The 57,671-nt window shown below is 44.0% G+C and carries 51 protein-coding genes, 2 tRNA genes and 1 pseudogene (1 of these 54 running past the window's edge); 22 read left to right on the top strand and 32 right to left on the bottom strand.

The annotated features are described in order from the left end of the window. Together ACH0AB_RS07330 and ACH0AB_RS07325 are read left to right on the top strand one after the other, a co-directional pair. Positions 1 to 1,090, top strand: partial view of an acyl-CoA dehydrogenase C-terminal domain-containing protein gene (locus ACH0AB_RS07330; protein ID WP_406877740.1) — the 3' portion only. It extends 731 nt beyond the left edge of the window; 1,090 of the gene's 1,821 nt are visible here — the last part of the coding sequence; its start codon lies off the left edge, out of view; it ends in the stop codon at positions 1,088 to 1,090. A gap of 101 nt (positions 1,091 to 1,191) precedes the next feature. Then, the gene (locus ACH0AB_RS07325) at positions 1,192 to 2,097 is read left to right on the top strand and encodes a polyprenyl synthetase family protein (RefSeq protein ID WP_406877739.1); all 906 of its coding nucleotides are present in this window, start codon (positions 1,192 to 1,194) and stop codon (positions 2,095 to 2,097) included. On the opposite strand, the gene ACH0AB_RS07320 is transcribed toward ACH0AB_RS07325, so the two are convergent. The 3 genes from ACH0AB_RS07320 to ACH0AB_RS07310 form a co-directional block, all read right to left on the bottom strand. Continuing rightward, positions 2,098 to 2,724 (bottom strand): RDD family protein, encoded by a 627-nt coding sequence (locus ACH0AB_RS07320; protein WP_227715564.1) that lies wholly within the window; start codon positions 2,722 to 2,724, stop codon positions 2,098 to 2,100. 318 nt (positions 2,725 to 3,042) lie between these two features. Next, positions 3,043 to 3,119, bottom strand: a tRNA-Arg gene (locus ACH0AB_RS07315). Between the two features lie 103 nt (positions 3,120 to 3,222). Continuing rightward, positions 3,223 to 3,312, bottom strand: a tRNA-Ser gene (locus ACH0AB_RS07310). A gap of 336 nt (positions 3,313 to 3,648) precedes the next feature. Between ACH0AB_RS07310 and ACH0AB_RS07305 the strand changes: the two genes are divergently transcribed. Beyond that, on the top strand, positions 3,649 to 4,458 hold the full coding sequence (locus ACH0AB_RS07305) for a hydroxymethylpyrimidine/phosphomethylpyrimidine kinase (protein WP_406877754.1): 810 nt from the start codon (positions 3,649 to 3,651) through the stop codon (positions 4,456 to 4,458). 10 nt (positions 4,459 to 4,468) lie between these two features. Beyond that, a complete protein-coding gene (locus ACH0AB_RS07300) occupies positions 4,469 to 6,121 on the top strand; it encodes a phospholipase D-like domain-containing protein (RefSeq protein ID WP_406877737.1) in 1,653 nt (550 codons plus the stop codon). 32 nt (positions 6,122 to 6,153) lie between these two features. On the opposite strand, the gene ACH0AB_RS07295 is transcribed toward ACH0AB_RS07300, so the two are convergent. The 5 genes from ACH0AB_RS07295 to ACH0AB_RS07275 form a co-directional block, all read right to left on the bottom strand. After that, positions 6,154 to 6,786, bottom strand: a complete 633-nt coding sequence (locus tag ACH0AB_RS07295) for a YggT family protein (protein WP_050324582.1) — start codon at positions 6,784 to 6,786, stop codon at positions 6,154 to 6,156. A 105-nt stretch (positions 6,787 to 6,891) separates the two neighbouring features. Continuing rightward, positions 6,892 to 7,731, bottom strand: coding sequence for a pyrroline-5-carboxylate reductase (proC, locus tag ACH0AB_RS07290; protein WP_406877736.1), 840 nt, complete (start codon positions 7,729 to 7,731; stop codon positions 6,892 to 6,894). A gap of 209 nt (positions 7,732 to 7,940) precedes the next feature. Beyond that, entirely contained in the window at positions 7,941 to 9,383 is a 1,443-nt protein-coding gene (gene tilS / locus ACH0AB_RS07285) for a tRNA lysidine(34) synthetase TilS (protein WP_406877735.1), read from the bottom strand. A gap of 136 nt (positions 9,384 to 9,519) precedes the next feature. Further along, positions 9,520 to 10,329 (bottom strand): acetyl-CoA carboxylase carboxyltransferase subunit alpha, encoded by an 810-nt coding sequence (locus tag ACH0AB_RS07280; RefSeq protein ID WP_406877734.1) that lies wholly within the window; start codon positions 10,327 to 10,329, stop codon positions 9,520 to 9,522. Between the two features lie 125 nt (positions 10,330 to 10,454). Beyond that, entirely contained in the window at positions 10,455 to 11,978 is a 1,524-nt protein-coding gene (locus ACH0AB_RS07275; RefSeq protein WP_188875506.1) for a Ppx/GppA phosphatase family protein, read from the bottom strand. Positions 11,979 to 12,472: 494 nt separating this feature from the next. Between ACH0AB_RS07275 and trxA the strand changes: the two genes are divergently transcribed. After that, the gene (gene trxA / locus ACH0AB_RS07270; RefSeq protein ID WP_036589854.1) at positions 12,473 to 12,796 is read left to right on the top strand and encodes a thioredoxin; all 324 of its coding nucleotides are present in this window, start codon (positions 12,473 to 12,475) and stop codon (positions 12,794 to 12,796) included. 406 nt (positions 12,797 to 13,202) lie between these two features. Continuing rightward, positions 13,203 to 14,471: a transcription termination factor Rho gene (gene rho / locus ACH0AB_RS07265; RefSeq protein WP_060994528.1), complete on the top strand. Its 1,269-nt coding sequence runs from the start codon at positions 13,203 to 13,205 to the stop codon at positions 14,469 to 14,471. A 123-nt stretch (positions 14,472 to 14,594) separates the two neighbouring features. On the opposite strand, the gene ypfJ is transcribed toward rho, so the two are convergent. Continuing rightward, positions 14,595 to 15,479 (bottom strand): KPN_02809 family neutral zinc metallopeptidase, encoded by an 885-nt coding sequence (gene ypfJ / locus ACH0AB_RS07260; RefSeq protein WP_312536122.1) that lies wholly within the window; start codon positions 15,477 to 15,479, stop codon positions 14,595 to 14,597. Between the two features lie 569 nt (positions 15,480 to 16,048). Between ypfJ and ACH0AB_RS07255 the strand changes: the two genes are divergently transcribed. Next, on the top strand, positions 16,049 to 16,378 hold the full coding sequence (locus tag ACH0AB_RS07255) for a hypothetical protein (protein WP_050324576.1): 330 nt from the start codon (positions 16,049 to 16,051) through the stop codon (positions 16,376 to 16,378). Between the two features lie 234 nt (positions 16,379 to 16,612). Here ACH0AB_RS07255 and ccmE read toward each other — a convergent pair whose 3' ends face one another. The 5 genes from ccmE to ccmA form a co-directional block, all read right to left on the bottom strand. Beyond that, complete coding sequence (ccmE, locus tag ACH0AB_RS07250) at positions 16,613 to 17,098, bottom strand: cytochrome c maturation protein CcmE (protein ID WP_050324575.1); 486 nt, start codon at positions 17,096 to 17,098, stop codon at positions 16,613 to 16,615. 87 nt (positions 17,099 to 17,185) lie between these two features. Then, a complete protein-coding gene (gene ccmD, locus ACH0AB_RS07245; RefSeq protein ID WP_050324574.1) occupies positions 17,186 to 17,392 on the bottom strand; it encodes a heme exporter protein CcmD in 207 nt (68 codons plus the stop codon). A 113-nt stretch (positions 17,393 to 17,505) separates the two neighbouring features. Beyond that, positions 17,506 to 18,297 (bottom strand): heme ABC transporter permease, encoded by a 792-nt coding sequence (locus ACH0AB_RS07240; protein ID WP_060994524.1) that lies wholly within the window; start codon positions 18,295 to 18,297, stop codon positions 17,506 to 17,508. 105 nt (positions 18,298 to 18,402) lie between these two features. Continuing rightward, positions 18,403 to 19,071 carry a heme exporter protein CcmB gene (locus tag ACH0AB_RS07235; protein ID WP_007117161.1) on the bottom strand — a complete coding sequence of 223 codons (669 nt, stop codon included), beginning with the start codon at positions 19,069 to 19,071 and terminating at the stop codon, positions 18,403 to 18,405. 11 nt (positions 19,072 to 19,082) lie between these two features. Then, on the bottom strand, positions 19,083 to 19,745 hold the full coding sequence (gene ccmA / locus ACH0AB_RS07230) for a heme ABC exporter ATP-binding protein CcmA (RefSeq protein WP_353551222.1): 663 nt from the start codon (positions 19,743 to 19,745) through the stop codon (positions 19,083 to 19,085). A 284-nt stretch (positions 19,746 to 20,029) separates the two neighbouring features. On the opposite strand from ccmA, the gene ACH0AB_RS07225 reads away from it, so the two are divergent. Further along, on the top strand, positions 20,030 to 20,812 hold the full coding sequence (locus ACH0AB_RS07225; protein WP_406877732.1) for a YbjN domain-containing protein: 783 nt from the start codon (positions 20,030 to 20,032) through the stop codon (positions 20,810 to 20,812). A 67-nt stretch (positions 20,813 to 20,879) separates the two neighbouring features. Here the strand turns inward: ACH0AB_RS07225 and ACH0AB_RS07220 are convergent, their stop codons facing one another. Beyond that, positions 20,880 to 22,985, bottom strand: coding sequence for a 2,4-dienoyl-CoA reductase FMN-binding domain-containing protein (locus tag ACH0AB_RS07220; RefSeq protein WP_406877731.1), 2,106 nt, complete (start codon positions 22,983 to 22,985; stop codon positions 20,880 to 20,882). Between the two features lie 321 nt (positions 22,986 to 23,306). On the opposite strand from ACH0AB_RS07220, the gene ACH0AB_RS07215 reads away from it, so the two are divergent. The 4 genes and pseudogenes from ACH0AB_RS07215 to ACH0AB_RS07200 all read left to right on the top strand — a co-directional run bounded on the left by ACH0AB_RS07215 (position 23,307) and on the right by ACH0AB_RS07200 (position 28,179). Then, positions 23,307 to 24,143: a DegV family protein gene (locus tag ACH0AB_RS07215; RefSeq protein WP_406877753.1), complete on the top strand. Its 837-nt coding sequence runs from the start codon at positions 23,307 to 23,309 to the stop codon at positions 24,141 to 24,143. A 157-nt stretch (positions 24,144 to 24,300) separates the two neighbouring features. Next, positions 24,301 to 25,941 (top strand): annotated as a pseudogene (locus ACH0AB_RS07210) (acyl-CoA synthetase); the annotation flags it as partial. Positions 25,942 to 26,385: 444 nt separating this feature from the next. Next, positions 26,386 to 27,441, top strand: a complete 1,056-nt coding sequence (gene recA, locus ACH0AB_RS07205) for a recombinase RecA (protein ID WP_007115617.1) — start codon at positions 26,386 to 26,388, stop codon at positions 27,439 to 27,441. A gap of 105 nt (positions 27,442 to 27,546) precedes the next feature. Continuing rightward, the gene (locus ACH0AB_RS07200; protein ID WP_076776466.1) at positions 27,547 to 28,179 is read left to right on the top strand and encodes a regulatory protein RecX; all 633 of its coding nucleotides are present in this window, start codon (positions 27,547 to 27,549) and stop codon (positions 28,177 to 28,179) included. Positions 28,180 to 28,187: 8 nt separating this feature from the next. Here the strand turns inward: ACH0AB_RS07200 and ACH0AB_RS07195 are convergent, their stop codons facing one another. Then, on the bottom strand, positions 28,188 to 29,276 hold the full coding sequence (locus ACH0AB_RS07195; protein ID WP_406877730.1) for a sulfate ABC transporter substrate-binding protein: 1,089 nt from the start codon (positions 29,274 to 29,276) through the stop codon (positions 28,188 to 28,190). A gap of 180 nt (positions 29,277 to 29,456) precedes the next feature. Further along, positions 29,457 to 30,923 carry a signal recognition particle protein gene (ffh, locus tag ACH0AB_RS07190; protein WP_065253465.1) on the bottom strand — a complete coding sequence of 489 codons (1,467 nt, stop codon included), beginning with the start codon at positions 30,921 to 30,923 and terminating at the stop codon, positions 29,457 to 29,459. A 165-nt stretch (positions 30,924 to 31,088) separates the two neighbouring features. Here ffh and ACH0AB_RS07185 point away from each other — a divergent pair, with 165 nt between their 5' ends. After that, positions 31,089 to 31,886, top strand: coding sequence for a cytochrome C assembly family protein (locus ACH0AB_RS07185; protein WP_312524125.1), 798 nt, complete (start codon positions 31,089 to 31,091; stop codon positions 31,884 to 31,886). Positions 31,887 to 31,965: 79 nt separating this feature from the next. Here ACH0AB_RS07185 and acpP read toward each other — a convergent pair whose 3' ends face one another. From acpP to ACH0AB_RS07160, 5 genes are all read right to left on the bottom strand, one after another. After that, on the bottom strand, positions 31,966 to 32,208 hold the full coding sequence (gene acpP, locus ACH0AB_RS07180) for an acyl carrier protein (protein WP_007115622.1): 243 nt from the start codon (positions 32,206 to 32,208) through the stop codon (positions 31,966 to 31,968). A gap of 183 nt (positions 32,209 to 32,391) precedes the next feature. Next, complete coding sequence (fabG, locus tag ACH0AB_RS07175) at positions 32,392 to 33,120, bottom strand: 3-oxoacyl-ACP reductase FabG (protein WP_007115623.1); 729 nt, start codon at positions 33,118 to 33,120, stop codon at positions 32,392 to 32,394. 17 nt (positions 33,121 to 33,137) lie between these two features. Continuing rightward, a complete protein-coding gene (gene fabD, locus ACH0AB_RS07170) occupies positions 33,138 to 34,142 on the bottom strand; it encodes an ACP S-malonyltransferase (protein ID WP_406877752.1) in 1,005 nt (334 codons plus the stop codon). 423 nt (positions 34,143 to 34,565) lie between these two features. Beyond that, the gene (rpmF, locus tag ACH0AB_RS07165) at positions 34,566 to 34,751 is read right to left on the bottom strand and encodes a 50S ribosomal protein L32 (protein ID WP_007115626.1); all 186 of its coding nucleotides are present in this window, start codon (positions 34,749 to 34,751) and stop codon (positions 34,566 to 34,568) included. A 246-nt stretch (positions 34,752 to 34,997) separates the two neighbouring features. Then, the gene (locus ACH0AB_RS07160; RefSeq protein WP_406877729.1) at positions 34,998 to 35,630 is read right to left on the bottom strand and encodes a YceD family protein; all 633 of its coding nucleotides are present in this window, start codon (positions 35,628 to 35,630) and stop codon (positions 34,998 to 35,000) included. Positions 35,631 to 35,774: 144 nt separating this feature from the next. Between ACH0AB_RS07160 and ACH0AB_RS07155 the strand changes: the two genes are divergently transcribed. Next, positions 35,775 to 36,575, top strand: a complete 801-nt coding sequence (locus ACH0AB_RS07155; RefSeq protein WP_406877728.1) for an elongation factor P hydroxylase — start codon at positions 35,775 to 35,777, stop codon at positions 36,573 to 36,575. A 55-nt stretch (positions 36,576 to 36,630) separates the two neighbouring features. Here the strand turns inward: ACH0AB_RS07155 and ACH0AB_RS07150 are convergent, their stop codons facing one another. The 5 genes from ACH0AB_RS07150 to ACH0AB_RS07130 form a co-directional block, all read right to left on the bottom strand. Then, complete coding sequence (locus ACH0AB_RS07150; protein ID WP_095356606.1) at positions 36,631 to 37,194, bottom strand: c-type cytochrome; 564 nt, start codon at positions 37,192 to 37,194, stop codon at positions 36,631 to 36,633. A 165-nt stretch (positions 37,195 to 37,359) separates the two neighbouring features. Continuing rightward, positions 37,360 to 37,842: a hypothetical protein gene (locus ACH0AB_RS07145; protein ID WP_309596496.1), complete on the bottom strand. Its 483-nt coding sequence runs from the start codon at positions 37,840 to 37,842 to the stop codon at positions 37,360 to 37,362. 73 nt (positions 37,843 to 37,915) lie between these two features. Continuing rightward, positions 37,916 to 38,632: a ribonuclease PH gene (gene rph / locus ACH0AB_RS07140; RefSeq protein ID WP_076776475.1), complete on the bottom strand. Its 717-nt coding sequence runs from the start codon at positions 38,630 to 38,632 to the stop codon at positions 37,916 to 37,918. Positions 38,633 to 38,764: 132 nt separating this feature from the next. Then, complete coding sequence (locus ACH0AB_RS07135; RefSeq protein ID WP_406877727.1) at positions 38,765 to 40,501, bottom strand: AMP-binding protein; 1,737 nt, start codon at positions 40,499 to 40,501, stop codon at positions 38,765 to 38,767. 125 nt (positions 40,502 to 40,626) lie between these two features. Then, positions 40,627 to 42,441: an AMP-binding protein gene (locus ACH0AB_RS07130; RefSeq protein ID WP_406877725.1), complete on the bottom strand. Its 1,815-nt coding sequence runs from the start codon at positions 42,439 to 42,441 to the stop codon at positions 40,627 to 40,629. 434 nt (positions 42,442 to 42,875) lie between these two features. Between ACH0AB_RS07130 and parC the strand changes: the two genes are divergently transcribed. From parC to dapC, 6 genes are all read left to right on the top strand, one after another. Further along, complete coding sequence (gene parC / locus ACH0AB_RS07125; RefSeq protein WP_406877724.1) at positions 42,876 to 45,125, top strand: DNA topoisomerase IV subunit A; 2,250 nt, start codon at positions 42,876 to 42,878, stop codon at positions 45,123 to 45,125. 235 nt (positions 45,126 to 45,360) lie between these two features. Further along, the gene (locus tag ACH0AB_RS07120; protein WP_312115735.1) at positions 45,361 to 45,639 is read left to right on the top strand and encodes a hypothetical protein; all 279 of its coding nucleotides are present in this window, start codon (positions 45,361 to 45,363) and stop codon (positions 45,637 to 45,639) included. Next, entirely contained in the window at positions 45,636 to 47,087 is a 1,452-nt protein-coding gene (locus ACH0AB_RS07115; protein WP_406877723.1) for a leucine-rich repeat domain-containing protein, read from the top strand. The genes ACH0AB_RS07120 and ACH0AB_RS07115 overlap by 4 nt, the downstream gene beginning before the upstream one ends. Before the next feature lie 2 nt (positions 47,088 to 47,089). Continuing rightward, on the top strand, positions 47,090 to 48,478 hold the full coding sequence (locus ACH0AB_RS07110) for a phospholipase D-like domain-containing protein (protein ID WP_406877722.1): 1,389 nt from the start codon (positions 47,090 to 47,092) through the stop codon (positions 48,476 to 48,478). Positions 48,479 to 48,618: 140 nt separating this feature from the next. Beyond that, positions 48,619 to 48,972 carry a hypothetical protein gene (locus ACH0AB_RS07105; RefSeq protein ID WP_406877721.1) on the top strand — a complete coding sequence of 118 codons (354 nt, stop codon included), beginning with the start codon at positions 48,619 to 48,621 and terminating at the stop codon, positions 48,970 to 48,972. Between the two features lie 195 nt (positions 48,973 to 49,167). Continuing rightward, complete coding sequence (gene dapC / locus ACH0AB_RS07100) at positions 49,168 to 50,376, top strand: succinyldiaminopimelate transaminase (RefSeq protein ID WP_406877720.1); 1,209 nt, start codon at positions 49,168 to 49,170, stop codon at positions 50,374 to 50,376. A 90-nt stretch (positions 50,377 to 50,466) separates the two neighbouring features. Here the strand turns inward: dapC and ACH0AB_RS07095 are convergent, their stop codons facing one another. Then, a complete protein-coding gene (locus tag ACH0AB_RS07095; RefSeq protein WP_406877719.1) occupies positions 50,467 to 51,858 on the bottom strand; it encodes a patatin-like phospholipase family protein in 1,392 nt (463 codons plus the stop codon). 382 nt (positions 51,859 to 52,240) lie between these two features. Further along, positions 52,241 to 52,801 carry an NUDIX hydrolase gene (locus ACH0AB_RS07090; protein WP_007115639.1) on the bottom strand — a complete coding sequence of 187 codons (561 nt, stop codon included), beginning with the start codon at positions 52,799 to 52,801 and terminating at the stop codon, positions 52,241 to 52,243. Between the two features lie 340 nt (positions 52,802 to 53,141). On the opposite strand from ACH0AB_RS07090, the gene ACH0AB_RS07085 reads away from it, so the two are divergent. Beyond that, the gene (locus ACH0AB_RS07085) at positions 53,142 to 53,741 is read left to right on the top strand and encodes an NUDIX hydrolase (RefSeq protein ID WP_076776489.1); all 600 of its coding nucleotides are present in this window, start codon (positions 53,142 to 53,144) and stop codon (positions 53,739 to 53,741) included. A gap of 19 nt (positions 53,742 to 53,760) precedes the next feature. Here the strand turns inward: ACH0AB_RS07085 and ACH0AB_RS07080 are convergent, their stop codons facing one another. After that, the gene (locus ACH0AB_RS07080; RefSeq protein ID WP_406877718.1) at positions 53,761 to 55,569 is read right to left on the bottom strand and encodes a D-alanyl-D-alanine carboxypeptidase/D-alanyl-D-alanine-endopeptidase; all 1,809 of its coding nucleotides are present in this window, start codon (positions 55,567 to 55,569) and stop codon (positions 53,761 to 53,763) included. A 323-nt stretch (positions 55,570 to 55,892) separates the two neighbouring features. Here ACH0AB_RS07080 and ACH0AB_RS07075 point away from each other — a divergent pair, with 323 nt between their 5' ends. Further along, the gene (locus ACH0AB_RS07075; protein WP_406877717.1) at positions 55,893 to 56,654 is read left to right on the top strand and encodes a hypothetical protein; all 762 of its coding nucleotides are present in this window, start codon (positions 55,893 to 55,895) and stop codon (positions 56,652 to 56,654) included. 75 nt (positions 56,655 to 56,729) lie between these two features. Here the strand turns inward: ACH0AB_RS07075 and ACH0AB_RS07070 are convergent, their stop codons facing one another. Both ACH0AB_RS07070 and ACH0AB_RS07065 read right to left on the bottom strand, forming a co-directional pair. Continuing rightward, positions 56,730 to 57,377, bottom strand: a complete 648-nt coding sequence (locus tag ACH0AB_RS07070) for a 3'-5' exonuclease (protein ID WP_406877716.1) — start codon at positions 57,375 to 57,377, stop codon at positions 56,730 to 56,732. Positions 57,378 to 57,426: 49 nt separating this feature from the next. After that, positions 57,427 to 57,671: transposase (locus ACH0AB_RS07065; protein WP_406877715.1), on the bottom strand; the 245-nt coding region annotated here is incomplete at its 5' end.

Here is a 57,671-nt window from a genome sequence, read left to right as displayed (position 1 = left end):
TGGTGAGCGCAATCCCGTTAACTGTGGCTCAATTGAGCACAAAATGGGTATCAAAGCATCAGCAACTGCAGTACTCAACTTTGATAATGCCACAGGCTATCTAATCGGTGAGCCGAATAAAGGCTTAAAAGCCATGTTTACCTTTATGAACACTGCCCGCCTAGGTACAGGTATGCAAGGCTTAGCGCATATGGAATTGGCTTTCCAAAACTCATTGCCCTATGCCAAAGAACGCCGCTCAATGCGTACCCTATCAGGTACCAAAGAGCCAAATCAAGTGGCTGATGCGATTATCCATCATGCCGATGTTGCGCGTATGTTACTCACCCAAAAAGCCTTCTCAGAAGGGGCTCGCTCAATGATTTATCACGCATCACGCTATGCTGATAAAATGTTTGAAGGAGCGATGCTCGGTGACGATGCTGAATTCCACAAATGGGATGATAAATTGGGCTTTTATACCCCAATACTCAAAGGCTTCTTAACTGAACTAAGCATTGAATGCGCCAAACATGGTATGCAAATCTACGGCGGTCATGGCTATATCAAAGAATGGGGCATGGAACAAATCGCTCGTGACGCACGTATCTCAACCTTGTATGAAGGCACCACAGGCGTACAAGCGCTTGACCTATTAGGTCGTAAAGTGTTAATCCAATCAAAAGGCAAAGTGCTACTGGATTACACCGCCAATATCATGAAATGGTGTAGTGAATACGCACTAGACAAAGGAATGCGTAAATTCGTTTGGGAATTGACCAAATACTGTGCAGAGTGGAATACCCTTACCACACGTATTATGCTCACGGCTCGTAAAGACCGTGAAATCGTCTCAGCGGCATCCGATGATTACTTAATGTACTCAGGCTACGTCATCATGGGCTATCACTGGGCACGTATGGCAGCGGTAGCTTATGACAAGCTCAAAAATGGCGGCAGCGAAACCAAAGAATTCTATGAAGCCAAAATCAAAACCGCTGAGTTCTATTTTGAAAAACTATTGCCACGCGCCTCAGGTCACTCAGAGAGCATGTTGGCACCAAGCGAGTTAATGGCGATGGATTTAGATAGCTTTAATTTCCTAGACTAATGCGTTAAACTTGTTGCGCCATTTTACAAAAAGGCTGCTCAACCTTAATGGGGGCAGCTTTTTTATTGCTCAAAATTTTAACACATACAAAAGAATTGATTATGGAATTTACTGCTTTTTCGCGCCAAGTCATTGACCAACTAGAATCTGATATTCCCGCCTACCTCCAAGCCTGCAAGTTACCCTCGCCGCTGCATGAAGCAAGCCTATACGCGATGACCAATGGCGGCAAACGGGTACGTCCTTTACTGGTTGCAGCAACTTTTGCTACGATAAAAACCGACAACAGTCTTGCCCACCCATCCCATCAATTATCTAATGACGTGCGCCGTGCCATGGTGGCGGTGGAGTGTCTACACGGCTATTCGCTGGTGCATGATGACTTGCCTTGTATGGATGATGATGCGCTGCGCCGAGGTCGCCCTACCACCCATATCGCCTATGGTGAAGCTGCTGCCATGCTTGCCGGTGACGTGCTACAAACCTTGGCATTTGAAGCCCTGACCCATACGTATTTTGGTGAAAACAGTGAGTTTGCTACCCCGCTATCTGCTACGTTTGCGCCACGGGCACGGCGGATGGTCATGGGGCAAATGCTGGATTTAAATGGCGAGCACCAACAGCTTAGCCAAACTGCGCTTGAAGCCATCCACCGTGACAAAACAGGCGCGCTCATTGAAGCTGCAGTATTGATGGGTGCCATCTGTGCCAACGCGACTGACAGCGAGCGGCAAGCCCTCAATAGCTTTGCCGAGCAGATTGGTTTGGCTTTCCAAGTACAAGATGATATTTTGGATGTGACTGCCGATACCGAGCAGCTTGGCAAACCCGCGGGTAGTGATGAGAAATTGGATAAATCCACTTATGTCAAACTACTGGGCGTGGAAGCTGCCAAAACCTACGCGCAAAGCTTATTTGATGCCGCTAAAAATGCGGTGATTGCTGAATTTGGCGATGATAACTATTTGCTCGATTTGGCAGACTGGTTGTGGGCGAGAGACAAGTAATTATTTCTTTCTAAACCCAGCAAACAAGCCTTCGTGGTTAATTTTTGGCATTTTCATGGTCACGGTGTTTGATAGCAAATCATGCAGCGCCAAGCCTTGCTTATTGACCCATGCAAACCAATAATTAAACAATAGCCCGATAAACATACTAAAATACAGCGCACCCACCGACTGGTGGATGAGATAGCCTATCATCCCGCAGACCACGGGTAATAAACACGCGGCTAATATCCGCATCATCGATTGCCGCCAACTCAGCAATGAGCCATCACGGTTCATGGTTTTGAGCCGCCAAGTCTGCATGCCAAGCGTCTGCCCTGCCTTACGCCAAAATACCCCATAAAACCCAACCAAGATAATCACGAAGGCGGGGATTTGCACAATATTACGATACCATAGCGGTAATGTCGCCGCTTGCTTCATATCCGTCCCTGCCAAACCTAGCAGTTTAGTCCCCAATACAATCAGCAACATCTGCACAAAAAATAGCATCGCCAAAATCAACATACCATCATACAGCATAGCAATCAGCCGAGTAGCCGCTTTTGCCATCACCGGTTGTTGTTCTGGCAATGGCGCTGATGGCAGAGATTGCGGCTGGCTGTTGGTTTTAGCTGTTTTTAACATTGGGGTTTCGGTCTTAGGCATAGGTATGGCGGGCGAATGATGGTAGCAATTAATAAGCGAAATTGTAGCCTAAATACAACCAAAACGCTATGACTCAAACGCCAACTAGCAGCGCATGGCTTAGATAAACATAACTGGGATAAACATAACTCAGATCAACATAAATGGGATGAAAATGGCTTAGGCAATAGTGAGGTAGTGATGAAAAAAACGGAACGGCAAAATAACCCGCCGAGTAATATGAGGCATAAAAAAATAAGGCATAAAAAAAATCGCCTGAACTCAAAGAGTGGCGATTAATTTTAACAAAGTAATTAGTGGTGCGCTTGGAGGGAGTCGAACCCCCGACCCTCAAGTTCGTAGCCTGATGCTCTATCCAACTGAGCTACAAGCGCTTAACTAATGTCTTCATTTGAAGTGGGCGCTATTATAAGTTAGAATATTTATTTTGTCAAACTTTATTTTAAATAATTTTAAAATTAATTTTGATTTGATAAATGGCGGTGACGGAGGGATTCGAACCCTCGATACAGTTTCCCGTATGCAGCCTTAGCAGGGCTGTGGTTTCAGCCACTCACCCACGTCACCGAATTGGTCTTACTTATCTATAACACCGTACAATAATTTTAGTCAATGTCGCCATTAACCACAAGCATTGTGGGTGGGCATTATAACAAACCAATCCAAATTTGCAAGACTTTTTAAAAAAATTATGTGAGAATAATTGCAGCACCCAGGCAGTGGCACCGTGCCTACCTATAACCCAGTCGCTGTTTATGGCTCAGTCGTTATGTGATAATCTGTTTGAAAGTAATGATTAAAAAAACCATTTAACCAATCCTTTATGAGGATTGATAACCAGCCTGTGAGAATCTTATGTCAACCCCTGCTACCCTTGCCCCTATTTTAGCACCCAGCATGACACTGCGCCCCACTGTATTGTGTTTTTCGGGGTTGGATCCATCAGGTGGCGCAGGCTTACAAGCGGATATTGAGTCGATTGGGCAATCAGGGAGTCATGCAGCGATTGCCTGTACCGCAGTGACTGTTGAAAGTTCACAGCAAGTTTTTGGGTTTGAGGCATGCGCAAGTGAGCTGGTAAGGGCGCAAGCACTGGCGGTGCTCAATGATTTGCCTGTCAAAGCCATCAAGTCAGGGATGCTTGGCACTACTGACAATATTGCGATGCTCGCGCAGCTTTTCACCGATGGCAGTATTGCAACAGGTACGCCGTATGTGCTTGACCCGGTACTGGTGGCCAATAGTGGCGGTGCTTTAGGTGACAAAGACACTTTGGTGGCTGCCTTTGCCCAGTTGACCCCTTTTGCGACCCTAATGACCCCTAACAGCATTGAACTGCGTGATTTGACAGGCATCGACAATCTACACGCCGCCGCCAAAGATTTGTGTCAACAAGGTGCCAAAGCAGTGCTAGTCAAGACATCTCACGATAGCCAAGCCTCTGGTATCGAGCAGTATTTATACATTAATGACAACCAAACCTGCCGACTGGCATACCAAGCGATTTTGCCAAGACTGGCGGGTGAATATCACGGCTCAGGCTGTAGTCTGGCAAGTTATATCGCAGGTCGCTTAGCACTAGGTGATAAGCTTGTGACAGCGGTACAATGCGCAGATATTTGGACACAACACGTGCTCAAAGTCGCTGACATTGTCCACCCTCATGGTCAACGAATTCCCAAGCGCTTTCATTACAGCTCAATGCTAGGTTAGGCAAGCTACTATGGGGTTATTATTGGAGTGGTCGATTGTTAAGACGTTGCTATTGCAGCTAGGTGTTATCGCCCATTTTCTCATCACGCTTTGGCTAGTTGTGCGGGTTATTCAACAGCAGCGCCACCAAAGCGTGGCAATTGCTTGGATTGCGGTGTTATTTGCCCTGCCTATTGTTGGCATCATCGGTTATATGTTATTTGGTGAAATCAATATTGGGCATCATTATCGTAAGCGCAGTTTGATGGCGCAAAAATTACTGCGTGACTTTGCCAATGCTCAGCAGATTGATTTTAATGAGATTTCCAAAAACTTAGATACCGAAGCACGGCAACTGAGCAATATCGCCCTACTAAAAACTGGGCTTGGCGTGTATGACAATCATACGCTAACGCTGATGACAGACGCTGACCATATTTTTGCCAGTTTATTAGCCGATATCCGTGCGGCAAACACGATGATTTTGCTAGAGTTTTATATTGTGTCGCCACAAGGCCGGGTGATTGAGTTATTAGAAGCCTTGATGGAGGCTACCCAGCGCGGCGTATCCGTGCATTTGCTCGCTGATAGCGTTGGCAGTCATGCGTTTTTTCGCAGCCAGTGGGTAAACAAACTCAAAGATGCGGATGTCTTTGTGCATGAGTCGCTGCCCGTGGGTTTGTTCAAAACTATTGTCAAACGTATTGATATCCGCAACCATCGTAAGCTGGCTATTTTTGACAATTGCTATGGCTATACGGGAAGTTTCAATTTAATCGACCCCGATTTTTTCAAACAGAACGAGCATGTGGGCAAATGGATTGATGTCATGATACGGGTGGAAGGTCATGATACCGTCAATTCGGTGAAAGCCATGGCACTTGTCACGACCACGGATATCAGCGCAGAAACCAACGCCAATTTTTCCGGCCTTAAAAAAATCGTTAATCGCTTTACCAAGTCGTTCTATACCCAGTCGCTGTATATTGGCACCTCAAAGCTGCATCACCGCAAATTACAACGCGTGGCTAACTCTCGCGGGTTAGGTCAAAACGCTAACACTGGTGCCCCTAAGCCGCCCCTGTTGAACATTTTGCCGCTGCAAAGCGACCTGCAAGCTTACCCGTCGGTGAGTCAAGTCAGCTTGCAGCTGATTCCATCGGCGCCAGAATTAACCGGGCACGTCATCTACGAAACCTTGGTGTGTGCGATTTTTGCCGCCAAAAAACAAGTGGTTATTACCACGCCTTATTTTGTGCCAGATGATGCGCTGCTGCTTGCCATCACTACCGCTGCCAAGCGTGGGGTCAAGGTTATTTTAAATGTACCCAAAAAAGTAGATTCGCTGTTGGTACGGTTTGCTTCACAGGCTTATTTTGAGCCACTGTTGTCAGCAGGGGTGCAAATTTATCTGTTCAATGCAGGCTTGCTACATGCCAAGATTTTGTGCGTGGATGACGATTATTGCTTGTTTGGTACCGTCAATATGGATATGCGCAGTTTTTATCTGAATATGGAGGTGAGTATGGCGATTTATAATCGTACCATGACCCAGCAAATGCTCACTTGCCAGCATGAATACCTGCAACAAAGTGAGCCATTACAGCGCGATGGGTGGCAGCAGCGTAGCTTTGGGGCAAAATTCTTGGACAACGCTATTCGCCTGTTTAGCCCACTGCTTTAAAGCTTACTCATTTAATCGTCGTTTGGGAAAGACTAGAGGGTTAATAGATAAACACCTACGGTTTGCACCAAGGTTTCTAGCAAAATAATCAAGAAAAAACCCAACATAGGTGCCAAATCAAGCATGCCTGTGGCAGGTAATACTTTGCGAAATGGCTGAATAATTGGCTCACTAAGCAGGGTGAGCAGGCCAAAAATCGCTGGCATTTTTTGGGTAAAAAGCATCACCCAACCCCCGATAAACGAGCCAATAATGATGTACTGACACATTCTTAAAAAATCAATCAGCAAGGTCACCGCCGCCACAAAAAACATCATGACAGGTGAAAAATGCCGCGATAGATAATCAACCATGGCTAAGTTCACTTCTGGCATATAGAACAGCCCAATATTTTGACTATCAATGCGCATCATGCCAAGCACGCCCCAAATAAAAATCATCCGCAGCAAAAATAGCAGCACCAAACTTGCGGTATTGATTCTGCCATCGCCTAGGGTTGGGAAAATACGTCCAAACACATCGACAATACGTGTCATACGATAAATGGGTTTGGCAAACGCATCCTTTGCAGTAATGCCAGCAAACTGCAGCATAAATCGAAAGAAAACCAGTATCATCGCCGCCGCGACGACGATATCAAACAACCCTGCCAAAAGATTAGTCATGCCCTGTGTTTATCCTTATTTGCTGCTTACACACTTGTTAACGATAAGCCGTTAAGATAGTCAATTAAAATTTACTGTTGTAGCCAATGTTGGAACCAAATCGAGTTATTTGCCAAACGCTTGGCTTAGCTCACGGGAGCGCTGCTCACATGCTAGCATGGCATCGGCAATAATTTGATGCATTTTTTTGTCATCCATCACTTCAATTGCCGCTTGGGTAGTCCCATTGGGCGAGGTCACTTTACGACGCAGCTCAGCTGGCGTATCATGACTGGTCAATGCCATTTGCGCTGAGCCCAATGCCGTTTGCATCGCTAAAGCCGTTGCTTGGGTTTGGGTCAGCCCCAATTTTTCACCCGTGGCAATCATGTTCTCTAACATATAAAAGAAATACGCAGGCGCTGACCCTGAGATAGCGGTCACGGCGTGTAGTAGCTCTTCGTCATCTACCCATAACACCAGTCCTGCTGCGGACATCACTTGCTGCGCAAGCTGCTGCTCCGCCTCGCTAACCCCGGCTGTCGCGTACAAGCCTGTGGCACCCATTTGAATCATCGCAGGGGTATTTGGCATCGCCCGCACTAGCTTGACTTGCGGCCCCAACCATTCGGCTAAACTATCGGTACCAATCCCTGCGGCAATTGAAATAACCACTTGCTCGCCCCAGCTGTCTTTGATTGGTAGTAGCACATCTTTAATGACCTGTGGTTTGACGGCTAGCACGACTACATCAGCTTTTTCGATGGCGTGCTTGGTATCATCGGTATTGCTCGCATTGTAAGTATTTAACCCTTGAGCTTGAAAATCCGCTAACTTCTCGGCATCGGTTTCTACCACATGCAGCAGGCTAGTTGGTTGACCTTTTGCTAATAGCCCTGCAATGAGGGCAGAGGCCATATTACCGCCACCAATAAATGCGATATTAAGAAAAGTTGTGGTTGCCATAGATGTCCTTTGTAGTCATTTTTTGTAGGGTGACGAAAGCAGTTAGAAGAAAGCAGTTAAAGAGTTCGCCCTCGCTATTATTCGCAAATAAGTCTACCATACCTACTGAAAATTTTGATGACAAATTTACACAGTGTAAATTGGTGTGCATGGCGCAAATTCAAGGGATTATTGGTGGTTTGATAGTCTTAGTCCATGACAGTCTTAAATCAATGAGACTCACCATCAAGACTGTCTGCCCAAGCCAAGTGCCACGGACAAGCTGCTTGGGTAGCCAAATTCAGCTCACGGGCATCTGCCAGCCAAACACTGATATTCGGCAATAATAAAGCGAACCGTTTTGGTGTTTGAGATGCAATGAGTGCCTTTTCTTTGTTGTCCTCTAGGATGACCACTTTGGCAAATTGTCGCTCCCAGCTAGGAATATCAAATCGTTGGCACAGTTTTTTAAACGATTGGTGAAACGATTGTGACAATAATTGAAAAGACTCATTGGGCAACACGGCTCTGCTAGCAAGCGCCAATTCTAGAGATAGCCCCACAGATAATCCCACATCGGCAGTCAAATTGGCTAATACCTTGTTGTCTGACTTGCCATGAATCGCCTTTACATAATCGGCATCAAGGCGGTATACCGTATCGCGGTATTTTCTAATTTCAATCCCCTGCCACTGCAAAATGGCTTGCTGGTCTGTTTGCACTGATTGTAGTAACTGCTCAATTTGTACAATCAATTGCCGAGTGGGGGCAAATTTTTGTGAGCCTTTGACCCAATGATGTAATAGGTTAAAGCGTCTTGCTTGGCTCAATGATTTTAGATTGGGGATATGCAAACATTGCTGATGACTTGTCCAGCCATTTGACCACTGACATAGCGCCAAATCTTGTTGATATTGCTCCTCGACTATACGCTGGGCTTCGATTAAGTTTTGCTGGGTGCGGGTGATATTTTGCACTACCTTATGAAAGCGCTCACCCAATAGTGGCAAAATCTGATTACGTAAAAAAGCGCGCTGATTAGTTACGCCAAAATTGGTAGGATCATCGACATAAGGGATGTTTTGCGCTGCTACAAAGTCGCTAATCTCATCACGCGTTACCCCGAGCAACGGACGCCATAACCAAATGGGTGTGCCAAATTCGTGTTGCACCCCAAACGCCGTCATCCCTGTCAGCCCTGCCAACCCTGTTCCTTGGCATAGGTTCATCAACAAGGTTTCCACCTGATCGTTAGCGTGATGCGCCAAGGCAACAATGGCATTTTCGCCTGCAATCTGTATGATGGCACGATAGCGAGCGGTTCTGGCTTGTTGTTCATTGATTTGTTGTTCTTGGCTGATTGTGCTATCGGCTCCATAAACTTGCTGCGATTGCCAATCGATACAAACGCTGTCATAGTCGATGTGGTGCTTGTGGCAATAGCCTTCTACCAGTTGTTGCCAGTCATCACTGACTTTTTGCAATTTATGGTTGATATGAATCACATGAATCGGTAGTTGTAGCTGCTGACAGGCGAACAGTAATGCCATCGAGTCTCGCCCGCCACTGCACGCAATATAAATTCTAGTGGCAGCCTTGGGGTGCGGGTTGATATGGGTTTGATAACTTTGTTTAATCGCTTCAATGACAGGTGACATAGGGACAGATGACATAGGGATAGAAGACACAGTGCTCAAGCTCATGCGGCAAGAGAAAAACAAGGGAATAAAACAAATGCGATAAAATAATGGGCGCCTCAATAAACGCCCATGAATCATTAAAAATTAAAATAGGTTAAATCACTGACAATCAAGCAGAGGCTTTTGGTAAGGACACCGTAGAATTAAAGCTCATCAGTTTTTCATAGCGTTGTTGCAGACGCGTTTGCTCATCAAGCTTTACCAGCGCCGCTAGCTGATGCTCGAGCGTGGCTTTAAGGTTGGTCATAGCGACATCGCTGTTAATATGCGCGCCCTCGCCTTCCCCAATGACTTCATCAATCAAGCCAAGGGATTTTAAATTTGTCGCACTGAGTTTCAACGCCTCACTGGCTTGAGGCGCTTTTTCAGCCGTTTTCCACAAAATCGATGCACAACCTTCTGGCGAAATCACAGAATAAATGCTGTTTTCTAGCATATTGATACGATCAGCGACGCCAATCGCCAGGGCACCGCCTGAACCCCCTTCACCGATTACCGTGGCAATCACAGGCACATTCAAGGATGAAAATACCGCAATACTTTGGGCAATCGCTTGGGCTTGACCACGCTCTTCTGCACCTACGCCAGGATATGCGCCTTGGGTATCAATAAAGGTCAACACCGGCAATTTAAACCGTTCTGCCATTTGCACCAGTCTAACTACTTTGCGGTAGCCTTCTGGGTTTGCCATACCAAAATTGTACTCAATACGCTCACGGGTACTGCGACCGCGATGTTGACCAATCAGCATGACAGGCTGGTCGTTGAACATCGCCATACCCCCCAAAATCGCTTTATCATCAGCATACGCGCGATCCCCTTGCAGCACATCAAATTCCGTGAACAGCTGGTTGGCATAATCCAAAAATAATGGTCGTTTTGCATGACGTGCAAGCTGTACTTTTTCCCAAACACTCATTGTCGTTATTCCCTTGTTTTACTGCAACTGTTGTCATCTCAATATCGTATGACAGACCTAAGCTCTTAATTTAAAATTTAAAAATTTGCTTAGCCATTTGTTTAACTATTTACTTAGCCATTTGCTTACCCAATAGCTGGCTCGTAGGTGGTAATGGATAAGCTCATGCCCCACTTTTGCCAAATATCAATTTCATCTTGCAAATCTGATAGCACAAGACTTGCGTTATCATCGGCTAAATTTACCAAAACTTCCCAAGTATGGTTATCTTTAGCCGCTAGCTGAATCGGTAGCGTATCATGTTTGCTACGGCTGTGATGCACCAGTACCGCTAGGCGTAAAATCAGGGTTAAATACACCAGATTGTCACCGCCGACCATTTTGACTTCATCATAACTATCAGGTTTTAATTTACGGCGATGATGCATCACTAGCTGCGACAAGCGTGTTTTATCGACTTGTGAGAACCCATCAATATCCGAATTTTCCAGCAAATAGGCACTGTGCCTGTGATAGCTACTATGGCTGATGGCAAGACCAATTTCATATAAATAGGCACCACGGCGAAGTAAATCCGCGTCTTCTTCATCAAGCCCCAAGCGATTTCTCACTTGGTCAAACAGCTGCTGCGCGGTACGTACCACACGTTTTGCTTGTTTTCTATCGACCGAATAACGCGTCATCAAGGCTTGTACACTGCGATCGCGCACATCTTCACTGGCAAAACGCCCGAGCATGTCGTACATGACGCCTTCACGCAGCGCACCATCTGAATAAGAGATGGTATCAATGCCCAAAACATTCATTGCTGCCAACAGCACCGCGACACCAGCCGGCAGCACTGCTTTACGGGTGTCTTTAATATCGGCAAAATCAATATTGTCGATATGTTTTGCTTTAATCAGTAATTTTTGGATTTCTTTGACACCGCTGTAGGTCACACGAGCATTTTCATCGGCAAGTCCAAGTTGCACCAAAATTTGATTGACCGCTTTAATCGTACCACTTGAGCCCGTGACACTGTCCCAGCCCGTTTTTTGGTACAAGCGGCTAATACCAAGCACTTCTTTTCTCGCCGCAGCAATCGCTTTTTCAAACGCTTTCTCGGTGATAGCGCCATCAGTAAAATAGGATTTGGTAAAGGCAACACAGCCCATCTGTAGGCTTTCAGTCAAAATCGGGTCAAAGCCTTTTCCAATAATAAACTCCGTCGAACCACCCCCAATATCAATCACCAAACGTTTATCGGTACTGGCATTGGTATGAGAAACTCCCAAATAAATTAGACGCGCTTCTTCTCGCCCAGCAATGACTTCCAAGGGTTTGGGTAAAATTAAATTGGCTTGTCGAATAAATTCATCCGCATTCTTGGCTTGGCGCAGGGCATTGGTAGCCACAATCCGTAACCGCTGTGGGGAGACAGCGTCTAGTCGTCCGACAAAACGGGTCAAACAATCCAGCCCGCGTTTTTGTGCCTCAAGCGACAAATAGTTGTTTTCATCAAGTCCAGCTGCAAGCTGCACTTTTTCTGACATTGATGCTAATTTGCGTACTTCCCCATGGTCCAACCGCGCGATGGCAAGATGAAAGCTATTTGAGCCAATATCAATGGCGGCCATAAGTTCGTTGTTAGCAAGTAAGTCAGGCATATTTCACTTATTGTTGGTTAAAGTCAATAATTCGATTAAACACCATTTTACGCATTTTCAACCCTGAGTAAAAGCCATTTTATTGCAACTGCCATTTTTTCCTCCCCCCATGCCTGTCCATCAGTGAAAAAAATTGACTTTAATATTTTCTAAAAACTTCTATCGTTACAATCATTTAGATACGATTAGTTAGATACCATTAATGTTTCTTATCATAACTATCAAAACAATTAACCATACCCATACCCTGTTTTGGGGTTGTGTTATGCTAAGATGACCCTATCATAATAAGCACTATAAAGTAATTTGCCGTTGGGTGTCTGTTTAATAGATTTCACTATCCTATCATTGTTTCTATCACTGTTTGATTGTATCCAATATTAAGATTTTTTTATTAGGCAAAAACAGGCACTGGGCAAAAACAAGCGTTTGGGTCATTACTTAACCGTAATCCAAAACCTAACAGTTAACAACATCAACACGTAGGAGTTACTATGTCTTCAGTTATTCATGCCGATGAAGGTACTTTTGAAAAAGCAGTACTACAATCAGATACCCCAGTATTGGTTGATTTTTGGGCAACTTGGTGTGGTCCATGTAAAGCCATTGCCCCTGTATTAGACGAGCTTTCTTCAGAATATGAGGGTAAAGCGCGAATTGTTAAAATCGACGTTGACCAAAATCCAAACCTAGCTGCACAATATGGTATCCGTAGTATCCCTACCTTATTTATGTTCAAAAACGGTGAAAAAGTGGATGCTACTATGGGTATGCAACCAAAAGCCCAATTGACTGCTCTTATCAACAAACACTTATAATCGCTAGGGTAAGAATCACTAGCGTAGGTTAAATTGAATTTTTATATTGGTAACGGTATATTTTTTTGATAATTACCAGTGAGATTCGCCGCGATTTTGATACTTGTGAGTAAAAAAATCGCGGTTTTTTATGCCCATACATTGACAAATGAATATGTCAAGTCGTATAGTGTGTCTCACAAAATAACTATCTTATCGATATGCTTAACGTTACGTTAGCAGGCATTTACTATTATTTGGTTTAGTACTTGGTATTGTCTGTTTGCAACGCTCAGTTAATCATTTCAAACGTTTCTATTTTTTTCTCTTTATATTCTCTTCACACCCTACTGTCTTAAAACGATGCAGCGCCTTTGCTCGACTCACGTTTTGAGGTGGTTCAAAATTAGTTATTGATGATTTACCTATGAATTTGACTGAACTCAAGAAAAAATCGATTGCTGAATTGTTGTTGATTAGCGAGCAAATGGGTCTAGAAAACATGGCCCGTAGTCGCAAACAAGATATCATTTTTGCTATTTTAAAAACCCACGCCCGAAACGGTGAAGCTATCTATGGGGATGGCGTGCTTGAGATTTTGCCCGATGGCTTTGGTTTTTTACGATCGTCGGAAGGCTCTTACCTAGCGGGTCCCGATGATATCTATGTGAGTCCGAGCCAAATTCGCCGTTTCAATCTCAAGACGGGTGACTCAATCGCAGGGACGATTCGCCCACCCAAGGATTCTGAGCGTTATTTTGCCCTATTAAAAGTTAACGAAATCAACTTCGACACCCCAGACCGCTCTCGCCACAAACTGATTTTTGAAAATTTAACCCCACTTTTCCCCACCCAGCAGCTTCGCTTAGAACTGGGTAACGGTACCACAGAAGACTTAACCGGCCGTATCATTGACTTGATTGCCCCGATTGGTAAAGGTCAACGCTCAATTATTGTCGCCCCACCAAAAGCGGGTAAAACTGTACTGCTACAATCTATCGCGCAATCCATCACCAAAAACAACCCAGAATGTTATCTCATCGTGCTGCTCATTGACGAGCGTCCTGAAGAAGTGACCGAGATGCAGCGTACGGTGCGTGGTGAAGTGGTCGCATCGACCTTTGATGAGCCGCCAACCCGTCATGTACAAGTCGCCGAAATGGTGATTGAAAAAGCCAAACGCTTGGTTGAGCACAAACAAGACGTGGTGATTTTACTTGACTCCATCACACGCCTTGCCCGCGCTTACAATACTGTATTGCCTTCATCGGGTAAAGTATTGACTGGTGGGGTGGATGCCAATGCCTTAGAACGCCCAAAACGCTTTTTTGGTGCCGCGCGTAATGTCGAAGAAGGCGGTAGCTTGACCATTATTTCAACCGCTTTGATTGACACAGGCAGTACCATGGATAAGGTGATTTATGAGGAGTTTAAGGGGACAGGTAACCAAGAAATTACCCTTGAGCGAGACATTGCCGAAAAACGGGTATTCCCTGCCATCAATATCAAAAAATCGGGCACTCGCCGTGAAGAGCGTTTGATGGATGAAGCGATGTTACGCAAAGTATGGATTCTGCGCAAACTGCTACACCCCATGGATGAACTACAAGCTACTGAGTTTTTGCTAGAAAAACTTAAAGACTCAAAAACCAATGATGAATTCTTTGAGCAAATGACGCGTAAAGATAAATCTTAATTGTGTTAACTCCTAATCGTTTTAATTAGCTGACTTATAAAAATAAAAAAGCTCAACCTGGTGTTGAGCTTTTTGTTGGTGTCTTTTTTATTGGCGTGCTTTGGGCTTAAATCGCACCGCTACTTAAATTGCACCACTAAAAGTGTCGCATTGGTTGATATCACCCGATTTTAGACCGCGTGAAAACCACGTCATACGTTGTTGACTGGTACCATGGGTGAAACTATCAGGCACCGCTGCTCGACCACTGGCTTGAGCTAAACGGTCATCACCGATTTGCTCCGCCGCATTCATCGCTTCTTCAATATCGCCTTGCTCTAAGAATTGAACACGTTGTTGGTTACGGTTTGCCCAAACACCCGCAAAACAGTCCGCTTGTAGTTCTTGTCGCACTGATAAGTTGTTGGCTTGTGCTTCAGTGGCACGGCGACTGGCTTCATCTACTTTTTGGCTAATACCTAACTGATTTTGTACATGGTGACCCACCTCGTGAGCAATCACATAAGCCTGTGCAAAGTCACCTGCTTTACCTTGGTTTTGTGCATCACCTGAGCCATTTTGGTCACCTGTAATACCCAATTTTTGGCGCATTTCTTGGAAAAAACTGGTATCAAGATAGACGCGTTGGTCAGCAGGACAATAAAAAGGCCCTGTCGCTGAAGACGCATTACCACAACCCGAGCGTACCATGCCATTAAATAACACCAACTTAGGCTGTTGGTATTGCATATTGTTTTCACTAAAAATTTGACCCCAAACTTCTTCTGTGTCTTTTAGCACCACTGAGGCGAATTTTTGGTCGCGGTCAGCCGTTTGCTGGTCAAGGGTTTGTTGACCACTACTATTTCCACCTGTGATTGCAGAACCTGTCTGCATAGCAGTCATAGGATTCATACCAAATACTAGCCACAAAATCAACCCAATGATAATACTACCGATACCGCCGCCCACGGCTTTACCGCCGCTGACCAATACATTTGAACTACCACCACGATCTTCCCACTTCATATCAATACCTCCTTAAATATTGTCTTGCTTTTATAATATGCTCATTTTGGCATTGTAGCATTTTGCCTAAAAATTACTGTGTGAAATCGTAGTTTTATACAGATTTTTGAAAATAAACCCTAATAATATGCAACTAATGTAACTTATCTACCCATCAAAGCCTTAGAAATCTTATTAAGATTAAGCAATTATCACCATAAAAAATTATTTTTTAACTATATCCAATAGACCGCTAAAACAAAAAAAATTTGTAAATTTACAAAAATAAAGATATCTTTGCCATATTTTTATGCGTATAATACGACATTTTCCGCGAAAAGCTAAAAAAGATATCTTTTTCGTGCGATATCAATAAATCTAAAAAGTTGTATTTGTGATTGCGGTGTTATTTTGTTACAACCTTTTATCAGATTTATTATATTTTTTTATGCGAAAGTTATTCTATCTTGACTAAGTTTCCGCTACAATATTGCCAGTTTCATGTCCCGTGTGTCTTTAATTCTAAATAAACCGTTTATTTAGAGTATCGTCGAGTGAATACGGGGTTATTTTCTTTAGGAGAACACGTAATGAACGTTAAATTAATCGCTGTATCGAGTTTAGTTGCTGCATCTTTAGCTATGACTGCATGTAGCAAAAAAGAAGAAGCTGCACCAGCTGCTGCCTCTACAACTGCTTCAACTACAGTTGCTTCATCAACTACTACTACCACTGTTGAAGCTTCTGCACCAGCAGTAACTGCATCTGCTGCAACTGTTAACGCTTCTACTGTTGTTGTAGACACTGCATCTGCTGCTGCACCAGCTTCAGCTGTTGCTGACGCTGCTAACCAAGTTGCTGATGCTGCCGCTTCTGCTGCTGCAACTGTTGCTGACGCTTCTGCATCTGCTGCAAAATAATCAGTTTTTTAAACTGAACAAAAAGGAAACCCGAGCGGTTTCCTTTTTTTATGTTTAAAAATTTTATGGTTAAAGATTTTGTATGGCACAAAATTTTTCACATTATTTTTTAACATCATCTAGACACTAAAAAAGTGGGTCAATTGCCCACTTTTTCAGCTACCTGGCTTTGTTAGCCAGCTGATTTTTTAACTAATTAATTTTTTAGCTAAGTGACTTTTTAGTTAATTCACTTTATTGTTTGACCGGGGTAGCTGGCATAAACTGCGCTTGGTTGATATCCGTGCCGTTGGCTTGATGCTGGGTTTTTAATGATTTTGCTACTTCTGGCGGCATGTAATTCTCATCATGCTTTGCTAATACTTCGCTTGCTACAAAGGTATTGCCTTCAAGCGCACCTGTGGCTACCACGCCCGAACCTTCGGCGAATAAGTCTGGCAAGATGCCTTTATAGGATACCGGCACGGTGGATTTAAAATCGGTGATTTTAAATTTGACATTGAGCGGGTCTGTGCTATCTCGCTCGACACTACCACGCACGACCATGCCCCCTGCTCGGATACGGGTATCTTCAGGTGCCTTGCCTTGACTGATTGCTGTGGGGTCAAAATAATAGTCGGTTTGTTGTCCTACCGCATAAATCACAAGGACGACAGCAATGATTGCGCCAAATAAGGTTGCCATCACCCACATTAATTTTTTTTGTCGAACTTTATTCATCGCTTTTTTTCATCTCACTTTTGATGAACCACACCCTATGGGGCTACTTGTCTATTATAACACCGATTAGGCCGATAGATACTATTATCACCTGCCCTTAGCGGTACGCTGATGACGCTGTTGTTGGCGCGCCTGCTGGGTAGTGATATCTCGGTAGGTCGCTTTACGCTGACTACGACTAAAAAAGACAAGCGCGACAATGCCTAGTAAGGTTAGTAGCCAAGTTGACCATACATAGCTACCATGCCCACCCATGGCGATAAACTCGGCAACATTATGAAAATACGGGCTCATTGGTGACCTCAGATTTGGATTTAGGTTTAGAGAATGGATTGATGCCATAGAATTAAAGCTATCGCTAGTTAAATGGCGACAACTTTAGCTAGGATAAGCTTAGCAATAATACTTTAACGATATAGCCGTTTGCATTCATCAATCACCCACTGCTTGCTACTTTCGCGTTGCAAAATCAAAGTGTTGGTACGATAGATGGTAAGCGCAGCCACCAAAAAATAGCTGCCTAACATCATCAGTAATAACGGAATATACATATCAGGCGGCATTTTTGGACGCTCAGTTACGGTAAATGTCGAGCCTTGGTGCAGGGTATTCCACCAGTTGACAGAATATTTGATAATCGGCAAATTAACCGCACCGACAATCGATAAAATCGCCGCCGCTTTACCACGACTGGCGGTATGCTCAAATGCGGCAAATAGTGCCATCACGCCTGCGTACAAAAACGCCAAAATCAGCATAGAAGTCAGACGCGCATCCCATACCCAGTATGTGCCCCAGGTAGGCTTTGCCCAAATCGAGCCTGTAAGTAGACTTAACACACAAAGCATAAAGCCAATGGGAGCAATCGCTTGGGCAACCAAATTGGCGGTTTTAATTTTCCAGACCAAAAAAATCACCCCCAAAATTGCCATGCCTAAGTAAATTGACATGGCCAGACTGGCAGTGGGGACATGGATAAAGATAATGCGATAGCTATTGCCTTGCAAATAGTCAGGAGGCGCAAACGCTAATCCCCAAACGGCACCCACCGCTAATAGCAGCGCAGCAATGACAGCTAAGTATCTCACCCAAGGTGCAAAAATACGATAAAACTCTTTGGTGCCAACAGTTTTAAGAAATCCTTGCCAAAGGCGAGAAAAAAAGCCAGTTTTGCCAACGTTTGGGGTAATTTCTGCCATGGAATGCGCCTTGCTTTTTTTTCTAAAATGAATGTAAGCCATCAACAATAAGATATTTGTTCGCTTATTTTACTGGTATTTGGGGATTTTTTCATCTAAAAATCATCAGCTTAACCAAGCCAGTTTTAATGAAAATGCAATCACAAAAGGCGTGACGATGACTGCCAAAATACTGCCCGCCAGTAATAGTGCTAAAATCGGATAACCGTTAAGCCCCATGGCAAATTGCCCCACTGCCCCTGTGGCAAAAATCAGCACAGGCAGCTGCATCGGTAACGAAATCAATGGCACTAACACCGCGCCGTTTTTTAGCGATAATGTCAAGCTGCTGGCAATCGCTGATAAGCATAGCAAAATCGGACTACCCACCAAAATCGACGCACTCAGGGCAATGGCTGCTTGGCTGGTCAAGCCAAAAAGCGGCATCGCTAAAAATGCGAGCAGACACACCATCCCCGCACTGGTCAGCCAATGCACGATGAGCCGTACTAGCACCCAAGTGGGAATCGAGGCACGAGCGACAACCAATTGTGCCAGTGTACCGTTATCAAGTGCTGGGCGAAATAAGTTTTCCATACCCATAATCAGCGACAATAACGCTGCAATCCATACCGCAGGCACGCCTAGTTGCTGCAATAATTTTGGCTCCGTCCCCATCGCCAGTGGAAATAAGGTGATGATAATTAAAAACAACACCAGTGGATATAACCACTGCACTTTATTTTGCTGCTTGATTTGCCATTCACGTTGCCACAGGGCAGAAAAATCAATCATTGCAGTTGCCCCTAAACCATATACAAGGTTAAATCTAATTGCTTGTTGGCGACGGCGACAGTTTGGTGACTGGTCATGAGCACTGCCCCACCGCGCTGAACGAATGTTTGCATCAAGTGTTCAATTTTGGCAATCATATTGACATCAAGCGCGGTCAGCGGCTCATCAAGTAGCCAGCAAGGAAATTGCGCTACATACTCCAGCGCAAACAGCAAACGTGCCAGACCCACGCGGCGCGTCTGCCCTGCCGAGAGTTGATAGCAGTTGATTTTCTCATAACCTGCTAACCCAACCCAATCGAGTGCTTGCTCAAGCGCCTCTGCGCTTGGTTTGATGCCATACAAGGCTAACAAAAATCGCAAATTTTGCTCAACGGTGAGTTGCAAATGAATACCCAATTGGTGCGCCACATAAAATGGCTGCACAGGTAACCCTGCCTTGCCCTGCCAGCTGATATCACCGGTCAACACAGGAATCAACCCTGCAAGCTGCATCAAAAATGTGGTTTTGCCGGTGCCATTTTCACCCACCAAATGACAAATATCGCCACGGTTTAGGACCAAATTCACCGCTTCACACAGCGGAAATTCGCCACGTTGTATGGTGACATTGTGACAGTTTAGCAGCGAACTGGTCGCCGAGATAGGCATAGCAGTGGGTGTTGGATTTGGCATAGCATTGGTTAAAATTTGCAAGTCATTAAATAGATAACAGATTAAATTGATAAATCACAGCCTCATACCCATTGTATAGATAATTGGCTAAAGTTGTGTAGAAAGCTTATTATATACTAACTTGCGACAGGTCTTTGCTATTATCAATATAAAGTATCCATATAAAGCTTGGTGATAGTGTCAAAGTTTTGCCAACCTGTTTGTTAACTTTTTCGTTTTTTAACTGTTCTGCTTTTCGTTTTTCTTTCTATTTTTAGCTATTTTTTCTTGGGTAAGTGAAATCAATGTCCAAAAATCCGAAGCGTTTATGGCAACGCCTAAAACTGTTGTTTACTGCTGAAAAACCAGCGTCACTCCCTGTAGCCGATAAAAAAACTGACTCTGGCTATTATGCTGAGACAAGCGAGCATAGCGATGCTACTGACTATCAGCCTTTTGCCAAAAATCTAATCAATGCGGCGTTTGATGAACATAGCCATTTACAAGATGAACCGATTTTAGCCAGTAAGTCGCTTGATGCAGATGACGAATTAGCGCTACAACCGATTACTCCCGATGATATAGAGCATATCTTAGCCAGTATGGGTTATCAATTTATGTATCACCCGGCCAGCGAACAAGATGAGCAAAGTATTCATCATTATACGATGCAAGTGTCAGATAAAGAGCGGCATTGGGGTTGTATGATTCGTTTTTTTAGTGAGCAGCAATTGATTGCGGTATACAGTGTTTATCCTACTGCGATTGCTGAAGCCAATCGCCCAGAGATGCTCGCCATGCTCGCTTATCTGAATTATGATTTGATGATTGGCAATTTGGAAATGGATGTGATGGATGGCGAGCTGCGCTTTAAGACGTCGCTTGATTTAGAGGTGACGGGGGTGAGCGAGCTAATTATGAGTTATTTGCTACAGAGTAATTTCTCGTTGTTTTCACGGCTGTATGACACCATTCGCGAGATGATTGAGCAGCCGCATACTACGCACGATTTGCAAGGTGCTGTAGACAAACTGATTGACTCTCAGCAAGCGCGCAATTTTTTCTTAGCATCTGATGCCATTCAATAACACGCGGTCGATATAAAAAAGGCGATGACATTCATTCATCGCCTTTTTTATGACATAGTAAAAGCTGCTACAACATGGCAGCGACTTCCGCGCCTTCGCGAATGGCACGTTTGGCGTCCAATTCGCCTGCCAATTTTGCCCCACCAATCAAGTGATATTGTGCTGTCAAGTCATCACCCACGGCAGGCATTAGGTGATTGACCGATTCTTGCCCCGCGCAGATAACGATACTATCAACGCGCAATAATTGACTATGACCGTCTGGGTTGGTAATCCAAATGCCTTCATTGGTAATTTTCTCATAGCCAATGCCGCTCACCTGTTTGACGCCATGCTTGTTGATATGAGCACGGTGCACCCAGCCTGAGGTTTTATTGAGACCTGCCCCCAAGCGACCTTTTTTACGCTGCATCAAATACACTTCACGGGTTGGGATAATGGGCTCTGGTTTTACCAATCCACCTTCGCTGTCATAGTGTGGGTTGGTGTCCACGCCCCACTCACGTTTCCATGAGGCTACGCTTTGCGGATGGGGTTGATAAATCACGTTGCCTTGCGCATCTTTTTCAAACGGTTTAACATGGGTAGAGGTCAAATATTCGCTAACATCGAAACCAATTCCGCCTGCACCGATCACCGCGACTCGCTTACCTGCGACTTTTTGACCCGATAGCAATTCGGCATAGCTCATCACTTGCGGTAACTCTACCCCTTCAAAGTCAAGCGCCCGTGGCACAACGCCTGTGGCAATAATCACATCATCAAACTGACCTGACTCTAGTTCCTCTTTGCTGACTTTGTGATTGAGTTTGAGCTCAATATCTAAACTGTCCACCAAATTGGTAAAGTAACGGATGGTCTCAAAGAACTCTTCTTTACCTGGAATCACTTTGGCATAGTTAAACTGTCCGCCGATTTTATCCTGTGCTTCAAACAAGGTGACTTGATGACCGCGTTTGGCGGCGACCGTCGCCGCTGATAAGCCTGCCATGCCCGCGCCCACTACGGCAATTTTTTTGGCTTTTTTGGCAGGTTTATAGACCAGTTCGGTTTCATAACAGGCTTGGGGGTTGACTAGACAGGTTGAGCGTTTATTGTCAAATGTATGATCTAGACACGCTTGGTTACAGCCGATACAAGTATTAATCAGATGGGTCTGCCCAAGGCTGGCTTTTGTTACCCAATCTGGGTCTGCCAAGAACGGACGCGCCATTTGTACCAAGTCAGCTTGGTTATCTGCTAGCAGCTGCTCGGCAGTCTCTGGCATATTGACACGGTTGGCAGCAATCACAGGGATAGTCACGTGGCGTTTGACTTCAGCAATCACATCGGCAAATGCTGCGCGTGGCACCGACGTGACGATAGTGGGAACACGCGCTTCATGCCAGCCAATGCCCGTATTTATTATGGTCACGCCGGCTTTTTCAATGGCTTTGGCGATAGTAATGACTTCATCCATGGTGTTGCCATCGGGCACCAAGTCAATCATCGACAAACGGAAGGTGATAATAAACGCTTCTCCCACCGCCTCGCGTACCGCTTTGATGACTTCAAGCGCAAAACGCATACGGTTCTCTAAACTACCGCCCCATTGGTCGGTGCGCTGATTGACGTGATTGCTTAAAAACTGATTGAGTAAATAGCCTTCTGAACCCATGATTTCAACACCATCATAGCCCGCCATTTGTGCAAGTTTGGCAGTTTTGGCATAGTCTTTGATAGTCGCCAAAATATTTTTTTCACTCATTTGACGGGGTTTGAAGGGTGAAATAGGCGACTTGATGGCACTGGCTGATACCGCCAATGGATGATAACCATAGCGACCGCTGTGCAGAATTTGCAAGATGATTTTGCAGTCATATTGGTGCACAGCTTTGGTGACTTTACGATGATTGACTACATCGCCCTTGTGATTGAGCGTTCCGCCTGCCGGCACTAACCAACCTTCATGATTGGGCGAGATACCGCCCGTGATCATCATGGCAACGCCACCTTTGGCGCGCTCGGCAAAATAAGCGGCTAGCTTTGGATAGTTAAAGAACCGATCTTCAAGCCCTGTGTGCATCGAGCCCATCACAATACGATTTTTAAGCTTGGTAAACCCTAAATCCAGGGGTTCAAAAATATGCGGATAATGGGTGTTATGAGTAGATATCTGGCTGTTATTTGACATAAATAATCCTTGGCAGTAATTTCCTTTCACTATTTGGTCACATTAAGGAATTAATCTTGTCACTTTGTCAATGAGCTCGTTTTCATAATCAATTCGTTAATGTGGGAACTCGTCAATGTGGTCACGCAATGTAGCTATATCAATATACCTTAAGCATACATCAAACCAAAAATAGGTCAACCTATTATAAATAGTCATCTTTGAAAGCATAAGGCAAATTTTGTCCGCATGAGTCTACAAAAAAGTCATGCTTATTTTTGTGATAATGCTAATATCAAGCTAGGATAAAAGTACAACCGAAGGGAAATTACTGTGAAAAAAATGATTGTGAGCACGTCTACGTCTTGTCTTGACGACCTTGGCATTCCAGAAAATGTCAAAATGTTGCCAATGAATATCCATATGGGCGGTGCCAATTATCTAGATGGACAAAACCTAAGCTTAGACAGTCTATCGCGTATTCTACTCGATACCCCCAATATCGACATCAGTACCTCTGCCCCCACTGAAAATCAGCTCATTGAATTCTTTTATCAGCTCATCAAAGAAGACGTGCAAGAAGTTTTATTCATCTGTTTGTCCTCTTCTTTAAGCCAAACCTACAACAACTTGCTCAATATCAGCTCCATGTTTAGTCATCGCATGAAAATTTATATCTATGATTCACGCACGATTTCACATGGCGAAGCGATTCTTGTACAAGAAGCCTCACGCTTACTCAAACAAGGCACAGAAATCCCTCAAATCATCACCGAAATCAACCGCCTGCGCGATAAAATCCATATCTATTTGGCCGTTGATAACCTTAAAGGCATGATTCGTACCAAGCGTATTTCAGCCCCAGTCGGCTTTTTTGCCAATTTATTCGGTATTAAACCGATTGTAAAAGTCGAATACTCAGGTCAAATAGTCGCCTTTGAAAAGGTGCGTAGTTTTGAAAAATGTATTGAGCGACTCGCCGATGCTATCATCAACGCCGCCAATGGTAAAAAGGGTAAAATGTATGTGCTTAGCGGCAATCTAAACCCTCATACCAAGTCCCTACTCAACTATTTATCGTTACGCGGTTATGCTAAAACCGAAGTTCTTCCTGCCGCCAGTGTCTCTATAGCAAATATCGGGGTGTTCACCCTTGGCTGCGTATTTGTCGAAGACTAAACCCTGACTGTGTTATGCTAGCTTGTAAAACACAGTGAAGGCTTATCTATTTTGGTCATTTTTTTATATTTTATCAAAAAGCACACTGATATATAGGATTTGGTCAAAATCCTTGTTATGATAAAGGCGTTTATTTGTTAACTACAGGGATGTCGTTATGCCAAACTTCCATACAGGGCTGGAAAAAAATCCTGCCAACTATACCCCGCTTACTCCCATTGATTTTATTGAGCGTACTGCTAGCATCTATCCCGATCAAACGGCGATTGTCTATAAAGATTATCAGCACAATGACCTACGGCAAAGTTGGGGCGAGACCTATAATCGCTGCCGCAAAATGTCGGATGCCCTAAAAAAACTAGGCATCGATAAAGACGATACTGTTGCAGTGCTACTGCCCAATACCCCAGCTATGGTTGAAGTCGCGTTTGGCGTACCGATGTCTGGTGGTGTGCTATGTACCTTAAATACCCGTTTGGACATCAATGCCTTGGTATTTTGCCTACAGCACAGTGAAGCTAAAGTATTGATTGTCGATACTGAGTTTGAACAGCATATTGCGCTGGTTCAAGAGTCATTTCCTAACTTAATTATCATTCATGCTACCGACCCTGCCGTCACGCCAACCGAACCTTTTGGCAACATGACCTATGAAGAATTGATCGCCTCAGGAACCGACTTAGACAACTGGGAAAAACCAACTGATGAATGGGATGCCATCGCGCTCAACTACACATCAGGTACCACAGGTATCCCAAAAGGCGTGGTGTATCACCATCGTGGTGCGACCTTAAATGCCGTCTCTAATATTTTAGATTGGGATATGCCAAAGCACCCTGTGTATTTATGGACGCTCCCCCTGTTTCACTGTAATGGCTGGAGCTTTCCTTGGAGCATTGGTGAGCGGGCGGGTACCAATGTGTGCTTACGCAAAGTTGATACTGATTTGATTTTACGGTTGATTGCCGATGAAAAAGTCACCCACTATAGTGCAGCGCCTATCGTGCACAACATGATTGCCAATGGTAATGAAGCGCTGAAAAAAGCCATCAAACATGAAGTACGTTGTAATGTCGCAGGCGCACCACCGCCTGAGTCTTTGCTTGCCAAAATGGAAGAAATGGGTTTTAAAATCACGCATGTCTACGGTTTGACAGAAGTATATGGTCCCGTCACCCTGTGTGTTGAGCGCCCAGAATGGGATGATTTGACTGTCAGTGAACGCGCGCAAAAAAAATCCCGCCAAGGCATGAACTCACATTTGCTAGCGGGGTTTGATGTATTCAAACAAGGCACTACTACCCCGGTTGCAGCTGATGGTAGCGAAATTGGTGAGCTGGCTATCCGTGGCAATATGGTGATGAAAGGCTATCTAAAAAACCGCAAAGCCACTGCAGAAGCCTTTAACGGTGGCTGGTTTAAGACCGGTGACTTGGGCGTCAAATACCCGGATGGTTACATTAAAATTATGGATCGGCTCAAAGACATCATCATCTCGGGCGGTGAGAATATCTCAAGTATCGAAGTGGAAAACGTGCTGTATCGTATGCCAGAAGTGGAAAGCTGTGGGGTGGTTGCTGCTCCCCATGACAAATGGGGTGAAGTACCGGTAGCCTTTATCGAAATCCGCGAAGGCTCAACGCTAGATCGGGAAGACATCATTGCCCATTGCCGTAAATATTTGGCAGGTTTCCAAGTGCCCAAACATATTATTTTTGCGCAAATCCCAAAAACCTCGACAGGTAAAGTGCAAAAATTTGAGCTACGTCAAGCGGCGCGCTCACTGGCGCATGAAGAAGCAAAAATCACTCACCATCATCCGCAAAGCTATTTGGCAGCGACAGCCGACTCAAATCCGAGCACTGCTACTGCTATGCCTAGCTCTGCCATACCTAGCAACACCCAAACCCCACCCAATGACTCACCAGAAGATGAGGCACACTAAGGCTCAATATTGGCGACTCACATTGCATATCCTCACTCTACTAGTCGGGATTTTTGTTGCAACTTATAGCTTGAAAACACCCAAAAAACACCCATTTATATAGAGATTTTCTCATGTCATTTTTAATTAATTATTAACAATAATAAGCGACAATATATGTCGTATATCAGTGATTTAGCCCTATAATTTTTCGTATATTTTGTTATTATAGCTTTATCAATTCACTTCTTTTTTAACTTATCACTACCTTTAAATTTTTCCCGTTTTTATTAACCTTTTTTATGACAAGGAGTCCTTATGGACGACAATAAAGCCAAAGCTTTAACTGCCGCTTTATCACAAATTGAAAAACAATTCGGTAAAAATACCATCATGCGCCTGGGTGATGAGTCAGCAAAAATCAACGTGGATGTAGTATCTACAGGCTCATTGGGTTTGGATATCGCACTGGGCATTGGCGGTTTGCCAAAGGGTCGTATCGTCGAAATTTATGGTCCTGAAAGTTCGGGTAAAACCACTTTAACCTTGCAAGCAATCGCCCAATGTCAAAAACAAGGCGGTACCTGTGCTTTTATCGATGCTGAGCATGCGCTAGACCCTATTTATGCCAAAAAATTGGGCGTTGATGTCGACGCTTTACTTGTCACGCAGCCTGACAACGGTGAACAAGCGCTTGAAATCACCGATATGCTAGTGCGCTCAGGTGCGGTAGATATGATTGTTGTGGACTCGGTCGCCGCCCTTACCCCACGCGCAGAGATTGAAGGCGAGATGGGCGACAGCCACATGGGTCTGCAAGCGCGCTTGATGAGCCAAGCGCTACGTAAAATCACCGGTAACGCCAAACGTTCTAACTGTATGGTGGTATTCATTAACCAAATTCGTATGAAAATCGGTGTCATGTTTGGTTCGCCAGAAACCACGACGGGTGGTAACGCCCTTAAATTCTATGCGTCGGTGCGCTTGGATATTCGTCGTATTGGTGCGGTTAAAGACGGTGAAAACATCGTCGGTTCTGAGACCCGCGTTAAAGTCATCAAAAATAAACTGGCGCCGCCGTTTCGCCAAGCAGAATTTGACATCATGTATGGGACAGGTACCAATCATTTAGGTGAAGTGGTGGACTTGGGCGTCGATATTGATGCGGTCAAAAAATCGGGCGCTTGGTACAGCTACAATGACAGTAAAATTGGTCAAGGTAAAGCCAACGCCATTAGATTCTTGGAAGAAAACCCACAAATCGCCCAAGAGATTGAAGCCAAAGTGCGCGCTGCTAAGCTTGGTAATGTCGAACCTGTGCCAGAAGAAGCGCATGATGTTGAACCCCCTGAGTTTGTCGAAGGTATGCAATAATTGCCTAGCTAACCAAAACCCTAGTTTTTACTGGGGTTTTTGTTTTTATACTGCTCAACTTGTTCCCCCGCCTGTTAGCTTTTTTTAGTCACGGTTAAAACCGCTATGCCAGATCCTAAATCCTTGTTAAAAAATATCGAAAATCAGTTAATGACTGATGAACAACGCCAAGCTTACCATGACAAGCTTAAAGCTGAGAGCTATATGCGCTGGCTGGCGTTTTATTATCTTGGGCGGCGTGAGCAGTCTAAAAAAGAGCTGCGGGACAAACTACTGGCTAAAGGATGTGATGCGGCGGCTATCGAAACGCTTTTGACCGAATTTGAAGCAGAAGGCTATCAAAGCGATGAGCGTATGACATCTGCATTAATCAAAGAAGGTATCGGCAAGCAGCATGGTACCCAGCGGATTTTTCAAACGTTAAAAAAACACGGCTTAACCACCGTCCGTTCGGTCAGTGCGATTAATGCATGGATTGAGATGCACAATGATTTTTTTGAAGATTTATTACTCAATGATATTGAATCAGACACGGCGGATGACGACCCAGATGAGGCCTATGAAGTGGATTGGCTTGCCCAAGCAGTGGCAGCACGGGTACGAAAATACGGTGATGCCATCCCGACGGAGCCTAAAGAAAAAGCCCGTCAACTGCGATTTCTGCAATATCGGGGCTTTGCTGCCGATGTGTGTTTTGATGCCTTAAAGTATGACTTAACTACCCTCGCCAATCGCTAGAGCCACGGTTATTTTTTTACCGCCAATTGGTCAAAAATTGCGCCATCTTTAAAAAACTTGCTCATAATCTCATCCCAACTACCAAAAACTTGATTTGGCTCAAACGTGGCAATTGCAGGAAATTGGCTTTGGTATTTTGCCAAAGTCGCCGCATCCACAGGGCGCAAATAATTCTTGGCCATAATCTCTTGGGCAGGCGTATCCCACAAACCTTTTAAATAGGCTTTTGCCAATTCAGTGGTACCTTTTTGCTCGGTAACCGCATTCACCACAGCGACAGGGTTACTAATCTTGACCGAATAACTGGGATAAATAATCTGTAAGTTTTTATCGGCAAATTCTTTTTTGGTGATTTGTGCTTCATTCTCTGTGGTAATCAGCACATCACCGATTTCTCGTTGTAAAAAGCTTGTTGTCGCTGCCCTTGCGCCACTGTCATACACTGCCACATTGCTCAAAATTTGCTTCACCAGGGTTTTGGTTTTGGCTTCGTCATTATTGAAGTGGTGCAATCCATATCCATACGCACCCAAGAAACCATATCGCGCTGTACCACTGGTTTTTGGATTGGCAATCACGATACTGACACCGGGTTTTGCCAAGTCATCCCAGTCTTTGATTTGCTTGGGGTTGTTGTTGCGAACTAGTAGTACCATGGTGCTAGTATAAGGTATCGCGTTATTGGGAAACGCTTGTTGCCAGTTTTTATCCACCAAGCCTTTTTTCACCAGCAGTTCTACATCTGAGGTTTGGTTCATGGTCACCACATCCGCTTTAAGCCCATTCGCCACGCTCAAGGCTTGTTTGCTTGAGCCGCCATGCGACTGCTGGATAGTGATGGCTTGTTTTTGCTGCCCCGTAAAAATCGGGTTGTATTCTTTATACAACTCGCGGGACACGTCGTAAGATACGTTTAGCAAAGATACACCATTGCCGTTAGCGGCTGAAGCGCTGGCTGCACTCTCGTTTTTAGGTGGGGCTTTTTGGCAGGCAGTTAAGCTTGCCACTGCCATCACTGAAATACCGGCTAATGTAAATATTTTACCTTTAGAGTAAGTACGGGTGGTGAATGGGTGAGTTTGGGTCGCGTTTGTCATGTTTTCCTCATAAGTTTTCAAAGTGCCAAGCTAAACATCCAATGGCTTAATGATTGAAAATATAGTAAGGATTTTTAATTATACTGTCTTGGAATATTTAATACTTTCATTATTCCTTAGATGAATAAAAAAGCCCGTAATGCATACGGGCTTTGAAAGCACAATTCTGCGATTAAAATTTTAAAAACGGGTTTTGAATTTTGGCGCAACTGGATTGGCTTGGCCGTTAACTGTCGTGGTATTTGCGCCTGCTTGATTGTTTTGTCCAAATAATGGACCACCGCCACCGCCCATGCCTTTGGTCAACCCTTGCACCGCTTTCATCATTTTGCTGATGCCCGATGGGTCAGATAACATTTTCATCATTTTTGCCATTTGCTTGTGCTGCTTTAACAGCTGATTGACGTGCTGCACGTCTTTACCTGCGCCTGCCGCGATACGGCGTTTACGACTTGGGTTGATTTTATCGGGGTTTTTACGTTCAAATGGGGTCATGGAATGAATGAGTGCTTCCATTTCTTTGACCTTTTCTTCTGGTTTGGCATCTGATACCGCTTTTTGGACATCCGCACCGCTCATGCCTGGCATTTTATCCAAGAAGCCCGCCATGCCGCCCAAATTCTTCATTTGCTGGAATTGGGTTAGCAAATCCTCAAGGTCAAACTCGCCGCCTTTTTGGATTTTTTTCGCCATTTTTTCCGCTTTTTCGCGGTCAATTTTTTGCTCGACTTCTTCGACTAGTGACAACACGTCACCCATGCCCAAGATACGCTGTGCGACACGCTCAGGGTGGAAGGGCTCAAGCGCGTCAAGTTTTTCACCACGACCCAAAAATTTGATCGGTTTGCCAGTGATGGCACGTACCGACAATGCCGCACCACCACGTGCATCACCGTCAGTCTTGGTCAAAATCACGCCAGTCAAAGGTAGCGCATCATTAAAGGCTTTTGCAGTATTTGCCGCATCTTGACCGGTCATTGAGTCAACCACAAATAAGGTTTCTGACGGAGTGACCGCTGCGGTTAAGGCTTTGATTTCATCCATCATGGCTTCGTCGATGTGTAGACGACCTGCGGTATCGATAATCAAAATATCTTGAAACTGTACTTTGGCTTGTTCGATGGCGCGTTTGGCGATATCAATCGGGTTTTGGTCAGCACTCGATGGCACAAAATTGGCTTTGACTTGCTCAGCGACTTGCTCAAGCTGCTTGATTGCTGCGGGGCGATAGACGTCCGCAGAGACTAACATGACTTTTTTCTTATGGCGCTCTTGCAGATATTTGGCAAGTTTACCGGCTGTGGTGGTTTTGCCCGCCCCTTGCAAACCCGCTAGTAGATAGACAACAGGTGGTTTGCCTGTCATTTCAAGTGATTGGTTCGCACTGCCCATCATCTCGGTCAATTCGTCATAGACGATTTTGACAAAGGCTTGACCTGGGGCGAGTTCTTTAAGGACTTCTTGACCTAGGGCTTTGTCTTTTACCCGTGACACAAAATCGCGCGTCACTGGCAAGGCGACATCCGCTTCTAGTAGCGCCATACGCACTTCACGCAAGGTGTCTTTGATGTTGTCTTCAGTTAGCTGCCCTGTACCAGAGATACTACGTAAACTCGTCGACAGGCGTTCGGTTAAGGTTTCAAACATATAATTTCTCTAATCTATTGCTATCAATTTTATAATCTTACTATTTTATGCTAAATTAGCTAAAACTGCTAATATAATACCGATAAAATCGCGATTTGTTACATGGGTCATGCTAGTATAACCATCGCATTTTGCACGTATTTGATGATTTTTGATGAGGCTAGGGTGTTTGTAATCTTTGTACTTGCGTTAGTCTGTTATGGCTTAACTACCGTCTATTTGATGTGGGCAGTTACGCAACAAAAGCCCATCCGTAAAGGCATGGTGCTTGGGCAATTGCTGATTGGGTTATTGGGTCATGCGGTGGTGTTATATCCTGATATCATTACCCAAGGCGGGCTAAACTTTAATATTTTTAATGTCGTGTCGTTGACGACATTGTTTATGCTGTTATTTTATTGGGGGTTTTGTCTTTATCGCCAAATTTTGCCGCTTGGGATTTTGGCAACGCCGTTGGCATTTTTGGGCATGATGATTGGTTTTTTTGGCGATGCACCCTATCACCCGCTATCAACCATCAGTCCTATCTTACAAGCCCATATCATCATGTCTTTGGCTGCCTATTCGGTACTATTTATGGCAGCGATTGCCGCGATTATGCTACGGCTACAAATCAGCGAACTCAAACGTCAAACCTTTCACCGTGTCTGGGTCGATAAACTACCTTCACTCCAAAGCATGGAAGCGTTGCTGTTTGATATGATTACTGTGGGTTTTGGCCTATTGTCGATTTCGTTGTTGTTGGGCTTTATTGATACGACCAATTTACTGGCGCAGCATTTGGTACACAAGACTGTGTTTAGTCTGTTGTCTTGGCTAGTATTTGGAGCGTTATTGGTTGGGCATTGGCGCTTTGGCTGGCGAGGTCAACGCGCCGCTAATATGACGCTATATGGTGTGATTTTACTTGGCTTGGCGTTTATCGGAACGAAGTTTGTGTTGGAGCTGATTTTAAATAAATAAAAACCCCAATTTTATCGCTAAAACTGGGGTAAAATGCCGCTAAACTAAGTAATAAGTAGGCTGCTAAACTAACTAGTAACTAGTTAGCCAATTTTGATTGTACATAGCTGATAGCACTTTGCACCGTGGTCAATTGTGCGCTGTCTTCATCAGGAATGGTAATACCAAATTCGTTTTCAAAAGACATCACCAATTCAACAAGGTCAAGTGAATCTGCACCGAGGTCATCCATAAATGAAGATTCATTTTTGATGTCTTCTGCATTCACGCCTAATTGCTCAGCTACTGCGGCTTTTACTTTTTGTTCGATTTCGTTACTCATGCTTCTCTCCTTGCATTGGGGTATATGATATATCGAGTAAACTACATATTAGAGCATATTATCATGCTCATTGCCTATTTCAAAATAAAATAATGCAACCTGTTACTATTTCAAAAACTGTATTTTAAGCTCAAAAACTGCATCTTACCGCTCGTTAGGTTGGTGTTTGGCAGGCTAAACCATTTACATGTACATGCCGCCATTGACGTCAAGCACGGTGCCGGTAATATAACCTGCTTCTTCACTTGCCAAGAAATTTACCGCAGCGGCGATGTCTTCAGGTTTGCCCAGTCTGGCTAGCGGAACGGCATTAAGCATGGATTGAATCAATGCTTCATCAAGCTCGCTGGTCATGTCGGTATCGATAAAGCCTGGTGCCACGCAGTTGACGGTGATTTGGCGTGACCCAATCTCCCGAGCCAGTGAGCGGGTAAACCCTTCAATGCCTGCTTTGCTTGCCGTATAGTTGGTTTGTCCGGCATTGCCCATCGCAGCGACTACTGAGGTGATATTAATAATGCGACCTTGCCGCGCTTTCATCATGCCTTTTATGGCGCGTTTACTAGTGCGAAACACCGAGGTCAAATTCACGTCGAGTACGCGCTCCCAGGCATTGTCATCCATTCGCATGAGCAGACCATCTTGGGTAATACCGGCATTGTTGACTAGTACCTGTACATTGCCAAATTCTTTTTCAATGCTATCAAATAACTGGTTGATTTGCTCGGCATCTTGCACATTGAGCACACGACCTGCGCCCCCCAATTCTTGTAGGTAATCATTGACTGCCGCTGCACCTTTTTCACTGGTAGCAGTGCCGATGACAAGATAGCCTTCATTTGCTAGACGTTTGGCGATTGCTTGACCAATTCCACGGCTAGCGCCTGTCACTAATGCAATACGTTGAGTCATATACTTCCTTGGTTTTTTTATTGGGCTGATAATTGTTGTTTTATATTATCTAGTTTGGCCACTGTATCGGTTGCTAGTGTGGTAATTTTCTGCGCTTGGCGTTTGGCTAGTCCTGTCAGCACACTACCGCTACCACATTCGATTTGTAAGCTGATTTGCGCGTCTGCTAAATTATTCTCAATAGTCGACCATAGCACGGGCATATTGAGCTGCTCAATCAAGGCTTGTTTGATTGCGGTCACATCGGTTTCTACCCGCGCATGGCGATTTTGTATCACGGGAATACTGGGCGGGTTAAATGTAACGGTTTCTAATTCTGCGGCAAGCTTATCGGTGGCAGGCGTCATCAGCTGACAATGTGAGGGTACACTGACTTTTAGCGGCATGCTTTTTTTACCGAGTGAAGCAATTTTCTCTGACGCTAAATCCACGCCTGCCACATTGCCTGCAATCACCACTTGCCCTGGCGCGTTAAAATTGGCTGGGCTGACCACTGCCTGCGCATGCGCCGCTACCACAGCATCACATATTTGTTGTACATCTTCATCAGGCAGACCTAAAATCGCCGCCATTTTGCCTGTTTGTGATTGCATGGCGGCGCTCATATACTGACCGCGTTGATGCACCAGCTTTACCGCATCTGCCAAACTCAACACCCCAGCGGCACACAGCGCACTGTATTCACCCAGTGAATGCCCGGCAACATAGGCCGGCTGTAAATCAAGCTCATCGCGCAGCACCCGCCAAATCGCCATACTAGCGGTCAATAGTGCAGGTTGGGTATACGCAGTATCATCTAAAGACGCGGCACCTGACGCCCCTTGGCATATCGCCCACAAGTCAAACCCAAGCGCCTTTGAGGCTTCATCAAACGTTGCTTTGACAGTAGGATACTGGGCCGCCCAATCTTGTAGCATGCCCACACTCTGCGAGCCTTGTCCTGGAAAAATCACAGCATATTTCATAGGTGCAGCATTTTGTGATGAAGTGGCTGGTTGATTTGCGCTGGCTTGGCTTTGCATTGGGTTATCCATAATGTCCTAACTTATTATATTGTACTGCTTATGTTGTATTGCGCCTACTAGAGCGCTAAAAAACATGGTCAAAAAAATTTGCTTAGGCGATTTTTTGGTCGATTACTTTACCAAAAGTTATCAGCAAAATCAAAATGGCGTCAGTAGCTTAGATTGATGTTATAGGCTTATCAAACTTGGCTGGCAATAATATAACTTACTATCAAGCAAGCAGGCAAAAGTAAGCTAGTAAATTTATGTGTACAATTGTACTCCGATTATTATGGCATATTGAAAAAAAAATTCTAGCTTTTTCTTTGGGGTATTTTTACATAAAAAACAAATAAAAAAAGGCTGATGAATCATCATCAGCCTTTTTGGTGCTTAGCCAATGCATACTAAGCTATGTCAAAGCCCTGCATTTTGCGCTAATTATTCAGCAACGGCTGCTACTTTGAATAATTGACGACCACGGTAAAAACCGTCTTTAGTCGCATGGTGACGGATGTGTTTTTCACCGGTAGTTGCATCTACAGCAACAGCATTGATTGTGATGCGGTCGTGTGAACGACGCATATCACGGCGTGAACGGCTTTTACGGTTTTGTTGAACAGCCATGAGGTTAGCTCCTGTGCTTCTCGCTATTAAAACATCGTTCCCTTAACCTCATTACATCATCATGCAAACAACTTGATATCGATATTTGGCATGGATATAAGGCAAACTATTGGAACAGACAATCAGATAAATTTATAAACGCCATATTATACGTAAAAAAACCTATTTAGCAAAGCCTTAACCGATATTTAGTGGCAAGTTTTTGTTACTACGTGTATGACGGGATATCTAATGGCGTGGTTGTTATTAACTTTTTAAGCTTGCCAGTACCGCAAACGGATTTTCTTTTTCCGCCACTGCCTCTGGTAACTCGCCCACCTCAGTCACTGCCATTTCGCAGTCGTCATGCTTGGGCGCTAATGGCAAATCCACCAATAATTCATCTTCAATCATCGGTAATAGCCAAAGTTTATTGTCATCCGTTAGCTCATCAATCATAATAATTTCTGTGCCTTCATCAAGCAATGCGACGTGATTTTCATCTTCAAGTAGCGCAAGCTCACTATCGACATCCAGACTTACTGCGACGGGGTCTAGGCAGCGCTGGCAGGTTTGCCAAAGCACGCCCGTGGTGTGTAGTTGCCAAAATACCACGTCCCCTTTTTTCTGAATGTCTAATATCACATCCAGTGGCTGATCGTTATGATGATGTTCATCACTCAAGGCATAGATACGTGGCAAATCCTTGAGACTCACCTTGCCTTCCCAGTGATAATGGTTGTCATTGTTATGCTCCCAACGTGCCAAGTCAATAAACTTAACCAAGCTGGCACTGGCGCCAATCTCACTGGTAGTATTATTGGCGGTCTTGGATGGGGCAGTTGTCGGTACATCTTGCGATGATTGTGATGGCACGTTTGATAAAGAATGTAGCGTCATTTCACCGCTCCTTTTAATTATGTTGCGTTACAGTATAAAGCATACTGACGTCCATTGCATGGTAGCATGTTGTTGGCCTGATTTCCTAGTCGATGCGGGCTGTTAAATTGTATAATAGCAATTTTTATCGACCCTACTTTTGCTATGTCCACACACCTATCGCCACTATCCGCACAAATATCACCACGAGCCCTTGCTATTTTTCCCTTTATGACGCTGCCTTTTGTCAGTCAATTCGCGGTGGTGCCTGTATTAACCAATGATATGGACACAACGGTGATTGACCAACAAAGGGCGCATTTAGCATTAAGGGTTAATTTTTTGCCCGTACTAGCCAGTATATCAAAGACAAAAAATCGCCCTTTGACTGACTATCAATGGGTATCGGTGGAAGCATTACAAGTGCAATGGCTAATGGGTTGGTTCAAACTGTGGTTTTTCCATCATGATACGATTTTGGTCAAAGGCGAGCATGAGCCTGAATATTTTGCCGCGACCGATACTGAGCCTGCCAAAATTGTGTTTGCGCATGGATTTTTTGCCAGTTCCTTGCATGAAATTAGCCATTGGTGTATGGCAGGTCAAAAACGCCGATTGCTCAATGACTTTGGCTACTGGTATGCGCCCGATGGACGTAATGAGCAGCAGCAGCAACAGTTTGAACAAGTAGAAATCCTGCCGCAAGCGATTGAATGTTTATTGACGCTGGCTTGCAACAAACCCTTTAGTGTGTCTAAAGATAATTTGTTTGCCGATTTTGACACCAGTCAAAGCACTTTTGAAGCTGATGTACAAGCCCAAGCGGTGAAGTTTTGGCAAACGGGGCAAAAACTGTCAACCGATGCCAAATTCTTGCTAAGCCAGTTAACTAAACTGCGCCCGCTACCATTGACCTCGTTTGATATCTTTCACAATTTTATCAAAGTTAATTTTTATCAAAGTTAATTAGGCCAATAAAAAAGGCAGTTATTGAACACTGCCTTTTTTTGGGTATAAAAACTTAATCTTCTTTATATTTTTCATGACAGGATTTACAGCTAGCGCCCAAATCACCAAATTGGGTTTTGATGCCATCAACACTGGTTGCAGTCGCAGCGGCGGCATTGAGGGCACTGGCAGCGGTTTTAAATTTATCAATTTGTTGTTGGAACCCTGCAGCATCGCGCCAAATTTCATCTTTTGCTTCACCGCCTTTGGCTGTCTCTGGATAATGCACCCAAGGATTTTGGTTAAGTTTCTCGGCGGCGGCTTTGACTTGCGCGGCATCAAATTTGCTTGGGTCTTTGACCATCGCACCAATGGTCTGGTTGGTTTTTTTCCAATCTTTCATGATTCTTTCACGCGCTTTTTTGTGGTCTTCTGGCGTCATGTTAGGGTCAACTGCCGTGGTCGACGTCGTTGTGGTACTTACCGTAGCGGTTGCCGTTGCACCATTGGCGCTAGCGGTAACTGTGGTAGCAGGCGCTGAAGCAGTAGTTGTGGTGGTGGTTTCTGTTTTTTTATTACAGCCTACCAGCGCCATCGCAACGATAAATGGGGTGGCAAATTTTAATGCAGTCGACATCGTCCTTTCCTTCCATGTTTTTGGTTTATATTGGTTTAATAATGAATGTTATTATCAGAGTGTGGATTAATCATCTCTAAGGATTTTAACAAGTATTGCCAAAAAAATTATTATGATTTGGTAACTAAGGCTAACCACTATGTGAGATAGGGTGTGGTTTTTTGATTAAGTGCTTTGTAGTTTGATTGCTTTGCCTTGGGCTTTGATGGGCTTACCTTGTAGGACGGCTTGGGCGATTTTGATATGTTTAGGGTCATGAAAACCTGTGATGTGATACAAGGTTAGACCGTCAGCATTGTAGATGATCATGCCATCGATTGTGTGCTCAATGCTATCGCTAGGCAATAATTGATAACTTGTGACTTTAGCACCTTGGTGATGGCTAAAACCTTGTTGGGTCAGTCGCAGTTCACCCCCTGTCAAAGTGGCCACCTCTTTTTTTCGGTTGAATGATTGCCACGCAACACCTGCGATGATGGCTAGTAAAATCATCAGCGAGCCGATGGCGACTGAGAGCATTTTAAATGCCATCAATAGCCCTACCCCGGCAATGGCGATACCCATCCAGAGTATTTGGGTCAGCTTGTTTGGTGTCACCGCTTGACTTTGCAAACCAATGGTAACGCCTGTCTCGGTGACTTTTAACATAATCATCTCTATAACGATTTCAAGGGCGTAGCGCCTACGCCCTTACTAGCCCAGCTTGTTTTGTTAGGCTATTTTACCAACCTAGCACTGCTTGTTGTTCGGCAATCAGCTGTTTGATACCTTCTTCAGCAATCGCTAGCATTTCGTCCACTTGCGCACGGGTAAAAGGTTTTTCTTCGGCAGTGCCTTGAATCTCAATAAACTCGCCTTTTTGCGTCATCACGACGTTAAGATCTGTGTCACAGCTTGAGTCTTCGCTATAGTTCAAATCCAAGAGTACTTCACCATTTTTGATGCCCACAGAGACCGCTGCTACCAAGCCAACCAAAGGATCGGCTTTGAGTTTTTTGGCGGCTTGCAGTTTTTCTAACGCATCGACCAATGCCACAGCCGCACCGGTGATACTGGCAGTACGAGTACCGCCATCGGCTTGCAGCACGTCACAGTCGATATGGATGGTATTTTCCCCAAGCTTTTCAAGATCTACCATCGCTCGTAAGCTACGGCCAATCAACCGCTGAATCTCTTGGGTACGACCTGATTGTTTACCTTTAGCGGCTTCGCGTTGGGTACGCTCGTGGGTCGCACGTGGCAACATACCGTATTCAGCGGTAATCCAGCCTTTACCTGTGCCTTTGAGCCAGCGCGGTACTTGGGTTTCGATACTGGCGGTACATAGCACTTTGGTATCACCATAGCTGACCAGCACGGAGCCTTCGGCATGTTTGGTAAAGTTACGCACAAAACTAATTGGGCGAAGTTGGTTGTTTTCACGATTATCGATACGCATAAGATTCCCTAAAAGACCGCCTTGACGGTTTGGTAGATAGTTTTTAAGCAATGGGCAAAAATTACAGTGGTTTTATGCTACCTTGCCAACCCAGTTTTAGCAAGACAATTCCGTCGGCAGCATGGCAGGTTGCTATTCAAGCCCTTCGCGCTTACGCAGCTCTTTACGTAAAATTTTACCAACATTGGACTTGGGCAGACTATCGACAAACTCGACATAGCGTGGGCGTTTATAACCACTTAAGTGCTGTTTACCAAACGCCAGTAGTTGCTCAGCGGTGACGCGGTTGTGTTTTCTGACCACAAATATTTTGGGCTCTTCACCGCGCGTCGCGCTTGGTACGCCAATCGCCACACACTCGAGCACATCGGCATGCTCTAGCATCACTGACTCAATCTCATTTGGGTAGACATTAAACCCTGACACCACAATCATGTCTTTTTTACGGTCAACGATTTTGATAAAACCGCGCTCATCAATGATACCAATATCGCCCGTGCGCAAATAGCCTGTCGCGGTAAACGCATTAGCAGTCTCAACCGGTAGATTGCGATACCCCACCATCACTTGCGGGCCTTTGACAGCGATTTCCCCGCGTTCGCCAATGCGCACAGGTTGGTCGTTGTTGTCCAATAAGATGATGTCAGTGGCAGGGGTTGGCAGCCCGACTTTGTTGGTAAATTCTGCGATAGTTAACGGATTAAAGGTAATCACAGGCGCGGTTTCTGAGAGCCCATACCCTTCAATAATCGGTAACCCTGTGATGGTGTGCCATTTTTTAGCAACGCTGGGTAGGATTGCCATGCCGCCGCCAATGGTGGCTTTGAGTTGGGAAAAATCGAGCCTTCGAAATTCAGGATGCTGTATCAAGGCGCTAAATAGCGTATTGACCCCCAAAATAAAATGCGGCGGTGTACGCCTTAGCGTATTGACCAGTTCATTGATATCACGTGGATTGGGCACGAGTCTTGAGGCAAACCCACGATACAAAATAAAAATACAGCAAATGGTGAATGAAAATACATGATACAGTGGCAACGATGCCAAAATAATATCTTCCTGCCCTTCTTCATCATATGCGCTGCGAATCAACGCATCGATTTGCAGCAAATTGGCAATCACATTGCCATGACTGAGCATCGCGCCTTTTGCCGTCCCTGTGGTACCACCGGTATATTGAATTAATACGATATTCGATAACGTGAGAGTTGGGCGTTGATAAGCCTTGCTAGTGCCCGCTAATAATTGACTAAAATAAATCCAATTACCTTTGGGCGGCAAATCGGTGGTTGCTGAGACCAAATTGATTAACGCGCCTTTGAGTTTACCTTTCAAATCGCCCAAACGACAGATGATTAAATGATGTAAATCGCGGTTAAGGTTATCGCCAATGTCTTTGTAGGTATAAATAAATTTATCTAATATAAACAACGCCTTGATATCGGCATCATCCATTTGATGCTCAAGCTCGCGACTGGTATAGGAAGGATTCATACTCACCAGTACCATGCCAGCACGGATGACGCCAAGGGTAATCACAGGATATTGCAAAATATTGGGCAACATCACGCCAATAGCATCGCCGACCTTGAGCCCTAACTGCTGTAAATAAGTGGCAACTTTTAGACTCAGTTTATCTAGCTGCTCGTAAGTAATCTCTTGATCATCGCAGTAATACGCCACTTGTCGTGCATGTTTGGCAAACCCCGCTTCTAAGATGTCAATCAGCGACGTTCGCTCATCTGGCATATCGATAGTACTACAAATGTTGTAGCGCTCGTAGCTAATCAGCCACGGTTGCTGATTTTTTTCCCATTCATACATCTCATGCATCGGGCGCTCATTGATTGGTGAAATAGCGTCATCCATAAACTCAGTATTACTCGTAACAGCCGATTGGTATTCCCAATTTTATAAGGTTAGTTGGGCGCGATGCAATAAAAAACCCAACTAATCTGATATAGAAAAGCTGGGTTTTGGCAACAAGTGTTAGCTTACTTTTTTTCTTCAAGTTTACGCAGTTCTTTACGCAGGATTTTGCCAACGTTTGATTTTGGCAATTCATCCACAAATTCAACTTTACGCGGACGCTTATAACCGGTTAACTCGCTTCGTGCATATTGCAGCAACTCTTCCTCGGTGAGGCTTGGGTCTTTACGTACCACAAACGCTTTTGGTACTTCACCGCTTTTTTCGCTCGGCACCCCAATTACCCCGACTTCTAATACTTTAGGATGCGCCGCTAGCACCTCTTCAACTTCGTTTGGATAAACATTAAATCCTGATACCAAAATCATGTCTTTTTTACGGTCAACGATTTTGAAGTAGCCTTGCTCATCAATGACAGCGATGTCACCGGTTTTGAAATAACCGTCTGCTGTCATTACTTCTGTAGTGGCTTCAGGACGCTGCCAGTAGCCTTTCATCACTTGTGGACCTTTAACTGCAATCTCACCACGCTCACCTGCTGCGACTTCATTGCCGTTGTCATCGAGCAGTTTGATGTCGGTGTTGGGCATCGGGATACCGATTTTGGCGCTAAATTGCTCTTGTGCCAAGGGGTTTAGGGTGGCAACGGGTGAGGTTTCGGACAAGCCGTAGCCTTCTAGGATATTGGTACCTGTAATACGTTTCCACTCTTCAGCGGTTGAAGGCAATACCGACATACCACCGCCTAGCGACAAACGCAATTTGCTGTGGTCTAATGCGCGAAAACCGGCGTGGTGCGCCAAGCCATTAAATAATGTGTTCACCGCTGGGAAGAAGACTGGCTTATATTTTGCTAGTTCTTTGACAAAGCTGTCCATGTCACGGGGGTTTGGAATCAATACACCCGTAAAGCCCATGTTCATACCTAGTAGCGCACAGGCGGTAAATGAGAAAATATGGTAGAGCGGTAAGGCAACGACGACGTACTCACCCACCATTTGATTGGGGAATACTTGCCTGGCGAACTCTTGGCACTGTAGCATATTGGATACCAAGTTACTGTGGGTAAGCATCGCCCCTTTAGCAACCCCTGTGGTGCCGCCAGTGTACTGTAGTACCGCAATATCACTGCCTTTGATACCCTCTGGGCGCTGATAGCGACTGGCAGATGCTTGCTTGATCACACTCTTAAAGGTCACATGCCCGTCAATTTGCCAAGCTGGAATGGCTTTTTTGACATACTTGACCACGGTATTGACTAGCATACCTTTAAAGGTACCCATCAAATCACCGATTGAACAGACGATAACGTGATCAACCATTTTTTTGCCGATATCTTGATAGGTCTTGGCAAAGTTTTCAACGATAAATAACGCTTTGGCTTGCGAGTCTTCTAACTGATGGGCTAATTCATGAGCGGTGTATAGTGGATTGACATTGACCAAGATAAAACCTGCGCGGATGATACCAATCATACACACTGGGTATTGCAAGATATTTGGCATCATGACTGCAACGGTATCGCCTTTTTTTAGACCCAATCCCTGCAAATACGCCGCGATTTGGCGGCTGTAAGTGTCTAGCTGACGATAGGTCATGCTACTACCCATACACACAAAGGCATCACTACCATTGAATTGTTCGAAATTCTTTTCAAAAACATTCATTAGGTTGACTTCGTCACCGGGCATTTGCATGTTATAGTTCATGCCGTAATGCTGGTAAGTCTTTAACCAAGGTTTCTCATGATGATCGGTAAGCTTTGGCGCATGTGGCTGCGCTTCCCTATTATCGACGGGAGTATCGACGGGAGTATCGATAGGCGCATTGTATTGGGCATTGTTGTCAGGGGTTTGAGCTGAGGTGGTTGATTCATTCATGAGAAATTTTTTCCTTAAGTATGCGGTCTATCAGCGAATAGCATATTGATAATTAAAAGAATTTTTATAAAAAGGTCCATCCCACTACTAAAAATTATATTAAAAATCGCGGCCAAATGTGTTATTAACATACTAAATATTTACTCAATTCTCAAGCCTATTCTCTGTACTTATGGGATGATAAAAATGATTTCGCGTCGAAATAGTTGTCCATTATTTAACCGTTAAAGCAGCTACAGAGTCCAATTGTCTTTAAAAGGCATTTTTGCGACACATTTTGACGTGTAAAACTGGGCAAATTTGCCATGTCATGGATTAATACTTGTTTTTCTACTCTCAAGCTTTATGATATTTCCTCATACTTGTTATCTCTCTTTTGCACTTTCTTTTTTTTGCACTTTCTTTTATTTTTTGTCATTGATTAAGTAACCATTATGTCCGATACCTTTGTAGCAAAAATTACCAAACCAAACGATTTGAATAACCCCACTCGCTCAGTCGCTGAATTTACCGAAAACGCGTATCTGAACTATGCGATGTACGTCATCATGGACCGGGCATTGCCACACGTTGCCGACGGGTTAAAACCTGTGCAGCGCCGTATCGTGTATGCGATGAGCGAGCTTGGGCTCAAAAATACGGCCAAACCCAAAAAATCAGCGCGCACTATCGGTGACGTCATTGGTAAATACCATCCGCATGGCGACTCCGCCTGTTATGAAGCCATGGTGTTGATGAGCCAACCGTTTAGCTACCGTTATCCACTCATTAGCGGTCAAGGCAACTTCGGCTCGCCCGACGACCCAAAATCCTTCGCTGCGATGCGCTATACCGAAGCCAAGCTATCGGCTTATGCCAATACCTTGCTAAACGAGCTTGGTCAAGGCACTGTCGATTGGCAAGACAACTTTGACGGCACCTTGCAAGAACCCGTCACCTTGCCTGCCCGCCTACCGAACATCTTGCTCAACGGCACAACCGGCATTGCGGTCGGTATGGCAACCGATATTCCGCCGCATAACTTGTCTGAAGTGGTCAAAGGCTGTATTGCGCTACTTAAAAAACCCACAATGACGGAAAAAGAGCTGGCAAAGTACATCCCTGCACCCGATTTGCCGACCAAAGCAGAAATCATCACCTCGCCTGAGGATTTGCTACAGCTATATAAAACGGGTCGTGGTAGCTACAAAATGCGTGCTACTTATCATGTCGATGACAAAGAAAAGAACTTAGTCATCATCGATGCGCTACCCTATCAAATCTCCGGTAATAAAATCATTGAGCAAATTGCCAATTTAATAAATGCCAAAAAACTGCCTTGGGTGACCGATATCCATGACGAATCCGACCACCAAAACGCTTGCCGTATCGTGCTTGAGCTGCGCTCAAGCCGTGTTGATATCGAGCCGATGATGAGCCATTTGTTTGCCAGTACCGACCTTGAGAGTAATTACCGCGTTAATCTCAACATGATTGGCACCAATGGCAAACCCCAAGTCAAATCACTGCTTACCATCCTCACCGAATGGCTCTCTGTGCGCCGAGATACTGTCACGCGCCGTTTGCAATACCGCTTAGATAAAATCGAGCAGCGCTTGCATATCTTGGCAGGTTTGCTGATTGCCTATCTGCATATTGATGAGGTCATCCGTATCATCCGTGAGGAAGACGACCCAAAAGCAGAATTGATGACGCGCTATGATTTGACCGAAATCCAAGCCAATGCGATTTTGGATATTCGTCTGCGTCAATTGGCACGCCTTGAAGAAATTGAGCTCAAACGTGAACAAAGTGACCTAGAAGCAGAAAAAGCCCAAATCGAAGCATACTTGAACAACCCAGACAAATTGACGGGTTTAATGATTGAAGAGCTCACTGCCGATATGAAAGAGCATGGCGACAAACGCCAATCGCCGATTGTAGAACGTACGGAAGCCACCGCGCTTAAAGAAACTGACCTAGCCCCAAGCGAGCCTGTGACAGTCATCGTGTCAAAATCAGGCTGGATTCGCTCCGCCAAAGGGCACGATGTCGATGCCGCCAATATGAATTACCGTTCGGGCGATGCCTACCTTGCCCATGCGCAAGGCAAGTCCAATGAAAAAGTCTATCTCATGGATAACACCGGTCGCAGCTATCGCCTCGATGCCCATACCTTACCCTCTGCGCGGGGGCAAGGCGAGCCGCTCACAAGTCTGCTAAAACCCACGGGCGGAGCAAGTTTTGTCAATGTGCTGATGGGACAAGATGACAGTAAGCTTATCATGGCAAGCTCACAAGGCTATGGCTTTATTAACACCTTTGCTGATCTTGATACCAACCAAAAAGCGGGCAAAAATGTGATTAATTTTGATGACGCCTATAGTTTAATAACCCACCAAATTGGTGAGCAAGATACGCTAGTTGGTGTGGTCAGCTCAGCAGGGCATTTGCTGGTATACCCATTGACTGAGTTACCGATGATGAAAAAAGGTAAAGGCAATAAGCTAATTGATTTAAAAGACGGTGACAGCGTGGTCGCCATCACGACCTTTAGCGAAGGGGATAGTTTGTCATTGGACAGTGGTAAACGCACCTTGACGCTCAAACCGATGGATATTGCCAATTTTATGGGTACACGCGGTCGACGCGGCGCACTCTTGCCAAAAGGGTTTCAAAAGGTGAGTGGAGTAACGAAAGTCTGATTTTAAATTCATTCCATTGTGAGGTGCGTTTTACGCACCTTTTTAATTGAATAAAAGCAAATTTTTAGTCAGTGATTTTTATGTGATAAAATAGAAAAGCGAATAGTATTTATTAATACAAGTAATTGATTTATATATAATTTTTCATTAATAGAAGTTGACTTTGGATTGTATTTTGTTATTATGCAATTATCTATTTTTATTAAAAAAGAAATATAAAATGATAAGTATTAACATGACAAACAAAGTAACTGAAGGTAGTGCTAAATCACGTTTTAAAGAAGGTTTTGCTAGTCAGCTATTTATTACCCCTACTGAACAAGGTTATGAGATTTGGATTGAAGACCATTTTTTACATAAAAGTCGTTTAATTCCATTGGTAGACTTTCTTGGAAGATTTGGTGAGCCTATAGTTTTTTCAACTTTGAATCTAGCCAAAATTACTGCGAATAGAATCTGTGATGATAGTAAAATTTTAGTGCTAGAATCTTTAGATAAGGTAGTCATAAATTGATTAATAATAAAAACCAACTTACCACTACCGCAGAAACAGGCGTAGCTTTAAGAAATGCAAGTAAAAGTTTAAAAATTACGAATAAGTTATTGGCAGAAGTTGACGATTTCGAGAAGTATTGGGAGTGGTGGTTGTCGCTTGATGATGAAGGAAAAGCTGTCTTATTGAAGGATGGTCTAGGTTTAGATATCGTTGACTATGGTTGGAAATGGGGAGAAATAGTAGACAACGATCAAGAGAGAATTTCATACATCACTCGCTTAGATATAGATTGGCATGATAGAAAGACTATGAGGAAAATTATTAGTAGCATCGTAGGATTAGAAGAAATTAATTTATATGAAAATCCAGTTACGTTGAATATTCTATCAAAACTATTATATCTCAGAAGGCTTAATATAAGTAAAAATTGGTATACAGAATGCGACTGGATTATAAGTATAGAATGTTTAAGTCCATTAATAAATCTTGAAATACTAGAGATGGACTATAATTTTATTGAAGATCTATCGCCAATAAAAAATTCTAAAAGTTTAAAATTTCTTAGCGTGATTCATAACAAAATTAGCGATATTTCTGTAATATCAGAATTAACCAATTTAGAAAATTTAAATTTATCTGAGAACTTTATAATTGATATTTTAAGTTTATCGAATTTAATAAATCTAAGGACATTAAATTTAAAAGATAATCGTATAACTGATATTTCTGGTTTAAAATCTCTCAAAAAACTAACTAACTTGGAAATGAGTTGGGAGTATGTAGAAAATCTTGAAGTTCTTGGTTGTCTTACTTATTTACAAAAACTTGACTTGACAATAGTTGATTCAATGATCGGCGATATTTCTGAAGGCAATATCTGTGATATATCTTTTTTAGAGAACTTAATTCAATTAAATGAACTTACTATAATTAGACATAAAGTAAAAAATATAAGCCCTTTAAAGAATCTTACTCAATTAAAATTTTTAGCTCTAGGTTCGGATAAGCTTGATGGAAATTATACAGTTTATGGAAATTATATTGAAGATATTTCAGCTTTAGAGAATTTAGTTGAATTAGAATTTTTATTTCTTACTGATAACAAAATTAATGATATATCAATTTTAAAGAGTTTAGGAAAGCTAACCAAATTAGGTTTAGCTGGAAACAATATTAGTGACATTTCGGTTTTGAAGCATCTAGAAAATCTAAAATGGCTTCAATTAGGTTTAATTGAAGCTAATGAGATAGTCTACGGTAACCAAATAAAAGATATATCATGTTTAGCTTTATTGAAAAATTTAGAGTATTTAGACTTGTCTGGAAATCCCATTAAGGATATTTCTTCACTGGCATATTTAAAAAATTTGAAGTGGCTGATATTGCAAAGTAATAATATTAATCACTTAGATATTGAATGGCTTAGAGAACAGCTCCCTAACTGTGAAATATTTTTTGAAAACTAAAAATGCAAACCGAAGCCCTATTTGAAAACATCGCCGACCGTATTGAGCAAGAACTCACCCAAGCTGAGCAATCCATCTATATCGCAGTCGCATGGTTCACCAACTCACGCCTATTTGACTTACTACTTACTAAAGCCAAACAAGGCATCACCGTCCAACTACTCATCAGCAACGACCAAATCAACCAACAAAGCCCCATCGACTACAGCGGGCTTAACATCGGTAACTCAGTCGCTTACCTTATTGGTGATGGCAAAGACGACCTAATGCACAACAAATTTTGTGTCATCGACGAATACACCGTCATCAACGGCTCATACAATTGGAGCAAAAAAGCCGAACGCAACCACGAAAACATCATTATCACCACAGGCGACAGCGTCCTTGCCCAGTCTTTTATCAAGCAATTCAAAAAAATCCGTAATAGCTACTTCGACCACCAAGACCATATCCCCGACTTACCACTCGATAAAATCATCAAACGCCTAGAAATACTCAAAAACTACGTCATACTCGAAGACTTAGACGACATCGAGCGAGAAGCCGCAAAACTTCAAGTCTTTAGCTTTCAACAGGACATCAACCAAATAACTCATGCGTTACAATTGCATCAATTTAGCACCGCTATTGGGTTAATAGATGATTTTATCAAAAACCACCAAGCCATTGTTATTTACAATGATATTGACTTAGTGGCTCTAAAACTTGAGATTCGACAACTTGAGCATCAGTTAAACGCTTACGATAATGAGAAAATTGAGCTCGAAAAATTACTAAGTGAATTTAATTATAGACATACTAAAGAATTAGGCTCATATATTAGTAGACTCTTACATTTACGTAAATTGTCGTGCGAAAATGACCCAGAAGCCTATGCTGAAGCTGTCCAAGACGAAGCTGAATATCACGAACAAATTGAAATTGAAAATGCCAAAACTATTTTTGAACTAGACGCACAACAACGCAAAGACTTAAAAAAAGCCTATCGCAAAGCCAGTCAAATTTGCCATCCAGACCGAGTGAGCGAAGACATGAAAGACGTTGCCGAACAGCTTTTTATTCACCTTAACCAAGCCTATGAACAAAATGATATTGCGACAGTCAATAAAATCTTGGCAGAACTCGAACAAGGCATTTTCGCCCCACGATCCGAAACAGTCAGCGAAAAATCACAACTACAAGCCATTATCACTCAGCTAAAATTTAAAATTAGCCAAATTGAAACTGAGATTTTTGAGTTAAAAGACGATGAAACTTACCAAACGATTAGCGAAATTGATGATTGGGATGAGTATTTTAACCAAACCAAAGAACAGCTAATTGATGAAATCGTTAGGTTAGAGCAAAAATTGAAGGAAGCAAAACCATTTTTTGGCTTTTTTAAAAGTTAAGTTATAGAAACTATATAAATTAACTGAACGCATTGCCGCACTTCTAAGAAGCCCGTAATAATTCAACACAAAAACCGTATTTAACCGTTGGCAGAAAATCGCTATGCTCTGCCAACTTTGCAATCAAAATCAAACTTTCTATGTACGACTCCGTATTCCAAGACATCAAAACCCATATTGTTAGCTTCACAGGCTTAGAGCGAGATGCCCTGCATATTTACGTTGGAATTGGGGTATTTCTTATCACAAGTCTACTTTTTAAAAATCACCGCTATCGTTGGCTTATCGCCTTATTCACGGTGATTGCTGCTGCCAGCATGGGTGAAGTGCTAGACCGACATGACCAGCTTATAATTGACAAGCACTGGTACTGGCAAGGCAGTGTGCATGATATAGTAAATACCTGCTTTTTCCCCACTCTTTTTACCTTGATACTCACCTTTACCCATTTTTTTGAGCGAAACATCGCCCAAGCTCATGGTTCAAAACGTTAATTGGCTATCAACTTTTAGCAAACTTTTGGTTCAATCTTGGCAAACTCAGCGATTCGGGGTAAAGTAACCTCATTTTTCGCAGTATTTTTAACACCCCAGTATTTTTAAAATCAGAGTGTTTTTAAAATCCCAGTACTTTTAAAAACACAGTATTTTAAAATTAGTTCTCTCGAATATATGGACAGCCAACCCCTTATGAATCCGCAATTACAACTTTTGCATCCTTATCCGTTTGCCAAGATGGCAACGTTGCTACAAGGCATCACCCCAAACCCAGACTATGCCCCGATTAAACTGGGTATCGGTGAGCCGCAGCACACACCGCCACAGTTTGTGCTAGACGTCATCAAAGACAATCTAGCTAAAATTCAAAATTACCCCACCACCAACGGTTTGCCCGAGCTGCGCCAAGCGATTGCCGATTGGGTACAGCGCCGTTTTCAGGTCAAACAATTAAATGCCGACACCCAAGTATTACCTGTGATGGGTACACGTGAGGCGCTATTTAGTTTTGTGCAAGCGGCATTTGACCGCGAGGATAGCAAACGACCTTACGTGGTGATGCCCAATCCGTTTTACCAGATTTATGAAGGGGCGACGCTGCTCGCTGGTGGACAGCCGTATTTTGTCAATTGTACCGCCGACAATAACTTTGTCGGGGACTATGACAGCGTGCCAAGCGAGGTTTGGGAAAAGACTCAACTGGTCTTTGTGTGTAGTCCAAACAACCCAACTGGCTCGGTGATGGATATGTCGCAGTGGCAGCGTCTGGTTGAGCTATCGGATAAATATGGCTTTATCCTAGCCAGTGACGAGTGCTACAGTGAGCTATATTTTGAGGTGCCGCCAATTGGACTACTTGACGTCTGCGCCAAACTCGGACGCGATGATTTTGCCAATTGCGTGGTGTTTCATTCGCTGTCAAAACGCTCCAATCTACCTGGCATGCGCTCAGGATTTGTGGCAGGTGATGCCAAGCTACTAGCGCCGTATGCCCAGTACCGCACTTATCAAGGCTGCGCGATGCCGATTCATCATCAGCTCGCTTCGATTACCGCGTGGCAAGATGAAGTCCATGTGGAAGAAAATCGCAAACTATATCGCCAAAAGTTTGATTTGTGGATGGACAAGCTGTCAGACAAATTACCGCTACGCCGCCCTGATGCCGGTTTTTATTTTTGGTTGCCGGTACAAGATGATGAGCAGTTTGTCAAAGTGATTTATGAACAGCTAAATATCCATGCGCTCGCAGGGCGTTACCTATCTCGCGATACGCCCCCATACCAAAACAACAGCGGTAACGCTGGCAAAAACCATGTGCGCATGGCATTGGTTGCAGATATCGCACAAAGCAGCGAGGCGATTGACCGATTGCTGCGCTTAGACTTATCAAATTTGGTGTAATTTTTCATAAAAAAGTGATGGCTAGCTACCATCACTTTTTTTGACTTTTTATAAGCATTCAGCTTGTAAAGATTCAACGTACAACGACTGCTAGTCTTCAAGATTTTTTAGCAGAGTACTGACCTGTGCCAGTCGTTTGCGTTTTTGGTGGATATCATGGCTGACAAAGATGTCATCGGTTTCAGGTAGCATAAACCAATCTGGGTGGCGAAAAGTGTTCTCAATATCTTGTAAGCCACTTTCCCAGTGCTCTTGCATGGTTGAGCCGCTAAACTCATAGTCTTTATAGCCGCGCTCATAAGTCTTTTTATGATAAATCAGATGAATCACGTTTTTGACACCGACTTCCGTCATTTCGCGGGCTTTGTTGACGCACAGTTCTTCAACTTTATCAATTTTGGCATCGTCATCGATGATTTTGAGTAACTCTTTGATAAGGCGCGTATAACGCAGCTTTTGCGCCATAAAGTCAGTAACCATGCGGGTTTTGCTAGAGTATTGAATGTCTTTGATGCGCTCGTCAATCTCCATCATATTTTCTGGCACCGTGCCCTTGGCATTCCACAAATCCACTTGGAAAATCAATTGCTTGAGGTGCTCTTCATGGCTTAAGATTTCATTGAGCGGCGTATTGGACACCAATCCGCCATCCCAATAATACTCCCCATCAATCTCAACCGCTGGAAACCCTGGCGGCAGTGCACCCGATGCAATAAAGTGATCGTAGTGGAGTTCTTCATTTTCATTGCTAAAAATGGCAAAGTTACCGTTACGCACATTGACCGCAGACACCGATACTTTCATCCGATTGACGTCATTGACCAGTTTTAAATCACAATAACGCTCCAGGGTTTCGCGCAGCTTGTCGGTGGTATAATAGCTTAAGTGATTGGGGGTGGTGTCATACGGCACAAAATAACGCGGTTTAAAAAAACCACGCTGTCCTTCAATCATGGTTTGCCAAGCCTCAGCGGTAGATTCCATCACCCGCAGTTGCTGCTTTAAAAAGCCATTTTCAAATATCCACGGCATAAAATGGCTTACCATGTCAATCTTGCTGAGTTTATCTAACTCATTGGCCGTTTGACGGTAGACATTCATCCCTGCAGGGGTGTAGTTACGATGGGTGATGGTGTTCCAAAACCCTTGCAGCGCCGCCAAGCGGTTCTCTGGACGGTTACCTGCGATGATGGCGGTATTGAGCGCGCCGATTGAAATACCTGAGATACGGTCGATTTTGATGCCTTGTTTATGCAGCCCTTCATAAATCCCTGCTTGGTAGGCACCGAGCGCACCGCCACCTTGGAGCAGCAACGATACGCTATCGTATTGTTTGACCAATTCTTTGAGTGGTGGCGTGCCTTGTGGTGTGGGCTGATTGGGGTTTGGGTTTGGCGGTTCTATCGCCGTGATTGGTGATGAAGTATCAGTTACCGGCTGGGGTGGTTGCGCAGGTGTGGAAATGGTTTTTCTAGTCGACATAGTAATCTCATCATCCATAAATATATTGTTTTTTTATCTAGTATAGAAGATATATCACTCAAGTATTGTAGCAAGATTTTATAGCGACAAAATGATATATGCGTGACTTTTTTTAGGATTTTGTCATTCATGAACCTTTGATTACACATAAATTGCATATTGCATAAAGGTGAATACACGCAATTTTAAAAAACTGACTTATAGTAAAAAAAGCGGCTCAATCATTGTTGTATTTAGAACGTAGGTATTTAGAGCGGAGATATTTGAAGCCTAAATATCTGGAGCCTAAATTCTGGAGCCTAGATATTTAGAGCCTATGCGCTACGCCCGTATCTTTTTAGCTAACAATTTGCCGTTTAAAATTTACCGTTTAAATGGACAATTAATCGCCCAAATGCACGTCTTTGACAATCACTTGCTGATGGATGGGGAAATTACCGAGCGTCGCCCCTGCTTTGCGGTCAGCAAAATAATGTTGCAGTGTTTCAATGACATTTTGGAACGCCAAGTCTTCCCAAGGAATGTCTTCTTCGGCAAACAGCGCGCATTCTAGACTCTCGATGCCCACCCCAAATTTGCCATCTTTGAGCGAGCCGATAAACATCACATGAATCTGTCCGATATCTGGTATGTCGTATAGACAATATAACTCTAATGCACTACCGATAGCTTCGGCTTCTTCAAAACACTCACGATTGCCCCCATCTTTCATGGTCTCGCCAAGCTCCATAAAGCCTGCGGGCAACGTCCAATAACCATGCCGCGGTTCAATCGCGCGGCGACAGAGCAAAACCTTACCTTCATGGATGAGTAAACAGCCATTGATGACCTTGGGATTTTCGTAATGGATGTAGCCACAAGACGGACACACGATGCGCGGACGACTGTCCATCGGCGGGATTTTGGTTTCGGCTAGATGACCGCATTGCAGGCAGTAAGGCATGGTATTTTCCTATTATTTTTATGTTTTGTAAGGTGAAAGTCGTTTTAAGTATGGTAGCATTGATTGCAGGTTTTTACATGATAAAAATGAGTTGAGCAGCCGATTATGAGAAAGTTTAGCTTAGTAAAGAATTTAGCTGGGTATTAAGTTTGGGATTATTAGCAGGTTGTAACGCGCTGCATACCCAGCCTAGTATGCAAAAAACTATTTCAGCTATGCCAGCATTACCGTTTGATAATGATATCGACAATAGACAATGAGTTTTAGATAAATTCGGTCAACTCAAAGCGCCCTATAAACATTGCGAAATTGCCCATTAAATTTTGATGAATTAAAAAATATGTCCACAACTAGATTTCAAAGTCCCTTACTGACCCAACTGGCAGAGCGAATCGCAAAACTGCCATTCGACCCCACGCCGCAGCCGTATTCGGTACTCATCGCCATTACCAATGAAGCTGAGCCAAAAATTTTGTACTCGTTGCGCGCTTCGGATATGCGAGAACATGCCGGCGAAGTATCATTTGCAGGTGGCAGACGCGAAGACACGGACGATAGCAACCAAGCTACCGCGTTACGAGAAACGCATGAGGAAACGGGTATTCATCCCAGTCAAGTGACTGTGTTGGGCGAATTGCCACTACAATTTGCCAAAAGCGGCAGACCTGTCAAGCCGATTGTAGGGGTAATACCACCCAGTGTTAACCTTGTGCCAGAGATGTGCGAAATTGCAAGGCTATTTTGGGCGGATTTAGCCACGCTCATTCACCAGCCGACCATCGATTATGCGTATGATTTGGGTCGCCAAGTGATGGTATCACCCAGCTTTATCATTGATGGCGAGACCGTATGGGGCTTGACTGGGCGCATCACCGCAAGCCTACTGGAAATAGGATTTGACCGCCAGATTGATTGGTATTTTAATGTTCACGATAAATAGCCAATCAACCACAAACCAATTACTGCAGCGCTGTCCACGCTAGCATTTCATCGAGCACGGCTTTGGCATTGCTATTATTTTTGACATTGTCGGCATTAATCATCCCAACCACTGCATACCATTTTCCTGATTTGCCTTGAACATAGCCTGCCATACTGGTGACATTATCGAGCGTGCCTGTTTTGATCCAAGCATGCCCAATGGCAGGGTTATTTGGCTGGCGCAGTTTGAGCGCTTTGATGGTACCCGACTCGCCTGCCACGCCCAACGAATCACGATAAACCGTAAAATTGGGTGAATGATAGGCGAGAGTTAGCAGCGCTAACATGCTATTGGGCGCCACGCGGCAATCACGGCATAAACCTGAGGCTCTAGTCATCACAGGGGGCTGAGCTTGGGGCAGCTTTTGTTGCCACCACTGGTGGATGTAGGCAAAGGTTTTTGGATAAGTGCTGATACGCTGCTTGTCGGCATACAGCGGTAGCGACAAGGCGATTTGTTCCGTCATCACATTGTTGGAGTGCTGATTGATGTCTTTGATTTGTTCGTGCAATGGATTGGAGGCGACATAGCCAACCAATTTTGGGGTCAAGGGTTTGCCAAAGTATTTTAGGTATAAGCGAATATACCAAGGTAGTGCTTGCGGTATCGCCTTGGCTTGCTGCATATAGGGCACTGCAGGGTTGGCAAATTCAATATTCCCTGTAAAGTTTGGCAAGATTTTTTGCCAGTCAGCGATGATTTGTTGTTTGACCAGTACATCCCCATCAGGAAACGTCAGATAGCGCTTTTGCTCACCACAAAAGGCGGACGCGGTTTGGTGAAAGCTCAATCCTGTAGACGTCAATGTCCCAATCCAATCATCTTGGCTGCTATTGCAAGGCGCTTGACTGGCTTTAAGTGTTGTAGGCATAGTAAAGTTTGCCAGCGCAGGCTTTAGGATGACCTGATACGCCGCGACGTCTTTGGGATTAATCGAGGGTTTGCTTTGGATTTGCTCAAGATTTGCCGCGGGATTGTCGATATCTGTCGAAGCTGATGTTGTGGGTTGCGTGACACTGCTGGTATTAGGTTTTACGACCGGTGCGGCATTGGGTTTTGGCAGTGGCACTAAATCCACTTCCACCGTACCAAAATTGGTCAACAAAGCATTGGGCTGGGCATTATAAGGACGTAAGCCTTTACCATCAAACGCATTAACATCAAAATCCACCCCTTGAAACTGCTGATTGTCGATGATTAAATTGCCTTGTACTTGCTGAATACCCTGTGCTTTAATCATGGCAAGCAGTTGGTACAAGCGCTCGTTTTCCAGTTTTGGGTCACCACTGCCCTGCACAATCACATCGCCATAAAGCGTGCCTTTCCACACAAAACCATGCTGATACAATTTGGTTTGCCAAACAAAATCTTTGCCCAAACTATCGAGCGCCACATAAGTGGCAATCAGTTTTTGCGTAGATGCAGGGGTGCGTGGCACATCAGCATTATAACTAAACAAAGGCGTTTGGGGCGCAGTCGACGCTGCATTTTGCGGATTGTCCGTTAACGGTTGTACCACCATGCTCAGGCTATCGGTCGGAATATTGGCTTGGGCAAGTTTGGCTTGAATCGCTTGAGGTAGCTTGTTGACTGGATCGCGCTGACCCATGACTGCATGGCTTTGCTTGGTCACTAAATCAGTGAGTATTGGCAACTGGACTTGTGTGGTATCTGACGTATGACCCACCAAGGACAGACAAGCCATCCCTAGCAACAAACCTGTTTTTAAAGACAATAATTGAGTAGCGCGGGTTTGCAGACCCACGGATTGGCGCGAATTTTTCATAACGACAGCAACAATGTGACGAATCTATACTAGCGAAAATAACTAGGCAAAAATAAATTAGGCAAAAAATAAGCTGCCACCTTAGCGCTTTTTGCCATAAAAATCCACCTGATTTCATAGCAAATCGGCTAAAATTAAGGCATTTAGACAAACTGCCGTAGCCTTCTGTTGCAATTCTCTACATTTCAATTTTCAGATATTTGCTAAACTGTCGCCTAATTGCCACATTTCAGTCACTGCTATTGCCGTTTTGGGTTTCAATCGAGAACGCTGACCCCTTGCTTTGGGGTGTTGGGTCAAAATTATTTAGGTTAAAAAAATTTATGTTAAACAAATCTATCGCCACCTCTGCCATGACTATAGGTGCTATGAGTGTCGTGCTAGCGTTATCTGCATGCTCAAAAAAAGATGACAAAGCCGCAACCACCACTGCTTCTGCAACGACGACTACCACCACGTCAGCTTCTACGACTACTGCACCTTTGGCAGCATCCCAAGCCATCTCTAGCGCGCCTGCTAGTGCTGCTGCTGTTACCACCACCGCTTCGTCAACCACAACTACTGTCACCACGCCAGCGACTGCAGAAAAAACCGCCAACGTTAGCAGCGCCCCTACAGTTGCCGCCAATAATGCCGCGGCTGCAACACCCAATCTTGCCCTAAAAGCGGATTTGACTCAGTTATTTAAAACCTTAAATGAGCTTGACCGCACTACCCAAGCCAAACAAGCAGAAATGGCAAAAAAAATGCAAAACGCCAAAACGCCTGCTGACCAACAAGCTTTCTTTAAAGAAGTGGTGGCACAGTTAGACTTGCAAAAAGCCACGCTCAACAAACTAAAATTTAATGACCCGCGTGTCGCACAAACCCGCGATAAAATGGTTGAAAGTATCACCAATAGCCGTGCCGGTACGGCGGCTTTAATCAAAAAACCAACGGCAACCCCAGAGACCAATCCAGAAATTGCTAAGTCGATGGAAAAAGCGCAAAAATCCGCTGAAGAAGCCCGTACCATGTTGATGCAATTAACTGAGGAAGCAGGCATCAAACCAAAAGGCGCAGACGCCGCGGCTAGCAAAAAATAAAGTCATTTTTAGATAAAAAACTCTCATGATGAGAGTTTTTTTATGTCGGTTAGCTTTTATGACTTCATAAGCCCGCTATGACTGCATCAAGTGGGTGAATAACATGGCAGTCATAATGGCATCATTGAGGGCATTATGTGCAGGTAATCGCGGGATTTGGTATTCTTCTAGCAGTTGATTGAGGTGTGGTAACTGCCCAACTTGGCTGGGGTCATGTCGATGCTGATTTTGTTGATACAAGCGACTGACATCGACAAGTTTATTAGCCAGTTCCACCCCTAAAAACGGTTTGGCAATGGCATTTAAAAACGCCATATCCATGTCCACACAAAACCCAATTATCGGACGGTTTTTAAGCATGGGCAATAATTGGGTGAGCATCTCGTCATACGATAAGCCATTGTCGACATCTATCGGTCTTAATCCGTGAATCACAATGGTGTCGTGGGTGGGCATCACAGGCGGACGACATACCAAGGACAGCGCGCTGTCGGTATCAATCACAAACCCGTTACTTTCTTTGCGTACCTGTACTGCACCGACACTTAAAATATAATCTTGTTTGGCATTTAGCCCGGTCATTTCTAGGTCTAGGCTCACCCACTCATTGGGAACTTTAGATAGCTGGGTATCAAACAGATAAGCGTACTCAGGCTTGCTGAGTCGCTGTTTTTGTCGCTCAAGTTTTTGACCGCCGAACAGATTTTTGATGCGATGAAACATGGCTTTTCTCTAGGCAATTAACACTATCTATTTAGGTTCTGTTGAACATTCAAAGCTTCAGCCAATGATAAGCAAAGGCTAGAGCGACCAAATTCTCATAATTACGTTTAAGCTTCTCATACCTTGTCGCAATACCCCGATAATGCTTAATACGACAGAAAGCATTTTCAACCAAATGACGAGACTTGTATAAATGCCAATCCATATGTTCATTTGATAATTTAGTGTTACGCTTTCTTGGAATATTAGCTATGGTTTGACTCTCTTCAACTTTCTCACGAAAGCACTGAGAGT

Origin of the sequence: Moraxella sp. 179-F 1C4 NHS (assembly GCF_045370505.1) — a bacterium.
Classification (GTDB): Bacteria; Pseudomonadota; Gammaproteobacteria; order Pseudomonadales; family Moraxellaceae; genus Faucicola; species Faucicola tetraodonis.
The sequence above is the reverse complement of the archived record's forward strand: the minus strand, read 5'-3'. Positions and strand labels throughout refer to the sequence as shown.

Bases quoted from the DNA above. Each gene is read 5' to 3' on its own strand.
- ACH0AB_RS07325 (WP_406877739.1), top strand. From the start codon at position 1,192: ATGGAATTTACTGCTTTTTCGCGCCAAGTCATTGACCAACTAGAATCT.
- ACH0AB_RS07320 (WP_227715564.1), bottom strand. From the start codon at position 2,724: ATGTTAAAAACAGCTAAAACCAACAGCCAGCCGCAATCTCTGCCATCA.
- ACH0AB_RS07300 (WP_406877737.1), top strand. From the start codon at position 4,469: ATGGGGTTATTATTGGAGTGGTCGATTGTTAAGACGTTGCTATTGCAG.
- ACH0AB_RS07295 (WP_050324582.1), bottom strand. From the start codon at position 6,786: ATGACTAATCTTTTGGCAGGGTTGTTTGATATCGTCGTCGCGGCGGCG.
- proC (WP_406877736.1), bottom strand. From the start codon at position 7,731: ATGGCAACCACAACTTTTCTTAATATCGCATTTATTGGTGGCGGTAAT.
- tilS (WP_406877735.1), bottom strand. From the start codon at position 9,383: ATGTCATCTGTCCCTATGTCACCTGTCATTGAAGCGATTAAACAAAGT.
- ACH0AB_RS07280 (WP_406877734.1), bottom strand. From the start codon at position 10,329: ATGAGTGTTTGGGAAAAAGTACAGCTTGCACGTCATGCAAAACGACCA.
- ACH0AB_RS07275 (WP_188875506.1), bottom strand. From the start codon at position 11,978: ATGCCTGACTTACTTGCTAACAACGAACTTATGGCCGCCATTGATATT.
- trxA (WP_036589854.1), top strand. From the start codon at position 12,473: ATGTCTTCAGTTATTCATGCCGATGAAGGTACTTTTGAAAAAGCAGTA.
- rho (WP_060994528.1), top strand. From the start codon at position 13,203: ATGAATTTGACTGAACTCAAGAAAAAATCGATTGCTGAATTGTTGTTG.
- ypfJ (WP_312536122.1), bottom strand. From the start codon at position 15,479: ATGAAGTGGGAAGATCGTGGTGGTAGTTCAAATGTATTGGTCAGCGGC.
- ACH0AB_RS07255 (WP_050324576.1), top strand. From the start codon at position 16,049: ATGAACGTTAAATTAATCGCTGTATCGAGTTTAGTTGCTGCATCTTTA.
- ccmE (WP_050324575.1), bottom strand. From the start codon at position 17,098: ATGAATAAAGTTCGACAAAAAAAATTAATGTGGGTGATGGCAACCTTA.
- ccmD (WP_050324574.1), bottom strand. From the start codon at position 17,392: ATGAGCCCGTATTTTCATAATGTTGCCGAGTTTATCGCCATGGGTGGG.
- ACH0AB_RS07240 (WP_060994524.1), bottom strand. From the start codon at position 18,297: ATGGCAGAAATTACCCCAAACGTTGGCAAAACTGGCTTTTTTTCTCGC.
- ACH0AB_RS07235 (WP_007117161.1), bottom strand. From the start codon at position 19,071: ATGATTGATTTTTCTGCCCTGTGGCAACGTGAATGGCAAATCAAGCAG.
- ccmA (WP_353551222.1), bottom strand. From the start codon at position 19,745: ATGCCAAATCCAACACCCACTGCTATGCCTATCTCGGCGACCAGTTCG.
- ACH0AB_RS07225 (WP_406877732.1), top strand. From the start codon at position 20,030: ATGTCCAAAAATCCGAAGCGTTTATGGCAACGCCTAAAACTGTTGTTT.
- ACH0AB_RS07220 (WP_406877731.1), bottom strand. From the start codon at position 22,985: ATGTCAAATAACAGCCAGATATCTACTCATAACACCCATTATCCGCAT.
- ACH0AB_RS07215 (WP_406877753.1), top strand. From the start codon at position 23,307: ATGATTGTGAGCACGTCTACGTCTTGTCTTGACGACCTTGGCATTCCA.
- recA (WP_007115617.1), top strand. From the start codon at position 26,386: ATGGACGACAATAAAGCCAAAGCTTTAACTGCCGCTTTATCACAAATT.
- ACH0AB_RS07200 (WP_076776466.1), top strand. From the start codon at position 27,547: ATGCCAGATCCTAAATCCTTGTTAAAAAATATCGAAAATCAGTTAATG.
- ACH0AB_RS07195 (WP_406877730.1), bottom strand. From the start codon at position 29,276: ATGACAAACGCGACCCAAACTCACCCATTCACCACCCGTACTTACTCT.
- ffh (WP_065253465.1), bottom strand. From the start codon at position 30,923: ATGTTTGAAACCTTAACCGAACGCCTGTCGACGAGTTTACGTAGTATC.
- acpP (WP_007115622.1), bottom strand. From the start codon at position 32,208: ATGAGTAACGAAATCGAACAAAAAGTAAAAGCCGCAGTAGCTGAGCAA.
- fabG (WP_007115623.1), bottom strand. From the start codon at position 33,120: ATGACTCAACGTATTGCATTAGTGACAGGCGCTAGCCGTGGAATTGGT.
- fabD (WP_406877752.1), bottom strand. From the start codon at position 34,142: ATGCAAAGCCAAGCCAGCGCAAATCAACCAGCCACTTCATCACAAAAT.
- rpmF (WP_007115626.1), bottom strand. From the start codon at position 34,751: ATGGCTGTTCAACAAAACCGTAAAAGCCGTTCACGCCGTGATATGCGT.
- ACH0AB_RS07160 (WP_406877729.1), bottom strand. From the start codon at position 35,630: ATGACGCTACATTCTTTATCAAACGTGCCATCACAATCATCGCAAGAT.
- ACH0AB_RS07155 (WP_406877728.1), top strand. From the start codon at position 35,775: ATGTCCACACACCTATCGCCACTATCCGCACAAATATCACCACGAGCC.
- ACH0AB_RS07150 (WP_095356606.1), bottom strand. From the start codon at position 37,194: ATGTCGACTGCATTAAAATTTGCCACCCCATTTATCGTTGCGATGGCG.
- ACH0AB_RS07145 (WP_309596496.1), bottom strand. From the start codon at position 37,842: ATGTTAAAAGTCACCGAGACAGGCGTTACCATTGGTTTGCAAAGTCAA.
- rph (WP_076776475.1), bottom strand. From the start codon at position 38,632: ATGCGTATCGATAATCGTGAAAACAACCAACTTCGCCCAATTAGTTTT.
- ACH0AB_RS07135 (WP_406877727.1), bottom strand. From the start codon at position 40,501: ATGGATGACGCTATTTCACCAATCAATGAGCGCCCGATGCATGAGATG.
- ACH0AB_RS07130 (WP_406877725.1), bottom strand. From the start codon at position 42,441: ATGAATGAATCAACCACCTCAGCTCAAACCCCTGACAACAATGCCCAA.
- parC (WP_406877724.1), top strand. From the start codon at position 42,876: ATGTCCGATACCTTTGTAGCAAAAATTACCAAACCAAACGATTTGAAT.
- ACH0AB_RS07120 (WP_312115735.1), top strand. From the start codon at position 45,361: ATGACAAACAAAGTAACTGAAGGTAGTGCTAAATCACGTTTTAAAGAA.
- ACH0AB_RS07110 (WP_406877722.1), top strand. From the start codon at position 47,090: ATGCAAACCGAAGCCCTATTTGAAAACATCGCCGACCGTATTGAGCAA.
- ACH0AB_RS07105 (WP_406877721.1), top strand. From the start codon at position 48,619: ATGTACGACTCCGTATTCCAAGACATCAAAACCCATATTGTTAGCTTC.
- dapC (WP_406877720.1), top strand. From the start codon at position 49,168: ATGAATCCGCAATTACAACTTTTGCATCCTTATCCGTTTGCCAAGATG.
- ACH0AB_RS07095 (WP_406877719.1), bottom strand. From the start codon at position 51,858: ATGTCGACTAGAAAAACCATTTCCACACCTGCGCAACCACCCCAGCCG.
- ACH0AB_RS07090 (WP_007115639.1), bottom strand. From the start codon at position 52,801: ATGCCTTACTGCCTGCAATGCGGTCATCTAGCCGAAACCAAAATCCCG.
- ACH0AB_RS07085 (WP_076776489.1), top strand. From the start codon at position 53,142: ATGTCCACAACTAGATTTCAAAGTCCCTTACTGACCCAACTGGCAGAG.
- ACH0AB_RS07080 (WP_406877718.1), bottom strand. From the start codon at position 55,569: ATGAAAAATTCGCGCCAATCCGTGGGTCTGCAAACCCGCGCTACTCAA.
- ACH0AB_RS07075 (WP_406877717.1), top strand. From the start codon at position 55,893: ATGTTAAACAAATCTATCGCCACCTCTGCCATGACTATAGGTGCTATG.
- ACH0AB_RS07070 (WP_406877716.1), bottom strand. From the start codon at position 57,377: ATGTTTCATCGCATCAAAAATCTGTTCGGCGGTCAAAAACTTGAGCGA.